This is a genomic window from Sodalis sp. C49, assembly GCF_046352915.1.
Lineage (GTDB): Bacteria > Pseudomonadota > Gammaproteobacteria > Enterobacterales > Enterobacteriaceae > Acerihabitans.
This window is the reverse complement of record NZ_CP163303.1, coordinates 4,897,119-4,954,789: the sequence shown is the minus strand read 5'-3', so window position 1 is coordinate 4,954,789 and position 57,671 is coordinate 4,897,119. Positions and strand designations below refer to the sequence as shown.

The window sequence follows — 57,671 nt, the reverse complement described above, 5'->3', positions numbered from 1 at the left end:
CCATTTTCAACCAGACGCCCGACGCGCTGCCGCTGGGATTTAAGCAACGCCTCGCCCTGGCATGCTCGCTGATGCACGAGCCGGATATCCTGTTCCTTGATGAGCCCACCTCCGGCGTCGACCCCCTCACCCGGCGTGAGTTCTGGCTGCATATCAACGGCATGGTGGAAAAAGGCGTCACCGTGATGGTGACCACCCATTTTATGGACGAGGCGGAATATTGCGACAGGATCGGCCTGGTGTATCACGGCAAGCTGATTGCCAGCGGCACCCCGGACGAGCTGAAACTGCAAACGGCAGACCAGGAGACGCCGAATCCCACCATGGAACAGGCGTTTATCACGCTGGTGCAGAACTTTGACAAGGACGGCGGCAATGACGCGGCATAACGCAACGCGGTTCTCCTGGCGGCGGCTGCTCGCCCTGTGCGACAAGGAAACGCGCCAGATCCTGCGCGATCCCAGCAGCGGCCTGATCGCCTTTGTCATTCCCCTGATGCTGCTGTTTATCTTCGGCTACGGCATTAACCTGGATTCCAGCCGCCTGCACGTGGGCATCCTGATGGAACAGCAGAGCGCGGATGCCCGCGACCTGGCCATGGCCTTTGCCGGCTCCCCCTATATCGCCCCGACCATCAGCGATAACCGCCGCGCGCTGGTGGCGCTGATGCAGGCGGGAAAAATCCGCGGGCTGATCGTGATCCCGGTTGATTTCGACATCAATATGGACCGACCCGGCAACAGCGCGCCCATCCAGGTGATTACCGACGGCAGCGAACCCAATACCGCCAATTTCGTGCAGGGGTATGCCCAGGGCATCTGGCAAATATGGCAGCAGCAGCGCGCCGAGGATCGGGGCCGCGCCTTTCATCAGCTGATCGACGTCAAGGTGCGCTATTGGTTTAATCCGGCGGCGGTCAGCAGGCATTTTATCATTCCCGGCGCCATCACCATTATCATGACGGTGATCGGGGCCATCCTGACCTCCCTGGTGATAGCGCGCGAGTGGGAGCGCGGCACCATGGAGGCGCTGCTCTCCACCCAGGTGACGCGAAGCGAACTGCTGCTGTCCAAGCTGCTGCCCTATTACGTACTGGGAATGGTGGCGATGGCGCTGTGCATGGCGGTGGCGGTGTTTGTCATGGACGTGCCGTTCCGCGGTTCGCTGGCGGTGCTGTTCGGCATCAGCAGCCTGTTTCTCGCCAGCACCCTGGGGATGGGGTTGCTGATTTCCACCCTGACGCGCAACCAGTTCAACGCCGCGATGGTGGCGCTAAACGCGGCGTTCCTGCCCGCCGTGATGTTGTCGGGTTTTATTTTCCAGATAGACAGCATGCCCGCCGTGGTGCGCGCGGTGACCTATATCATCCCGGCGCGCTATTTTGTCAGCACGCTGCAAAGCCTGTTCCTGGCGGGTAATGTCGCCGGGATTTTAGTCGTGAATACCTTGTTCCTGGTGGCGTCCGCCGTGGGATTTATCGGCCTGACGGCCTGGAAAACCAAACGCAGGCTGGATTGAGGAAGGGTTATGTTCTATCGCTTATGGACGCTTATCGTCAAAGAACTGCAATCGCTGCTGCGCGAGCCGCAAACGCGGGCGATCCTGATCATGCCGGTTATTCTGCAGGTGCTGCTGTTCCCGTTTGCCGCCACGCTTGAGGTGACCCATGCCACCATCGCCGTTTACAGCGAGGACAGCGGCCAGGCCTCGGTGGAGCTGACCCAGCGCTTCGCCAAGGCCAAAGCCTTTACCGCGGTGGTATGGCTGCGCAGCCCGCAGCAGATCCAAAGCACCCTGGATAACCAGCGCGCCCTGCTGGTGGTGCGTTTCCCGGCGCAATTCTCACGCGACCTGGCCGCCGGCATTCCAGCGCCGCTGCAGTTGCTGCTGGACGGGCGCAACTCCAACAGCGCGCAGATAGCGGCCAACTATATCCAGCAGATTATCCGCGATTACCAACTGGAGCTGACGGCGCGGCAGGTTAAACCCAATAACAGCGAACTGGTGATACGCAACTGGTATAACCCCAACCTGGATTATAAATGGTTTGTGGTGCCGTCATTGATTGCCCTGATCACCACCATCGGCGTACTGATCGTCACCTCGCTGTCGGTGGCGCGCGAGCGGGAGCAAGGGACCCTGGATCAACTGCTGGTTTCGCCGCTGACCACCTGGCAGATTTTTGTCGGCAAAGCGGTGCCGGCGCTGGTGGTGGCCAGTATCCAGGCGTCCATCGTGCTGATTATCGGCATTTTGGGGTACCGCATTCCCTTTGCCGGCTCGCTGCTGCTGTTTTACGGCACCATGCTGATCTACGGCCTGTCGCTGGTGGGGTTCGGCCTGCTGATCTCCTCGCTTTGCTCGACGCAGCAGCAGGCGTTTATCGGCGTGTTTGTGTTTATCATGCCGGCCATCCTGCTGTCGGGTTATGTCGCGCCGGTGGAGAATATGCCGTCGTGGCTGCAAACGCTGACCTGGGTAAACCCGGTGCGGCATTTTACCGATATCATTAAAGAGATTTACCTCAAGGATGCGGATTTCGCCATTATCTGGCACAGCCTGTGGCCGTTGCTGGCGATCACCGCCACTACCGGCAGCGCGGCCTACTGGATGTTCCGCCGCAAGATTGCCTGAGCGGAGCGGTAACCGGCGGCCGACGTCACCTGCGTCAGTCCTCTTCCCCAAGCAGCACAATCTTGCCGGCAAAATGGCGGTCTTCCAGACGCCGGTGCGCCCCGGCCCCGGCGCTTAAAGGGAAGGTCTCCACGGCCGGCGGCGCGATCCATCCCCGCCGCCAGGCGGAAAACAGGGCGCGGGCGCGGCTTGCGCGCTGCGCGCCGTCGCCAAGATAGGTCCAGAGATCGCCGCCGATCACTCCTTTCGACGCCATCATCAGGCTGGAAGGCGCTAAGGCGGGCGCCGCGCCGCCCGACATGCCGAATAACACCACCCTGCCGCCGGGATGCAACGCCGCAAGACTGTTCGGGAGCGTACTGCCCACGGAATCAAACACATACTCCACGCCGCCCCCCGTCGCCTCACGAACACGCTCCGCCCAGTTATCGTCATAACCGTAAGCGGCGAGGGCGCCGTTAGCCAGGCAGATACGCTGTTTATCCCGCGTCGAGGCCACGGCGTAGACCCTGGCGCCGCGCGCCTTCATCAATCGCGTCAAATGTTGCCCCACCCCGCCGGCGGCCGCCAGCACCAGCACCCGATCGTTTTCCGCCACCCTGACGCTGTCATTGATAAGGTATTGCGCCGTAAGGCCCTGCAACAATATGGCCGCCGCCGCCACATCGCCGATGTCGTCGGGCAGTTTCAAGGCGCGGTCGACCGGCACGTTTACCCGGGTGGCATGGGCAAACGGCACGTCGGCAAAACCCACCCGCTGCCCGAGATGCCAGCCGGTCACCTCCGCGCCGACCGCCGTCACATAACCAACGCCCTCATACCCGCCGATATGAGGCGCGCGATCCGCCAGGGGGTAGTCCCCGCGCCGGCGATAAATATCGGCAAAATTAAGCCCGGCCGCCGCCATCTTGACCTGCACGGCGCCCGCGGGCACCGCGGGGGTGGGGTGATCGCCGTAAAACAACACTTCCGGCCCGCCAAACCGATTAAACATTAATGCCCGCATTCGCTTTCCTCCATGCAACACCCAGGGTAATGACCAGGAGTATTCCATGGCGGCTATATGCTATAAATAGCGATAAAATAGTTTAATAAAACACCGTGGGTTTTTAATGGACCGTTTAACCAGCATGGCGGTATTTATCCAGGTCGTGGAAAAAGGCAGCTTTGTCTTGGCTGCCGCCGAGATGAACATCTCCCCCACCATGGTCGGCAAACATATACGTTTCCTGGAAAGCCGATTGCAGGCCAGGCTGCTGGCCAGGACTACCCGTCAGCAGGGCGTAACGGAAATCGGCAGGCTGTTTTATGAACGCTGCCGCCGCCTGCTGGCGGACGCGGAGCAGGCCGAGGCGCTGACGCATCATTTATTAACTGAACCCGCCGGGAAACTGCGCATCAGCGCGCCGGTCGTCTTTGGCAATCATGTCTTGACCCCGCTGCTGACCGGGTTCATGCAGTCACACCAGGAAATAACGATTGAAGTGGTGTTATCGGACCGTAAAGTGGATTTGATAGACGAGCATTTCGACGCCGTTTTCCGTATCGGCGATATCGGCAGTGATGGCGTGATTGCCCGTCGGCTGCCGGATTATACCCTGGTGCTGGCGGCCTCCCCGGATTATCTGGCCCGTTATGGCGCCCCAGCGCGTCCCGCCGACCTGAGCGGACATAACTGTTTTGGCTTCAGCCAATGGCAGGGCAATAGCCGCTGGCGGCTGACCGGCCCTGGCGGGGAGGACAGCGTGGAGGTTCACCCAAGGTTGCGCATCGACTCAGGCGAAAGCGTGCGGCAGGCGGCCCTGGCAGGCTTTGGCATCGCGATGCACGCCGAGATATTGTTGGGCAACGATATCGCCGCCGGCCGGCTGGTCCAGGTGCTGCCGAACTGGCGGGCCATCCCACGGCCCATGCATGTGATTTCCTTGCCGGACCGCCAGCAACCACTGAAACTCGAACTGTTTATTGCCTCCCTGGTGGCCGCGCTCTGGGGGCGCACGCCGGCGAATCCGGCGGCTGCCGGCATGGAGAGCCGGCCTGGCTATCCCTAGAGCCGCCATCGGCGGCCCCTGGCCCTTATTTGCTCGTGCCAGCGGCGGATTCCACCTTCGGGCGGCCGCCGCCGCCGTTATCATAGCCGGAAATGGTTTTGCCCTGCGTTTCGCGCCCGAAGCTGACCAGAATACTGATCAGAATAGCCACGGTGCCCGCCACCATGGCCATGGCCAGGCCGTAGTTATTGCCGTGCGCTTCGGCGATACGGGACTGCAGCGTGGCGTTCACCGAGGCAATCAGGTTGCCCAGCTGGTACACAAAGCCCGGCAGCACCGCCCGCGAATTGGCGGGCACCAGCTCCGTCAGGTAGGTAGGCACCACGCCCCAGGCGCCCTGCACCATAAACTGCATCAGAAACGCGCCCAGGCCTATCAGCACCGACCCGCTGGCGAACGCCCACAGCGGCAGCACCGGCAGGGCCAGCAGGGAGGCGATGATCATCGCTTTTTTACGCCCTATTTTTTCCGACAGGGAGCCGAAACAGATGCCGCCCAGCATGGCGGCGATATTGTAGCCGATGGCGATGATGCTGACGGTATGGGGAGCAAAGCCGTGCTGCACTTTCAGAAAGGTGGGATAAAGATCCTGGGTGCCGTGGCTGAAAAAGTTAAAGCAGGCCATCAGCACCACCATATAGAGGCAGAGCTTCCAATGGGCGCGGATAATGGGCAGCAGCGCCACGCTCTCCTTGCGTTCCCTGGCCGCCAGCCATACCGGCGATTCCGGCACCTTGAAGTAAATATAGGGCAGCAACAGCACCGGCAGCGCCCCGATCAGGAACATGCCGCGCCAGCCGACGCTCTCGAAAAACAGGCCGAAAATAATCGCCGCCAGCAGGTAACCGGCGGGATATCCCGCCTGGAAGATGCCCGACATCAGGCCGCGGGACCTGTCGGGGATGGTTTCCATCGCCAGTGACGAGGCCACGCCCCAGATGCCCCCCATCGCCACGCCGTATACCACCCGGAAGGCAATAAAAAGCGCCAGCGTCGGCGACCAGGCCGACAGCAATTCAAACAGCGAGAACATCAGCACGTTGATCATGAGAATCGGCCGGCGGCCATACTTCTCGGCCAGGCGGCCAAACAGCAACGCCCCCAACGGACGCACCGCCAGGGTCAGCATAATCGAGATGGAAACGCTGGCGATATCGGTTTTAAACCACGCGGCCAGATCGCTTAGCACAAATACCAGGATAAAAAAGTCGAAGGCGTCCAGCATCCAGCAGGCAAAACAGGCGAATGCCACGTTGCGCTGTGTAGGGGTCCAGTTAAACATAAGTCATTGTCCTATCTTTGAATCGGTCACCTTTACGGTGGCACCGGAAAAAATAAGCCAGGCCTGGGTATGCCGCCGGGGGGTTCCCCGCTACCCGGATGAGAACAGAGCGGAATAATATGTTTTTAAATTGTTAACTATTTGTTTATAGCACGTAATACTCTTACTTTTATTGTGGATTTGTATCATTTATCAAGATTATGTAAACAGTCATTGCCTCGGGTGCCCCGCGCCATTCTCCATAGGCGCCTGCCCGCCGGCGGCCGCATTTTGTCCACCGTCCCGCCCCTTATTCAGCGTTATACTGCCGGTATGGCTTATTTCCGGCGCACGCTTGGCATGGCGCGGCCGGCCCGGTGATGGTAAAGAAACATGGTAAGGATTGACGATTTGGCGTTGTTTGTCCGCTCGGCGGCGCTCGGCAGCTTTTCGAACGCGGCGCGGGAGGCGGATCTGTTGCCGGCCCAGGTCAGCGCGGCGATCAAGCGCCTGGAGCGGGAGCTGAACATCCGTTTGTTTGCCCGTTCCACCCGCAGCCTGCGCCTGACGGCCGAAGGGGAGCAGTATCTGCCTTATGCCCGCGCAGCGCTGCGCAGCCTGCGCGAGGGGCAGGACCTGCTGCATCAGGAGCCGGCCGGCCTGCACGGTATGCTGCAAATCGCCGCCCCGTCCGATTTGGGACGTAACGTGCTGCTGCCCTGGATCACCCAATTTCGTCATGATCATCCCAACCTGCAGGTGCGGCTTTATTTATCCGATCAGGTGACCGATATCTTCAAGGATCCGGTGGATGTGGCCTTCCGCTACGGCATTATGGACGACGCCAGCTACGTCGCCCTGCCGCTCGCGGCGGAAAACCGGCGGGTGGTGGTGGCGTCGCCGGCGTATCTGGCGCGCCGCGGCCGGCCTTCGACCCCGGCCGATCTGGCCGGACATGATTGCCTGACGTTTGTGCTGCACGGCCGTGTGTATGATAAGTGGCGTTTTTATCCGCACGGCCAGCCGCAGGCGGTGGGCGTAAGCGGCACCCTGACCAGCGACGACGCGGAAGTGGTGCGCCGCCTGGCCATTGCCGGCGAGGGGATCGCCTATAAGTCCTGGCTGGAGGTATGCCATGACGTGCGCGCGGGCAGGCTTGAGGTGGTGCTGAAAGGCTATGGCGGCGATCGCGTGCCGTTGCATCTTATCTGCCCGCACCGTCGGCAATTTTCGCCGGCGGTACGCCAGCTGTACGAGCGGCTGAAGCTCGGCTGCGGGGAACTGCAGCGGGAGTACGCCGCCCTGCTTGACGGCGCGGCGCCGGAAAATACGGCCGCGGCCGATCCCAAAGGCCGGGAAGACGCAGCGGACGTAGCCCCGTGCCGGGACAGCTCAGCCTAGCAGGCGCGCGGCGGCGATCAGCGCCTGTCCCAGCGCCAGTCCGCCGTCGCCGGCCGGCAGCCGGGAGGGAACCAGTACGCGCAGGCCCTGCAGTTCCCGCACCAGCAGTTCGCGAAACAGCCGATTATGCAGCACGCCGCCGGACAAGACCACCGTGTCGATGCCATGGCGCGCCGCCGCCTGCCGGGCCAGCGCGGCGAATCCCCGCGCCAGCGCCAGGTGGAAGCCATAGGCCCGTTCGGCCGGGCCGGCGCGCCAGGCCAGCCATTGACGCCAGAAGGTCGCCATATCCAGCCGGTTATCCAGCAAGGGTAGCGATACGGGCAAAGTCACCGCCGGCTCCCCTCCCTGCCCGGCGCCGCGCCACGCCAGCGCCTCCAGCCGGCAGGCCGCCTCCCCTTCCCAGCTGGTTTCGCCGGCACACACCCCGAGCGCCGCGGCCACCGCGTCAAATAACCGGCCGGTGGAAGACGCCGGCGGCGCGTTGATCCCGCGCGCCACCGCCCTGGCCAGCAGCTCGCCCGCGCCCGCGGGAATATGCCCGGCTTCCGGCAGGCCGCGCCAGTCGGGCACAAAGCGCAGCCACTGCGCCAGCAGGTTGCGCCAGGGCTGGCGCGCCGCCAGATCGCCGCCGGGCAGGGCGACGGCGGGCAGGCCGCCCAGCCACCGGGATTCGCGGTAGTCCACGAGAAGGCATTCTCCCCCCCACAGGGCGCCGCCCTCATGCCCGCTGTCCGCCAGGCCGTCCCCGCACCTGTCGTCATCCGGCGGTATGTCCCGCGTCGGAATGTCGTGCCGCCGCGCGCCGCCGTAGCCCAGCCCGTCCATGGCCAGGCCGATTACCGGCCCGCCGTCGAGCGGCCAGCCGTGTTCACCCAGGCAGGCCGCCAGATGGGCGTGATGATGCAGGATGGTTAGGCAGGGTAAGCCGCGTTCGGTCGCCAGCGCCGCGCCCCAGCGCCGGCTGAGGTAGCCGGGATGGGCGTCCACCGCCACCGCCCGCGGCGTAAAATCCCAGATGGCGTGAAACAGCGCCAGCGCCTGCTGCCGCTGGCGCTGGATGCCTTCATCCGCCAGATCGCCCAGATGCTGGCTGAGCACCGCCTGTCCGTCGCGCAGCAGGCAGAAGGTGTTTTTTAAATCCGCCCCCATGGCCAGTATGGCCGGCGCCAGGGCAAATCCGGGAGGCAGCGCGATGGCGTCGGGCACATAGCCGCGGGAACGGCGCAGCATCTCCACCCCCCCGGCGCTGAGGCGCACCAGGGAATCATCGGCGCGCTGGACGATATCGCGATCGTGTAATAGCCAGGCGTCGGCGATGGCGGCCAGCTCATCCAGCGCCTGGCGGTTATCCAGCGCCGGCGGCCGGCCGTTAAGATTGCCGGAGGTCATGACCAGCGGCCGTCCGGCGCGACGCAGCAACAGATGTTGCAGCGGACTGGCCGGCAGCATCACGCCGATTTCATGCAAGCCGGGCGCAATACCGGCGCACAGCGCCAGCGGCGCCTGCGCGCCTATCGCACCGGGCGCCGGGGCGCCGCCGTCACCGGACGCCCGATCGGCCGGCGCGCCGGCAGCGGAGGCGGCAAGCCCGGGGGCAACGTCCGCGCCGTAGGCGACCGCCGTCGCACAGGGCGGCAACGGCACCAGCACAATGGGCGCGGCGGCGGATTGCAGCAACGCCACCAGCGCCGGGTCGGCATGCCCGAGGCAGCGGCGCAGCCAGTCGCTGTCCGGCATCATTACCGCCAGGGGTTTGGACGGCCGCCGTTTACGCGCGCGCAGCCGCGCCACCGCCGCCGGGTTGGTGGCGTCGCAGGCCAGGTGAAAACCGCCCAAGCCTTTCACCGCCACGATTTCCCCGGCCAGCAGCCTGCGCGCCGCCTCGGTAATGGCGTCATCGGCAGCCGCCAGCCGCCCGCCGTGGCGGTCCGCCAGCCAGGCCTGCGGCCCGCAGGCGGGACAGGCGTTCGGCTGGGCATGAAAACGCCGGTCGGCGGGGTTGTGGTATTCAGCCAGGCAATCAGGGCATTGGGGAAACGCAGCCATGGCGGTATTGGGCCGATCGTAGGGCATGCGGCGGATCAGGGTAAAACGCGGCCCGCAGTGGGTGCAGTTGATAAAAGGATAGCCGAAACGGCGATTGGCGGGATCAAACAGCTCGGCCAGGCAGTCGCCGCAGGTGGCCGCGTCCGGCACCACCTGGGTTTTCATCGCGCCGCCGCGGCTTTCGATAATGGTAAACGACGACGGCGGGCGCGCCCACTGCCAGGGCAGGATATCGATACCGTCGATGGTCGCAAGCGTAGGGCAATCCCGGCGCAGCTGGGCGATAAACCGCCCGGCATCGTGGCCCCACAGGCGCACCTCGACGCCGTCGGCGTTATTGCCGACGTCGCCGGTCAATCCCAGGCGATGGGCCACCTGCCAGACCGTGGGCCGAAACCCTACCCCCTGGACCTTGCCGGTGATGCGTAACAGTACGCCGTTGTGCGCCATCGTCTTCTCCGCTAGCAAATCCTCGGCAGGGGTTCGTCATGCGGCAGATCGAGCAAACGGCTAACGCCGTATAGCCCGCGCAGCCGGACCTGTTTATCCCCGGTCACCTCGCCGATGACCGCGGCGTCGCGTCCCAGCGGGTGCGCGCGCAGCGCCCGCAGCACCTGCTGCTCCGCCGCCGCGTCCACTATCAGCACCAGCTTGCCTTCATTGGCGAAATTCAGCGGCTCCAGCCCCAGCAGTTCGCACAGCCCGCGCACCGTGGTTTTTACCGGCAGCGCCGCCTCGTTAATGCTCATGCCGCACAGGCTGCCGCGGGCGAACTCATGCAGGATGGCGGTCACGCCGCCACGCGTGGCGTCGCGCAGGGTACGCACGCCGCCGATATCGCGCAGGGCGGCGATAAGCGGCGCCAGCACCGCGCAGTCGCTGACCAGATCCGCCTCCATGCCGAGGTGCTCGCGCAGATTAAGGATCGTGGCGCCGTGATCCCCCAGCGTGCCGCTGACCAGGATGCGATCGCCGGCGCGGATACGGGACGCGCCCCAGTCGATGCCGGTCGGGATCACGCCCAGCCCGGCGGTATTGATAAACAATTTATCCACCGCGCCGCGCGGCACCACTTTGGTGTCGCCGGTCACAATCTGGATGCCGGCGTCGCGGGCGGTGGCGGCCATCGACCGCACCACCCGTTCCAGGATCTCCAGCGGCAGTCCTTCCTCAAGGATAAAACCGCAGGAAAGCCAGCGCGGGGTGGCGCCGCTGACCGCCAGATCGTTGGCGGTGCCGCACACCGCCAGCTTGCCGATATCGCCGCCGGGGAAAAACAGCGGGTCGACCACATAGCTGTCGGTGGTAAAGGCCAGCCGGTCGCCCAGGGCGGTCATTTCGCTCAGTTGCAAGCGGGCCTGGTCTTCCCCGGTGCACAGCAGCGGGTTGTCGAAGGCGCTGAGGAATACTCCGCTTATCAGCGCCTGCATGGCGCCGCCGCCGTTGCCGTGCGCCAGCGTAATCTGTTTGTTCATGCCTCACTCCGACGATATTGATACCAGGCGGCGCAAGCCCCCTCCGATGAAACCATCAGCGCGCCGAAGGCGTTTTCCGGCGTGCAGACGCCGCCGAACAGCGGGCAGTCCGCCGGCTTGCAGCGCCCGGTCAGCACCGCGCCGCAGCGGGCGCGCGGGTCATCCGCCACGGGTTGCTGGGCGGGATGGAACCGCAGCTCCGCGTCAAACGCCATCCAGTCCGGACGCAGGCTGACGCGGGAATCGTCGATAACCCCCAGGCCGCGCCATTCGCTGGCGCCCGCGGTAATGAACACCTCGTCCATGGCGCGCTGCGCCAGGCCGTTACCCTGCCCCGGCACCACGCGCCGGTATTGGTTTTCCACCGTGCAGCGCCCCGCGGCGTACTGTTCGATCAGCATCAGCAGGCCCTGCAGGATGTCCCCCGGTTCGAAGCCGGTGACCACCACCGGCTTATGGCAAACATCGCTGATATAAGCAAAAGGCTGTTCGCCTATCACCATGCTGACATGGCCGGGGGCGATAAAACCGTCGATGCGCACATCCGGCTGCGCCAGCAGGCTTTTCAGCGTCGGCATCAGGGTGATGTGCTGGCAGAACAGGAAAAAGTTCTCCACGCCGTCGGCGCGCGCCTGCTGCAGGGTGACGGCGCTGGCGGGCATGGTGGTTTCAAACCCGATGCCGAAAAACACCACCTGCCGGTCGGGGTTCGCCCGGGCAATGGCCAGCGCGTCAAGAGGCGACCAGACCATACGCACGTCGGCGCCCCGCTGGCGGGCGGTCAGCAGCGACCCGTTGCGGCCGGGCACGCGCATGGCGTCGCCGAAGGTGCAAAAAATCACCCCGGGCCGCTGGGCGATTTCCAGGCAGGCGTCGATGCGCCCCGCCGGCAGCACGCAAACCGGACAGCCCGGACCGTGAATAAATTCCAGCGACGGCGGCAGTAATTTATCGAGACCAAATTTAAAAATGGCATGGGTATGGCCGCCGCACACTTCCATGATCTGCAGGGGGCGCGCCGGCGTATAGCCGGTAAAAGGCATGCGCTCGGCGATGCGGGTGACCAGGCCGCGCACCAGCTCGGGCTGGCGGTATTCGTCAACGAACCGCATCGGGCTCACCTCCGCGCAGGAAATAACCGACGTCGGGCTCCACCTCGCCCATGGCCTGAAGCGCATCCAGGGTTTCCCGCGCCTCATGCTCGTCGAGCAGGCTCATGGCAAATCCGACATGCACCAGGATCCATTGACCCGGCAACGTGGCCATGGCGGCCTCGTCGGCGCAAACCAGCCGCACGTTAACCCGGCGTCTAACACCGCACACATCGACCCAGGCGTTGCCCGGGCTGTCGTTATCCAGCGCCATCACCTGGCCGGGAATGCCTATGCACATGACTGTGCCTCCGCGTCCGCCGCTGTCCGGCCGCCGGCCAGCTGATCCGTCAGCCAGCCCAGCCAGGCGTCCATGCCCGCGCCGGTGGTGGCCGACACCATCAGCACCGCAATCGCCGGATTCACCCGGCGGGCATTGGCGATACAGATATCGACGTCAAACGTCACCCAGGGCAGCAAATCGGTTTTATTGAGGATCATTAGCCCGGCGGCGGCGAACATATGGGGATATTTCAGCGGCTTGTCCTCTCCTTCGGTGACCGACAGCACCACCACTTTCAACCGCTCGCCCAGATCAAAACCGGCCGGGCACACCAGGTTGCCGACGTTTTCGATAAACAGCAGGCTGCTCTCCGGCGGCGCCAGCCGTTGGGCGGCGTCATGGATCATTTGCGCGTCGAGATGACAGCCTTTGCCGGTATTGACCTGAATGGCCGGGACGCCGGTGGCGCGGATGCGGTCGGCGTCATTGGTGGTTTGCTGATCGCCTTCGATCACCGCGCAGCTGACCCGGTCCCGCAGCCGCAGCAGCGTTTCGGTCAGCAGGGTGGTCTTACCCGATCCGGGGCTGGAAACCAGGTTCAGCGCCAGGATATTCATCGCCTGGAAATACGCCCGGTTGCGTGCCGCCAGCCGGTTGTTTTTATCCAGCACGTCAATCTCGATTTCCACCATGCGGCGCTGGCTAAGGCCTGTCGCATGGGTACCCGCCGGGCCCTGGCCGTAATCAAGATCCCCCTGGGGGCCTGACTGCGGAATAAACGCCGAACCGCCGGTATCCCCGGCGGGATAAGCGGCACGTCCGGCGCCGCTGCCGGCATTTCCGTCGCGATCCATAACGCGCCCGGCGGCCGGCGGCGGCATGTGCCCCGGCGCCACGCTGTAGTAATGATTATGCACGTCGCCGTGATAGTGATGATGGATTATCGTCGCAGGCGCGGCGGCGGTCAGGCTGATGCGGCGCGGCGAAGCGGCGTGGGCGGCGTCATGATGGCTGTGGCCATGGTCATGATGAGGGTGATCGTGATCGGCATGGCTATGGTCATGATGAGCGTGGTCGTGATCGGCATGGCTGTGGTGATGATGAGAGTGGCGATCATCATCACCCTCGATATGACGTTCGCCTTCGGCACAACCGCAGGTACTGCACATGGCAAGTCTCCTAACATCGTGAATAGGCCCAGTATAACGTTACGCCACTTCCAGTCGTTTGATCTGGATGTGGTCATGGGCGTCTGTTTGCAGCTGATGCCCGCCGCACAGCGGACAGACCAGCAGCGGCGCGTCGGGCAGCATGACGTGGCGCAGGCAGCGCCCGCACCAGGCCTCGGCCGGCTGCTGCTCGAGATGCAGCACGCATCCCTCGGCCGCGGTGCCCCGGCACACCATATCGAAACAAAAATGCAGGGATTCCGCCTCCACGCAGGAGAAGGCGCCGATGGACAGCCAAACGCCGGTTACGCGCCGCGCGCCGTTTAACCGCGCCTGCTGCTCCAGGATTTCCAGCGTGTTCTGCGCCAGTGTTAATTCATGCATTAATGGCTCCGCTTAAGGTCGGGTGAGCGCCCGGTCAAGACTTCGCGCGCGACGCTGGCCGCGGCCAGGCCGGAGCGGCGGTCCCGCGGGCGTTTCCGGACGCGGGGACCGTGGCAGTGCTTATCATGCGCATGCAAGGGGGATGCCAGGTCTGGCGCGCCGGCACGAATAATTTAAACTTAAAAATCAAAGGACTGACGCCAGCCCCGGCGGCGCTGTTCCCTTCACGGCCCCCGGCGCCGGCACGTCGTCACTTATGACGACACTCCCGCGGCCGCCGGGGTCGACACTTATGACGATATTACCCTCGCCCGCGCCTTTTTTCCTTGATCACCCTCCCACCGATGCCCGCGCCACGGGCCTTGCCGGCTATAACCCTACTGCTGGCATGGAATATGCTTTAGTCGCGGGCATCGATTAAGCATGCAGCCTGACTGTCATCCGTTTCTCCTGGAGGAGAGGGTTATGAACCGCTTTGTTATCGCGGAACCACAGCTTTGCATTGGCTGTAACACCTGTATGGCCGCTTGTACCCAGGTGCATAAGGCCGTGGGGTTGCAGTCGCACCCCCGGCTTTACGTAACCCGTACCGGCGAGCATACCGCGCCGTTGCTGTGCCGCCATTGTGAAGACGCGCCCTGCGCCCGCGTCTGCCCCGTCAACGCCATAACCCATGGTCCTGACGCCATCGAGCTCAATGAAAGCCTGTGCATCGGCTGCAAACTGTGCGGACTGGCCTGTCCCTTCGGCGCCATCACGCCCTCCGGCAGTACGCCGGTGAATATCCCCACGTTGTTCGAGAATTTTATTCCCTCGCGGCAACTGGCCGATGTGCCGGAAAGCCCGCAGAACATGAATCCGTTCCTGGCCTGGAACGCCGGGGTCCGGAGCGTGGCGGTGAAATGCGACCTGTGCGATTTCCATCCCGACGGCCCGCAGTGCGTCAAGGTCTGCCCGACCGACGCGCTGGTGCTGGTGGATGACGGCGCGGTGGAACAGGCCAGCCGGCGCAGGCGCAACTATGCGGCGCGCTGGCTGTCGTCGGATCTGGATTTTCTTTCCCCCCCTACACCGGAGCAGGAATAAACATGGGCCCCTTTCAATTACTCAGCGGTTCGCTCGGGCTGTACGTTATCGGCGGCATCCTGTCGCTGTTGCTGGCGCGCCGGGAAGCGCTGGCGATATGGGTCGCCGGTCTGACGGCGATGGCCGGCGGGGTGCTGGGCGGACTTGCCGCCGTCCCGGTATTGCTGAGCGGCGAGACGCTGACCTGGGCCGCCGCCGGCCCCTTTCCCTTTGCCGCCTTCAGCGTGCGCCTGGACGGGCTGGCGGCCTTTATGCTGCTGGTGATTTCGCTGCTGGTGACGGTGTGCGCCCTCTACTCCATCGCTTATGTGCGCGAATATATCGGCCGCGGCGCGGCGGCGATGGGCTTCTTTATGAACCTGTTTATCGCCTCGATGGCCACGCTTGTGGTGATGGACAACGCCTTCTGGTTCATCATCTTCTTCGAAATGATGTCGCTGGCGTCCTGGTTCCTGGTGATTGCCGATCAGGACGAAGAATCCGTTAACGCCGGGCTGCTGTACTTCTTTATCGCCCACGCCGGGTCGGTACTGATCATGGTGTCGTTCTTCCTGATGTGGCGCCAGAGCGGCAGCCTGGAGTTTGCGTCGTTCCGCGGGCTGTCGCTGTCGCCCGCCGGCGCCTCGGCGGTGTTCCTGCTGGCGTTTTTCGGTTTCGGCGCCAAGGCCGGCATGCTGCCGCTGCACAGCTGGCTGCCGCGCGCGCATCCCGCCGCGCCGTCGCACGCCTCGGCGCTGATGTCCGGCGTCATGGTGAAAATCGGCATTTTCGGCATTATCAAGGTCGGCATCGACCTGCTGGGCGCCAGCCAGCTGTGGTGGGGCATCCTGGTATTGGCCTTCGGCGCGGTGTCCTCGGTGCTCGGGGTGCTGTACGCGCTGGCGGAGCATGATATCAAGCGCCTGCTGGCGTGGCATACGGTGGAAAACATCGGCATCATCCTGATGGGGGTGGGCGTCGGCATGGTGGGCATTGCCGCCCATCATCCGGTGCTGGCCGCGCTCGGGCTGCTCGGCGCGCTGTATCATTTACTTAACCACGCGGTCTTCAAAGGATTGCTGTTCCTCGGCGCCGGCGCCATTATCTGGCGCGTGCACAGCCGCGATATGGAAAAAATGGGGGGCCTTGGCCGCCTGATGCCCCTTACCGCGATGGCGTTTCTTATCGGCTGTATGGCCATCTCCGCGCTGCCGCCGCTCAACGGTTTTGTCAGCGAGTGGTACACCTATCAATCCCTGTTCACCATGAGCCATGACGGCGGTTTTATCATGCGCCTGAGCGGTCCCGTGGCGATGGTGATGCTGGCCATTACCGGCGCGCTGGCGGCGATGTGCTTTGTCAAGGTCTACGGCATCAGCTTTTGCGGCGCGGCCAGGAGCGATAAAGCCGCCCAGGCCCGCGAGGTGCCCTGGCAGATGACCACGGCCATGCTGCTGCTGGCGCTGTCGTGCGTACTGCTTGGCGCCGGCGCGTCCCTGGTGGCCCCGGTGCTGGCGAACGTCGCCGCCGGGCTGAGCCATACCCATGATTTTACCGTGGTCCAGGGGACGCTGCTGGTGCCGCAGCAGGCCGGCCAGGCCATGATGTCGCCGCTGATGATGTTTATCCTGCTGCTGGCCCTGCCGCTGATCCCGCTGGCGATTTACCTGCTGCGCAAAGGCGCCCAGCCGGGCTATCGCCGCGGCGGCGATCCCTGGGCCTGCGGTTATGCCTGGGAACCGCTGATGGCCATGTCGGCCGGCAGCTTTACCCAGCCGCTGCGCGTGATGTTCGCCACCCTTTACGGGCTCAGGCGCCGGCTCGACCCGTCGCCCCGGCTTAAACAGGCGCTGGAGTACGCCACGCTCGGCGCGGGCCGCGTCGAACCCTTCTGGGATGAGGATATCATCAACCCCTTGGTACGTATCACCCAGCGCCTGGGCGCGCGGGTCCAGGTCTTGCAGGGCGGGGATTTCCGCATTTACTGCCTGTACGTGGTCGCCGCGCTGGTCATCCTGCTGCTTGTCACCGCCCTCTGAGGAGAGAGACCATGTTGATACAACCGTTGCCGTCGCTGACCATGGGGCTGTTCGCCCTGGTCCAGGCGCTGCTGCTGCTGGCGTTGACGCCGCTGCTGACCGGCCTGTCACGGCAAATCCGCGCCCGTATGCATTCCCGGCGCGGACCCGGGCTGTGGCAGGATTACCGCGATATCGCCAAGCTGCTCAAACGCCAGGACGTGGCGCCGGAGCAGGCGGGGCCGGTATTTCGCGTCATGCCCTATGTGCTGCTGGGCAGTATGCTGCTGGTGTCCATGACCCTGCCGGTGCTGACCCGCTTTTCACCGTTCGGCGCGGCGGGGGATCTGATCGCCCTGCTGTATCTGTTCGCGCTGTTCCGGTTCTTCTTTTCGCTGTCGGGGCTGGATACCGGCAGCACCTTCGCCGGCATCGGCGCCAGCCGCGAGCTGACGCTGGGCGTGCTGGTGGAGCCTACCCTGATCCTGGCGCTGCTGGTGGTGGCGCTGATTACCGGCTCCACCAATATCGGCGCCATCAGCGCCACGCTTTCCGCCGGCTGGATTTCCCCCACCGCCACTTTCCTGGCCCTGCTGGCCTGCGGCTTCGCCACCTTTATCGAGATGGGCAAGATTCCGTTCGACGTGGCGGAGGCGGAACAGGAACTGCAGGAAGGGCCGCTGACCGAGTATAGCGGTTCCGGCCTGGCGCTGGTGAAGTGGGGCATCGGCCTGAAACAGGTGGTGATGGCCGAACTGTTCCTGGCGGTATTTATTCCCTTCGGCAAGGTCACGGAACTGACCGCGCCGTCGCTGCTCTGGGCGCTGGTCGCCACGGTTATCAAGCTTGTCGTGGTGTTTACCCTCGCTTCCCTATTGGAAAACAGCCTGGCGCGCGGGCGCTTTTTATTGATTCCGCGCGTGACCTGGCTGGGGTTCGGCGTCGCCGCGCTGTCCTTTGTTTTTTACCTCACCGGACTTTAAGGAGCCAGGAAATTTATTATGGAGATTATAGCCCTTGCGACTGTTCTGGTCCCATTTGCCGGCGCGCTGCTGACCGCCTGCCTGCCCCAACGCCTGGCGAAATGGCTCTGCACCCTGTTTGCGCTGCTGGCGACGCTCGGCACGCTTTGGCTGGCGCAGGCGTTTTTCAGCGGCGGCAAGCTCGACGCCACCTATACCCTGCTGTCGTATGGCGACACGGCGCTGATAGGCGTCACTGTTGATCGCATCAGCACCCTGATCCTGTTCGCGGTGGTGTTTCTCGGCCTGCTGGTGAGTCTGTATTCCACCGGTTACCTTACCAACGGCAACCGTGAGCATCCCCATGAGGGCACCAATCGTTATTATGCCTTTCTGCTGGTGTTTATCGGCGCCATGGCGGGGCTGGTGCTGTCGTCCACCCTGCTCGGCCAGCTGCTGTTTTTTGAAATCACCGGCGGCTGCTCCTGGGGATTGATCGGCTACTACCAGACGCCGAAAGCCCAGCGTTCCGCCATGAAAGCCCTGCTGATAACCCACTTCGCCTCCATCGGCCTGTACCTGGCGGCGGCGACGCTGTTTATCACCACCGGCACCTTCGCCCTCAGCGCCCTGGGCCAGCTGCACGGCACCCCCGCGCTGGTGGTGTTCGGCGGCATCCTGTTCGCCGCCTGGGGCAAGTCCGCCCAGTTGCCGCTGCAAGCCTGGCTGCCGGACGCCATGGAGGCGCCGACCCCGGTCAGCGCCTATCTGCACGCCGCGTCCATGGTCAAGGTCGGGGTGTATATCTTCGCCCGCGCCATCCTGTCCGCCGGCGACGTACCGCATATCATCGGCTGGGTCGGCATGGTAATGGCGGTGGCGACCATGATCTACGGCTTTATGATGTACCTGCCGCAAAAGGATATGAAACGGCTGCTGGCCTGGTCCACCATCACCCAGCTGGCGTATATCTTTTTCGCCCTGTCGCTGGCGATCTTCGGGTCGAAGGAGGCCTTCAACGGCGGCATCGCCTACATCTTTAACCACGCCTTCGCCAAGAGCCTGTTCTTCCTGGTGGCCGGCGCCTTCAGCTACAGCTGCGGCACCCGCATGCTGCCCAGGCTTAAGGGCGTCATCGGCAAGATGCCGCTGCTGGGCATCGGTTTTTGCGTGGCGGCGCTGGCCATTACCGGCGTGCCGCCGTTCAACGGCTTTTTCAGCAAGTTCCCGATTTTCGCCGCCGGCTTCGCCCTGTCAAGCCAGTACTGGGTGCTGACACCGCTGATGATCCTGGTGTTGATTGAGTCTGTCGCCAGCTTCGCCTGGCTGCTTTTTTGGTTCGGACGGGTGGTTCCCGGCAAGCCCAGCGAGGCGGTGGCGCAGGCCGCGCCGCTGCCGCTGGCCATGCGCGCGGTGCTGGTGGTTCTGATCGTGATGTCGCTGTGCTCCAGCTTTATTGCCGTCGCCTGGCTTGGATAAGGAACAAATTTATGACCGGATCTCTGATAGTCAATAACCTCGCGGGCCTGATGATGCTCACCTCGCTGTTGGTCATCGGCGCCAAACGCCCCATGGTCTCCTGCTGTTTGTATGCACTGCAATCGCTGGTGCTGGTGCTGATTTTCTTCACCCTGGCGCAAACGCTCCAGGCCCACCAGCTGATGCTCTGGTCCCTGAGCGCGCTGATCACCAAGGTGGTGCTGGTGCCGCTGATCATGGCCAGGGCATTTAGCAAACTGTCCGATCCCGGCGCGGATGGCGGCATTATCAGCCCGACCCTGCTGATGCTGGCGGCGGCGATTATCGTGCTGCTGTGCTGGTTTGTCGTCGCGCCGGTAAGCCTGCCGATGGTGGCCGCGCTGAAACCGGCGCTGGCGGTATCGCTGGGCCATTTCCTGCTCGGGCTGCTGTGTATCGTCACCCAGCGCAATATCCTCAAGCAGGTATTCGGATACTGCCTGATGGAAAACGGCTCGCACCTGACGCTGGCGCTGCTGGCCAACCGGGCGCCGGAGCTGGTGGAAATCGGTATTGCCACCGACGCTATCTTCGCCGTGCTTATCATGGCGTTCATGGCACGCAAAATCTACCGTACGCTCAACACGCTGAATGTTAATCAACTGACGGCGCTGAAGGGGTAATGAGATGAGCAATACCGCTATGTTATTGATATTACTGGTTACACCACTGGCGATATCGCTGTTGGCCTTTGCCTGCCGGTTCGCCGGCGGCGCGGCGCGCGGCCTGGTCACCGCCCTGCACACCCTGGGCATCATCGCCTTGCTGGCGGAAGCGCTGTGGGTGGTAGGCCAGGTCATGGCGCAAGGAGCGCTGCTGGCCGCGCACCGCTGGCTGTATATCGACAGCCTGGGCGCGCTGTTCCTGGCCATCCTCGGCATTATCGGTTTCATCACCGGCCTGTACTCCATGGGTTACATGCGCCATGAAGTCGACACCGGTGAAATTTCCGTCACCACCTTGTGTCACTACTACGGCTTTTTTCATCTGTTTTTATTCACCATGCTGCTGGTGGTGAGCAGCAACAACCTGATCCTGATGTGGGCGGCGGTGGAAGCCACCACCCTCAGCTCGGCGTTCCTGGTGGGCCTTTACGGCCAGCGCTCCTCGCTGGAGGCGGCCTGGAAATACATCATTATCTGTACCGTCGGCGTCGCATTCGGCCTGTACGGCACCATTCTGGTCTACGCCAACGCCGCCAGCGTCCTGCCCGATCCGGGCCAGGCGATTTTCTGGACCGAAGTGCTCAAGCACACCAGCCTGCTGGATCCGACGCTGATGCATCTGGCGTTTGTGTTCGTGCTGATTGGTTTCGGCACCAAGACCGGCCTGTTTCCGATGCACGCCTGGCTGCCCGACGCCCACAGCGAAGCGCCCAGCCCCACCAGCGCCCTGCTGTCGGCGGTACTGCTCAACTGCGCCCTGCTGGTTATCCTGCGCTATTACATCATTATCAGCGCCGCCATCGGCCCGGTGTTCCCCAGCCGCCTGTTGATCGTATTCGGCATGCTGTCTGTGGCGGTAGCCGCGTTTTTCATTCTGGTGCAGCGCGATATCAAACGGCTGCTGGCCTATTCCAGCGTGGAGAACATGGGACTTATCGTGGTGGCGATTGGCATCGGCGGCCCCCTGGGCGTGCTGGCGGCGCTGCTGCATACCCTCAACCACAGCCTGACGAAGACCTTATTATTCTGCGGGTCCGGCAATGTGCTGCTGAAATACGGCACCCGCGATATGGGCGCGGTAAAAGGCATGATGCGCGTCGCGCCCTTTACCGCCGTTATGATGGCGGCGGGCGCGCTGGCGCTGGGCGGCATGCCGCCGTTTAATATCTTCCTCAGCGAATTTATGACGGTGGCGGCGGGACTTGCCGGCGGCCATCTTATTCTTACCTTGGTGCTGTTGCTGCTGCTGACCGTGGTGCTCGGCGGGCTGGTGCGCATGATTGCCATGACCGTGTTCGGCGACCGGCCGGAGGCGACGAGCAAAGGCGAACTGGGCTGGCTGACCACGCTGCCGATGGCCGTGCTGCTGGTGCTGATGCTGGTGATGGGCACCTGCATTCCCCGGCCGGTGATCGGGCTGTTGGAAAACGCCGCCACCATCGTGCTTAACCACGATGTGGCATCGTTCAGCTGGCCCTGGGCCGCGCTGGATACCGGGACGGCAACGCCCATTCATTCCCCGTCAGGAGAAGTAAAGTGACAGACATCATTTCCGATAAACTCGGCCTGGGTTACCTGGCGCAGGTAAACGAAAAATTCCCCGCGGCGGTCCTGGCCCACGAATGGCAAACGGCCAATCAGTTAACCATCACGGTGAAGGTTAACGCCCTGCCGGAGGTGGTGGAGTTTCTCTACTACAACCAGGGCGGCTGGCTGTCGGTGCTGTTCGGCAACGATGAGCGTACCCTGTGCGGCGATTTTGCCGTCTATTATGTGCTGTCGATGGAACAGGGCGAGAAGTGCTGGATCATCGTCAAGGCGCTGGTGAGCGCCACGACCCTTGAATTCCCGTCGGTGACGCCGCGCGTCCCGGCGGCGGTGTGGGGCGAACGCGAAATCCGCGATATGTACGGCCTGATCCCGGTGGGCCTGCCGGACGAACGGCGCCTGGTGCTGCCCGACGATTGGCCGGAGGATCTCTATCCGCTGCGCAAGGACAGCATGGACTATCGCCAGCGCCCGACGCCGACCACTGAGACCGAAACCTATCCCTTCGAGAACGACGCCGCCGGCGAGACCCGGGTGGTGCCCATCGGCCCGCTGCATATCACCTCCGACGAACCGGGCCACTTCCGGCTGTTTGTCGACGGCGAGCAGATTGTCGACGCCGACTACCGGCTATTCTACGTCCATCGCGGCATGGAAAAGCTGGCGGAAACCCGCATGGGGTATAACGAGGTCACCTTCCTGTCGGACCGGGTGTGCGGCATCTGCGGTTTTACCCACAGCGTGGCCTATACCAACTCGGTGGAAAACGCGCTGGGCATCGTGGTGCCGCCGCGCGCCCACGCCATCCGCAGCATCCTGCTGGAAGTGGAACGCCTGCACAGCCATCTGCTGAATATCGGCCTGTCCAGCCACTTTGTCGGTTTTGACACCGGCTTTATGCAGTTCTTCCGCGTGCGCGAAAAAGCCATGACCATGGCGGAACTGCTGACCGGCGCCCGCAAGACCTACGGCATGAACCTGATCGGCGGCATCCGGCGCGATATCCTCAAGGAGCAGCGGCTGAAAACGCTGCTGCTGGTGGCCGAAATGCGCGCCGACTTCGTCCAGTTGGTGGATATGCTGCTCAGCACGCCGAACATGGCGCAGCGCACCCAGGGCATCGGCCGGCTGGACCCGAAAATCGCCCGCGATTTCAGCCCGGTGGGGCCGATGATCCGCGCCAGCGGCTTTAAGCGCGACCTGCGCTTCGATCACCCCTACGCCAACTACGCCAACCTGCCGAAAACGCTGTTTACCCTTGACGGCTGCGACGTCTATTCCCGCGTCATGGTACGGGTAAAAGAGGTGCTGGACTCGCTGGCGATGATTGAATACGGACTGGACAACCTGCCCGGCGGCCCGCTGCTCACCGAGGGCTTTACGTATCAGCCGCATAAATTCGCGCTCGGCTTTTCCGAGGCGCCGCGCGGCGAGGATGTGCACTGGAGCATGCTCGGCGATAACCAGAAGCTGTTCCGCTGGCGCTGCCGCGCCGCCACCTACGCCAACTGGCCGGTGCTGCGGTATATGCTGCGCGGCAATAATATCTCCGATGCGCCGCTGATCATCGGCAGCCTCGATCCCTGCTATTCCTGCACCGATCGCGTGACGCTGGTGGATATCAACAAGCGCAGGGCGAAAACCGTGCCTTATCAGGAGCTGGAACGCTATGGCATTGAACGCACCCATTCGCCGCTTAAGTAGAGGGTTGAACGATGTTCAAACTGTTTAAAACCATCCTGAAAGCCGGCGAGCCGACGGTAAAATATCCGTTCAAGCCCCTTGAGGTGATGCCGGGATTTCGCGGCAAGCCGCAGTATGACCCCACGCAGTGTATTGCCTGCGCCGCCTGCACCAGCGCCTGCCCGGCCAACGCCCTGACCATGGAAACGGACCTGGCGTCGGGCGAGCGGCGCTGGCAGCTGTTTCTCGGCCGCTGCATTTTCTGCGGCCGCTGCGAGGAAGTCTGCCCGACCCGCGCCATCGTGCTGTCGGAGGAGTTTGAAATGGCGGTGACGCAAAAAGCGGATTTGTATGTGAACGCCACCTTTACCCTGCAGAAATGCCGGGTATGCCATCAACCCTTTACCGCCAAAAAATCCATCGATTATACCCTGGCGCTGCTGGCGCATTCCGGCCTGGACGCAGCCGCGCTGGACGCGCTGCGCCCGCAGTTCGAAACCTGCCCTGACTGTAAGCGTCACCAGAACCTGCAAAGCAACCGCGATCTGCGCCTGCCGCACGACGCGGGGAGAGAAAGCCAATGAGCCAGCAAGACATCCCGCTGCAACACCATGTCAGCATCCCCGTGGCGCCCGACCCGCATACCCTGGCGCTCAAAAAAACGCTGCTGCAGAATATCAAGCGCTCGGCCTATGTCTACCGGGTGGACTGCGGCGGCTGCAACGGGTGTGAAATCGAGATCTTCGCCGCCATTACCCCGTTGTTCGACGCCGAACGCTTCGGCATCAAGGTGGTGGCCTCGCCACGCCACGCGGATATCCTGCTGTTTACCGGCGCGGTAACCCGGGCGATGCGGGTGCCGGCGCTGCGCGCCTATGCCGCGGCGCCGGATCCGAAAATCTGTATTTCCTACGGCGCCTGCGGCTGCGGCGGCGGCATTTTCCACGATCTTTACTGCGTCTGGAGCGGCAGCGAAAGCATCGTGCCCATCGATGTCTGGATCCCCGGCTGCCCGCCCACGCCCGCCGCCACCATCTACGGTTTTGCCGTGGCGCTCGGCCTGCTGGAACAAAAGCTGAAAGGCGAATCGCACCAGGAGCAGCCGGACGAGAAAGCGGCGCTGCTGCTGCCGGACGTGCCGCTGCATACCCGGGTGCTGGTCGAGCGCGATGCGCGGCGCATGGCGGGCTATCGCGCGGGACGCGAAATCAGCGACACCCTGCTGTCGCTGCTGCCCGGCGCCACGCCCGCGGTCTTGGCGCAGCGGGTGGACGACTGGCTGCGCCAAGCCGACGATCCGCGTTTGCAGGATATCGTCGCGCAGCTGATGCTGACCCTGAACAGCGAGGCCCATCATGGCTGAGGTCTATTTCTGGTCGCTGCGCCAAAAGTTTCTGGACAGCGACGACGACATGCCCGCCCAGGCCAAACAGGTGATGTATTACTCTCTGGCCATCGGCCACCATGTGGGGGTCATTGACTGCCTGAACAAGGAATTCATCTGCCCGCTGGAACAATACGAGCAGTGGATCGCCCTGCTGCCGGAAGGCGAGGCGCGGCGCAAAATGCACGGCCTGCTGACCTTTGGCGAAATCGTCATCGACAGCACCCATACCGACCTGCTGGCCAACGCCTTTGCGCCGCTGCGCGCAAACCAGCCCGCGCCCTTCGGGACATGGAGCGCCCGGTTGGTCGGACTGCTGGCTGAAATCGCCGCCGAGCCGGCCATTTACCTGATTGTGCGGAGAGTATTATGACCGTTGACGACCACGCTGGCGACGGCAAGACGGTGCCGGCCGGCCGCGGCCACGCCGTTGACGTGTCCGACAGCGTCGTGCTGACCGTCGGCAACAGCATGATGGGCGACGACGGCGCCGGGCCGTGGCTTGCGGAGCTGATGGCGCGCGCGCCGGTGGCCGGCTGGACCGTGGTCAACGGCGGATCCGCGCCGGAAAACGTGGTCCACCGGGTGCGCGCCCTGCGCCCCAAACGGGTGGTGGTGGTGGATGCCGCCGATATGTCGCTGAAGCCCGGGGAGCTGCGTCTGGTGGACCCCGCCATCATCGCCGACATGTTTATCATGAGTACCCATAATCTTCCGCTGAGCTTTGTGATCGATCAATTAAAGGAAGATGTGGAAGAGGTATGGTTTATCGGTATCCAGCCCGATGTGGTGGCATTTTATTTCCCCATGACCGCGCCGGTCAGGGAGGCGGTCGAAACCCTGTATGCGCAATTGGCGCACTGGCGGGGCGACGGCGGTTTCACCTGGCTGACGCCCGCCGGGCAGGATGACTGAGGACAGCGCATGCCGCCCCGTCACGTGTTATCGACACCTGGTCCGGTCGACACTTTTGTCGACCGGTTCGCCAGCGGATCTGACGAGATGGGCGCCTGCGGGCCCATCATCAGCCGGCGGTCAAAAAATGCCGGATTTTATTCTTTGTTTTTCATAGCCTTAAAAAAACAGCACGGCGCGTGCAAACTGGCATAAACCATGCTTTATATAGGGATATAATCTCGCCCATCCCACCGGGCCGAGAACCACGACAGATGGAACCGCGAGGAGAAATGAATGAACCGGTTCGTTATTGCCGATCCACAAAAATGCATTGGCTGCTTCACTTGTGAAGTCGCCTGCGTCATGGCGCACAACGGCGACCACCCCGGCGCGCTCAATCACGACAATTTTTTGCCGCGCCTGAAAGTGATGAAAGAGTGGAATATCAGCACTCCGGTGCTGTGCCGGCAGTGCGAGGACGCCCCGTGCGCCAATGCCTGCCCGAACGGCGCCATTATCCACGCCGAGGATTCCATCCAGGTATTGCAGGAAAAATGCATCGGCTGCAAAACCTGCGCCGTCGCCTGTCCCTATGGCGCCATGGATATCGTCACGCGCCATGTGTATGACGATCGTAATCCATTAGCCGGCCATAGCATCAAGGCGGAAGCGCAGAAATGCGATCTGTGCGTAGGCCATGCCGGGGGCCAGGCCTGCGTGAATGTGTGTCCCACCGACGCGCTGGTGTTGATGACCCACGAGACCGTCGAAATGATGAAACTGAAAAAACGGCAGCGGGCCGCGTTGGAAGGCTTCAGCGCCGTCCTGTCATGACCGCTTCTTTTATTAACCGCTGGAAGATAGGTAAAAAATCCTCCACAAGGGGTATGGCATAATGCATAAAGCACTCACCGTATGTCCGTACTGCGGCTCCGGCTGCAAGATCAACCTGTTGGTTGAAAACGGGAATGTTGTCGGCGCGGAAGCGGCGGACGGCGTCACCAACCAGGGCCAGCTATGCCTTAAGGGGTATTATGGCTGGGATTTCCTCAATGACACCCGCTTGCTGACCCCCCGCTTGCGCAGTCCGATGATCCGCCGCGAAAAAGGCGGCAACCTGGAGGAAGTGTCCTGGGACGAGGCGATCGAATATACCAGTTCCCGCCTGCGCGACATCAAGCAGAAATATGGCGCCAAGGCCATTATGCAGACCGGCTCCTCGCGCGGCACCGGCAATGAAACCAATTACGTGATGCAAAAATTCGCCCGCGCGGTCATCGGCAATAACAACGTCGACTGCTGCGCCCGTGTCTGCCACGGCCCCTCGGTTTCCGGCCTGCAGGTGACGCTGGGCAACGGCGCCATGAGCAACTCCATTTGCGAAATCGAAGACACCAAGTGCCTGCTGGTATTCGGCTATAACGCGGCTGACTCGCACCCTATCGTGGCGCGGCGCATCCTGAAGGCCAAGCAGAAAGGCGCCAAGGTGATCGTCTGCGATCCCCGGCGTATCGAAACCGCGCGTCTGGCCGACCTGTGGCTGCCGCTGAAAAACGGCTCCAATATGGCACTGGTGAACGCATTCGCCCACGTATTGATCAACGAAGGGCTGTATGACGCCGATTACGTCGCGCGCCATACCGAAGGGTTCGACGAATACCGCGCTATCGTGGCCAAATATACGCCGGAATATGCCGAGGAAATTACCGGCCTGCCGGCGCAGCAAATCAGGGAAGCCATGCGCATGTACGCCGCCGCGCCCACCGCCACCATTTTATGGGGCATGGGCGTGACCCAATGGGGCCAGGCGGTGGATGTGGTGAAAGGGCTTTCCGGCCTGGCGCTGCTGACCGGCAATCTGGGCAAGCCGAACGTCGGCGTCGGCCCGGTGCGCGGGCAGAATAATGTGCAGGGCGCCTGCGATATGGGCGCGCTGCCGAATATGTTCCCCGGCTACCAGCCGGTGACCGATCCGGCGGCGCGGGAAAAATTCGCCCGCGCCTGGGGCGTGGAAACGCTTGATCCGGAGCCGGGTTTTACCTTGACCGACGTGCCGCATAAGATCCTAAGCGGCGAAATCAGGGCCAACTATGTGATGGGTGAGGATCCGTTGCAGACCGAGCCGGATCTGTCGGTGATGCGTCAGGCGTTCAAACAGCTGGACCTGCTGATCGTGCAGGATATCTTTATGACCAAGACGGCGTCGGAAGCCGACGTGATTCTGCCCGCCACGTCCTGGGGCGAGCATGAGGGGGTCTATACCGCGGCGGATCGGGGTTTCCAGCATTTTGAAAAAGCCATTGAGCCGAAGTTTAACGTTAAGCCGGACTGGGAAATCATCAGCCTGCTGGCCACCGCGTTGGGCTATCCGATGCATTACAACAACACCAAGGAAATCTGGGACGAGCTGCGCGGCCTGTGTCCGCTGTATGTGGGCGCCACCTATGAGAAGCTGGCCGGGTACGGGTATATTCCCTGGCCGTGCACCGAGGAAAGCAGTCCGGGCACGCCGTGGCTGTATGCGGGCAATAAGTTTGACCGTCCGGGCGGCAAGGGACTGTTGTTCGCCGCCGAGTGGCGCGCGCCGATGGATCTGGTGGACGGCGATTTCCCGCTGGTGCTCTGTACCGTGCGCGAAGTGGGGCATTATTCCTGCCGTTCGATGACCGGCAACTGCACCGCGCTGGCCACCCTGGCCGACGAACCGGGTTATGTGCAGATTAACCCGCAGGACGCCGAACGGCTGGGTATCCGCGATCAGCAGCTGGTGTGGGTGACCTCGCGCCGCGGCAAGGTGATTACCCGGGCCTCGGTAAGCGAGCGCATCAACCTCGGGGCGGTGTACATGACCTATCAGTGGTGGATTGGCGCCTGTAACGAGCTGACGATCGATCATCTCGATCCTATCTCAAAAACGCCGGAATATAAGTACTGCGCGGTGAAACTGGAGGCCATCGCCGATCAGCGCTGGGCGGAAAGTTACGTACAGACGGAATATAGCCAGCTGAAGGCGCGGCTGCGCAATGCGGTGGATGACGCGATTATTCCCGCCTGATAGCAGTGTTAAACCGGTGCCGGCTTAGCCTGTATGCTAGGCTGGCACCGGTTTTTTTTATGTTGGGTCGGTGACGGTTTCGCGTTTATGTTGGGTCGGTGACGGGTTCGCGTTTATGTTGGGTCGGTGGCGGGTTCGCGTTTGTGTTGGATCGGTGGCGGGTTCGCGTTTGTGTTGGATCGGTGACGGGTTCGCGTTTATGTTGGGTCGGTGGCGGGTTCGCGTTTGTGTTGGATCGGTGGCGGGTTCGCGTTTGTGTTGGATCGATGACGGGTTCGCGTTTATGTGGGATCGGAGACGGGTTCGCGTTTATGTGGGATCGGAGACGGTTTCGCTTGCCTTGCGTTCGGTGGTTATATGGAATGCCGGGCGCCGGCAAGCGACAAAGAGGCCGTACCGCGGCGGCCTCCTTGACCTCCGCGCGCCCGGCAGGTCGCGCGTCGCTGCGCGATGCCTTCCGCCGCCCATGCCCCCGTTATGCACCGGCCCGGTTAGCGCTCCCGGCGCCACCGGGCCTTTCGCCGCTCCCGGCGGCTCATGCCGGGGTCACAGGCAACGTCAGCGCGCTCTATGCCGGGACCTATGTCGCGGTCAGTGAGGTTTTATTGGGAACAATATAGTCGCTGTTGTTTATTGGGAGCCGGCATGCAATTGAGATGCGGCTAATCACAATGGCAGGCAATGGCACAGCGAAGTATCAGGTCATACCGGAAAGTATCAATCTTCAATCTTCAATCTTCAATCCTCAATCCTCAATCCTCAATCCTCAATCCTCAATCCTCAATCCTCAATCCTCAATCCTCAATCTTCAGCATCCAACATCCAACATCCAACACCATCAGCATCAGCATCAGCATCAGCATCAGCATCAGCATCAGCATTCGACATTAGCATTTAGCATTTAGCATTTAGCATTTAGCATTTAGCATTTAGCATTTAGCATTTAGCATTTAGCCAGTAGAATTCGGCCATAGACCGTAAGTCCCCGATCATTTGCCCGGAAAGTGCATGCGCCTGAAATCTGGCAAAAACGCATCATCCAACAGACGTTGGTGTTGACCTTGTTGCCGGCATAGAGTGCGCCGGCGGCGCGTAGCACGGCTGGATGAGCCGCCGGGAGCGGCGAAAGCTAAGGGCCGCGCCGGGAGCGCGTCCCGTGCGGTCCAAAAGCCGGGATGCGTGATGCCGGGCACCGCGCAGCGGCGCACGATCTGCCGGACGCCCGGAGGTCAAGGAGGTTCGGGCGCAGCGAACCTCCTTGTCGCTTGCCGGCACCCGGCATTCCATATAACCACCGAACGCAAGGCAAGCGAAACCGTCTCCGATCCCACATAAACGCGAAACCGTCACCGACTTAACATAAACGCAAAACCGTCTCCAACCTAACCCTCACCGGCTTCCCCTAAAACCAACCTGTGCCGGCAGATATTCACCCGATAGCCAATAATCGCATTATCAACAACAGCCAGGCGCAAACCAGCTTTTTACCCTCCCGGCATGGCGAATCCGGCAACGAGGCGGGCTACCATTCCTGAGGTGAAATCCCGAGGCGCTGCATGCGCGACAGCAGCGTGGTGCGCTTGACGCCCAGCTTGAAGGCCGCGCCGCGCGGCCCGGCCACGATGCCGTTGGCCTCGCGCAGCGCCTGGATAATCCGCACCCGCTCCGCCTCGTCGTTTTCCGGCGGGGCGGTATCGGACCTTGGCCTGGGCGCCGCATGGGTCGCGGGCGCGTCGGCCACCGGCGCGGCGCGCTGCAGTTCATCGAGGCGCAGGTTCAACGTATTGCCGCGCGTGAGGATCACCGCCCGCTCAATCACATTCTCCAGCTCGCGCACGTTGCCCGGCCACGGATACTGACTGAGCTGGCGCAGGGTCTCGCCGGGAATGCTGTCGATAGCGCGATTCATGCGCCGGGAGATTTTCTGTGTGAAAAACTTGGCCAGCAGCGGAATATCCTCCGGCCTGTCGCGCAGCGGCGGGATGGTGATGGGAAAAACGTTCAGCCGGTAGTACAGGTCGCTGCGGTATTCCCGATCCGCCACCATTTGCTTCAGATCGCGGTTAGTGGCGGCAATCAGCCGCGCGTTCACCGGAATCACTTTACTGCCGCCGAGCCGTTCGATTTCACGCTCCTGCAATACCCGCAGCAGCTTGGGCTGCAGTTCCAGCGGCATGTCCCCCACTTCGTCGAGAAACAGCGTACCGCCTTCCGCCAGCTCAAAACGCCCCTGGCGGGTCGTAATGGCGCCGGTAAAGGCGCCCTTTTCGTGACCGAACAAATCGCTTTCCATCAGGCCGGACGGCACGGCGGCGCAGTTCATTTTCACCATGCGTTTGCCGCTGCGCGCGCTGTGGTTGTGAATGGCGCGGGCAATCAGCTCCTTGCCGGTGCCGGTTTCGCCTAAAATCAGCACCGTGCTGTCGCTGTCCGCCACCATTTCCACCTGCTCCAGCAGCGCGCTCATCGCCGCGCTTTGCCAGATAATTTCACCGAAGCTGCCGCTGTCGTGCATCTGCTCGTTGAGCCAGATGTTTTCATGTTCCAGGTTATCCTTTAACCGGGAAATCTCATCATAGGAACGGGCATTGTCCACCGCGATGGCGATACGGGCGCTGACCTGGCTGAGCAGGCGCAGGTTGTCCTCGCTAAACGTGTCGCTGCTGCACAGCGCCAGTTTCAGGATGCCCAGCGGCTTGTGCCCGAACACCAGCGGCAGCAGGCATAAGGTCTGCAGCCCGTCATCCAGCATGGCCGCCAAATGGGGATCTTCGTCGCCAAGCTGCGGCGCGTCGCGCAAATCCACCAGCAGCGGCCGGCACTCCGTCAACACCCGCGCCGCCAGGCGGCTGCCCGCCATGGGCACGCGCTTTTGCTCGCGGCGCATCGGCGTGCCCGCCGTATAGCGGGTCAGGTAAACATTAAGCGAGGCGTTGTCGCCGCCGCCCTCGCACAGCGCCAGGCTGATATAGTCGATGCCGAAAAACCGGTGTATCTCCTTTGATACTTCCGCGGCCAGCGCATCCATATCCAGGCAGGAAAGGACCGAATTGGTGACATCCACCAGGATGCGGTGATGGTCGCGCTCATGGCGCAACTGGTCGTTTTCCTGGCGCAGGGTCTCATGGACGCCAAGATTTTCCAGCGCCAGCGCCAGCAGCTGCGCCAGGCGGCGCAAAAAAGCCCGTTCGTCCCGGCTGTAATGGTAGCCGTCGGCGCGGGTAAATATCACCTCGCCAAACTGCCTGCGGGGAGAGGCGACCGGCAACGCGCACCGGCTAAGGGGTTCCGCCAGTTCGTCGTCGGGAAGCGGCGCCGGCGCGGCGCGCGCGCCGTTCTTATCGCAAATCAGATGGCGTTTGGGCAGCGAAAGCATCAGGTCAATACACTGACAGGGGATCGGCAGCGGCAACAGCGCGGCCAGCAGGGATTCGGCGTCGCGCTGGAAAAAAAGCCGTTGCGAGAGCTCGATGATCGCATCCTGCCATAACCCGCTATGTTCAGTATCATTCGACGTCTTGAGCATCAGGATAGTTTCGCAATATTCACATTTATTCCTTCGCTGTATTTTAAAGGAGAGTGGAGGGAAAAAATATTCACGCGGGTCATTAATTTGATCTGATGCGTCATTTCATTTTGCGGCCGCGCCGTAACGGGCGACAGCGGCGCAATCGATATATATTTAGTTATATTACGGTTTATATTTCTCTCGGCGGATGATTATTTTGCACCGTGATGAAAATAATTCTCTTTTACATTTTTCCTTGCCGCTCAATGCTCTAGATTTACCCTACCCCGCCCCCGGCATCTTATCATTAATCAACACTGGTATGGGAAATGCATTAATCCTCGCGTCACACTCTTTTTATCTCTGTAAGCACATGTTCTGAAGGTAAATAACAAGCAGTTATTGCAAAAATAACCGGGAGTCATTATGAATAGTGAAAATTATTTTGATCTGCGCCTGCCAGCGGAAATGGCCAAAATGGCCGAGCAGGCGGGGGTATACAAGACCATGAAAAAACCGGAGATGACCTTTTTCCTGGCCATGACCGCCGGCATGTTCATCTCCATTGCCTTTGCTTTTTATATTACCGTGACCGCCGGTCCCGGCCCCGCCGGCGGCCTGACCAAACTGGTGGGCGGGCTGTGTTTTTCGCTGGGCCTGATCCTGGTGGTGGTGTGCGGCGCCGATCTGTTTACCTCAACGGTACTGACGGTGGTGGCCAAGGCCAGCGGCAAAATCACCTGGCGGCAATTGACCCTGAACTGGATAAACGTTTATATCGGCAACCTGGCAGGGGCGCTGTTTTTCGTGGCGCTGATCTGGTTTGCCGGCCAGTATATGGCGGGCAACGGCGGCTGGGGCCTGAACGTGCTGCAAACCGCCGATCACAAGATGCACCATACCTTTATCGAGGCGGTCTGCCTGGGGATCCTGGCCAACCTGATGGTCTGCCTGGCGGTGTGGCTGAGCTATTCGGGCCATTCGCTCAGCGATAAAATCTTCGCCATGCTGCTGCCCATCGGTATGTTTGTCGCCAGCGGTTTTGAGCACAGCATCGCCAATATGTTCCTGATTCCCCTGGCTATTCTTATCCGTGATTTTGCCCCGCCCGACTTCTGGCAGGCCATCCACGCCTCGCCGGATCAGTACGCCTCGCTGACGGTGGGCCAGTTTATCGTCGATAATCTGATACCAGTGACCCTCGGCAATATTATCGGCGGCGGCCTGCTGGTGGGATTAACCTACTGGGTGATTTACCTGCGTCCGGGCAATGCCCACAGCTAAGCTGCCGGCGCAACCTAACCGGCGGCGGGAAGACGCACAACCCGCGTCGGTTTCTCACCGTCACGGGTGACGAATCGCCGCCGCCGACGGCACTTTTGACGAACAAAAAATCGACAGCCGCCGCCCGTGCCGGCCACCATCAAGCAGCCCCCGCGATCAGGCCAGGTCTTTGGAGATGGCGTACATGCCTTTGATGCCGTTGCCGAAGCGCGCCAGCGCTGCGCGATGATTCGCCAATTCGCTGTAGGGCAGGTAACGCACTTTCATATCGGCCACGCGGCTGAAGGCCGGACGGCGCAGCTGGGCCTGCACCTCCGTCTCACGGTTGTCCGGCGCCACCAGGAACAGCCCTTCGCTGGCCTGGGTATCGCCGCTCAGGGCCAGATCCAGCATGCGCACGATGCCGGAGTAGATCGAGGTGGTATGCTCCACCTCAAACGCCGCCATCACCCGATCGCGCTGCGCGTTCAGCCATAGCACGTCAATCAGCCGGATGGCGTCGGCGGCGGGCGAGGCGACAATATCCGCCGGCAACTGCTCCAGGCAGCCGGACCCGAGCACGCCGTTGCCATAAGGACGCCGGCGATCGTTGGACGCAATCCACACGCTGTAGCCCAGGGCCAGGCCCAGATCGCGCAGCCAGCCCTGGATCTCGGTATGGGTGCGCTCGTTTTCGCCCGCCAGCTGCTGCGCCTTGGCCGCGCCGGCGCCGTCGGCACGCACCTGCGCCAGATCCGCTTCCCAGATCCGGCGCCCCTCGCGGTCATCGGCGCGGGGCGGAACCGGGTAACGCCCGCTGCCCAGATCGAACAATAATCCCGCTATCGCGCCAAAATCGTTCGACAGCAACGGGCGCCAGGTCTCGTTCAGCGCGATAATGCCGCGCCGCATGGCCAGGTACTCCTGCCATTTGCCCAGTTTAACGTTGGCGCCGGTGAGGGCATTGTAGCCTTTGACGATAGCGGTATTGCACGGCGGCATCAGCGTTGGATGGAGAAAATAAAGCAAATTGGCCACCGCCGGCCCCAATCCCTTAATCGCCAGGCGATCGATGTGGTGGATGGCGCTGATAATCGGGTCGGCGCCGGTGCAGCCGGCACAGGTAAACAGCAAATGGCCGAAGGCGCGCTGATGGTCCGCGTTTTCATAAATATCGGGAATACGCAGCTTGGGTTTCCATAAAAAGGCGTGATCGGCGCCCTTGAATATCTGCCGCTGTTCCGCAATCGAATGGACGATGGTTTCCAATGACGAGCCGCGATACTGATTGCCGAAGACCCCGCGCTCGATTTCATCCACCACCTGCGTGATGCCCCGGCGGATCGACCGGAAATTCTTGATGCGCTGATCCCATAAAAACCAGCTTTGATAGGTGCCGGCCGGATCGTTGCGCCACCGCTCGATTAACAGACCCACCGCGTCTTCATTCATCGCTTTCCCACCCTGACATACCCGCCGGCATCATTACCGGAAAACGAAAGCGCAACCGGCCTCTTTTTCAGCGCCGCGCCGCTTTCTGGTTATCGTCATGGTAAAGCGGGGCGCGCGCTTTATTTTAGCCGCCGGGCGCCGGGGGTTATTGTCGTGGATCATCAAATGCCGGACGAGAACGGAATCGGCTACCCGCACTGGCCCGTCCGGGCGCCGGCGGGCGTAAACGGAGATAGCAGGCGGTCCACGCCATGGCGCCCTATCTTTCCATCGCCGGCGCCTTGCCGCCTTGGTGTCTATCATCCTTTTAGGGACGCCGGATTTCGATGGTCACTAACCGGCTAAAGCCATCTGCGTTGTAAAAACTGCGATTAAACACGGCAAGCGCGCTGTTCTCGCCCTGCGCGACGCTGCGATCAAAAACATAACCGACGCCCCCCATATCGCCTTGAATATGTAACCGCCGCACGTTGTTAAACCAATTAGAACTGTACATAATGGCATTATCGCCATTTACCTGCAGATCAAGCGTTTGATCGTAGTGGCATCCGATTCCGGTGAAAATTGATGCTGGGTATATCGCGGTATTGCCATGCGGCACGGCAATATCCCGCGTTTGGTTCTGCGTTATAATGACCTCCGGTTGCGTTGGCGTATCCACCCTAACGGGACAGTCGGTCAAATTTGTCACCCGCACGGTATAAGGCACCTGGGCTAACGCACCGCTGCTGACGGCCAGCAATGCAAGGAGAACGTATAATTTATTCATATAAAACCTCAACTGGTTTAGAATCTGATGGCGGCCATACTAATAAAATAATAATTGCGCGCTATTAATTATCGGCAAAAACCACTATATTAATGTTCCTATTTTGATGATAAAGATAAGCTGTCCATTTAATTTTTATTGCATCCCATTCACCAGACGCAGGTTAAAAACCACATCACCCCGTGACCTGATTTAAACTAAAAAAATATATTTCTGATAGAAAAAATATTTCTATAACTATTGTATATCCGCGAAAATAATATTCCCGCCCCCTACCCCCTTTCGTGGATTACTTGAAGATGGGCTGTCATGAGCGCCCGGGTAATGCGGCCAGTTAACGCGGCTGAACCGTCATTGTCACCAGCCGGCTGTAACCAGGGGCATTGATAAAGGTGCGATTAATAACGCCAAGGGCGGTATCTTGCCCGCGTGTTACCGATCGTTCAAAGGAATAACCGACACCGCCCATAAAACCCAGTACATTCAAACCTCTAACATTGTTATTCCAATTATAACTTATTAGTTGGGCGGTATCGCCATCGACGCGCAGATCAAGCGTCTGGTCGAAGGTACATACATTATCCGCAACGCGTCGGGACGCCGGATATATCGCCGTGGGTCCCCCCGGCACAGTAATTGTACGCGTATTGCCCTGCGTTATTATCACTTCCGTCTGGTTAAAAGCATCTACTTTAATATCACAATCGTTTAAATTCTCGACACGGACATTATAGGGGCCCTGTGCCAGTGCGCCGCAACTCGCTGTCAGTAAAATGGTTGCAATAAATATTTTTTCCATAGTTAACTCCTCGCATTTAACGAAATGAATGAAAAAGAGGCGAGTGAATTATTCACTGCCATGGTCTGATAACCGCACACATTAAATAAGGTCACTTCGTGACAATTAAAAATTAATCACTCGCAACAAAAAATATAAATGAAAAATTTTCCCGCGCCAGGCTTTATAGTCAATAAACCGCGCAGAGAATAAATAAAATATAGAGGTTTGCAGGAACGGAAAAGCGACCTGGATCACTTTCCATCGTATGGCCTATGATCATTTTTAACGCGCGCCCATGCCCGCCTGGCGGGCATGGGCGCTGTGAGAGACTGGCGGGTTTTCAGGCGGCCTGCAGGCGAAGGCTATCCACCTTGCGCTGGCGCACAAACAGCAGCATCACCACGATACCGGCCACCGCCAGGATGCTGGCGAGGATAAACGCCGAATGGTAGCCGCCGCCGTACTGGATCAAAAAGCCGGTGATGCCGGGGGACAGGATACCGGCCAAATTGGCCAGCAGGTGGACAAACCCTCCGGCGGAACCGATGCGCTGCGCCGGCACGATATCCTGCAACAGCGACCAGCACGCCTGCGGCGTCATATAGGCGAAAACGCTGGCGACGGTTATCAGGGTGACCGCCGCCCCTAAGCTGGACGCATAGGCGGTCATCAGCACGCACAGCGCGGCGATGGCCAGGCCGCATACGATAACCAGCTTGCGCGACAGCAGGAAGTTGCCGGTTTTGCGGAACAGGGCGTCGCAGACGAGCCCGCCGCCGATAAAGCCGACCGTCGCGCCGAGCCAGGGCAGGATGCCGACAATACTCATGCTCTTGATATCCAGATGCTGGAAATCCGTCAGGTAGCTGGGCAGCCATGACAGGAAAAAGAACTGGATATAGTTAAAACAAAAGAACGCCGCCGCCACGCCCAAAACCGGCATCGACAGCACAAAAAAGAACACGCCGTGTTTCTGCGCGCCGGCGGCCGCAGCCGCGGGTTTGGCCGGGCGATCGGCGGTGATCAGCGCCACCTCCTGCGGGGAGACGCGGCGGTGCTGCTCCGGACGGTCGCGAAAAAACACCAGCCACAGCGCCAGCCAGACAAAGCCCAGGCAGGCAATCACCACAAAAGAGACGCGCCAGCCGAAGTTAAGCCCCACCAGGCCGACAATCGGCGCGGCGACGGCCGCGCCCAGCGGCTGGCCGGCGTTGGTAAAGCCCACCGCCCTGCCCACTTCCCGGCGCGGAAACCAATTGGAAATGGATTTATTGGTGGTGGTGCCCATCGGTCCTTCGCCGATGCCGAACAGGATGCGCACGATAAGCAGATGGCCAAAACCGGTGGCCAGGGCGGTGGCGCCGCAAAAGAACGACCAGAAGCCGGCGGCCCAGGCATACACTCTGCGCGGGCCGAACCTGTCCGCCCCCCAGCCGCCGATAAAGCAGAACAGGCAATAGCCGACAAAAAAGAAGCTGAATAAAATGCCCATCTGCGCATCGCCGATATGCAAATCCTGTTTAATCAGCGGCGCCATCACCGAGAGCGCCGCGCGATCGAGATAGTTGAGCATGCCGGCGGCGAATAGCAGCAACGCCACGATAAAACGATAGTTATGCTTAAACATCAGGCTTTCTCCCGGGTCAGGCTGCTATGGGCAACGCGGTAGCGTGCGAGAAGGTCTTCATCCGGGGCGAATCCCAGCCCCGGGGTGGTGGGCAGCCGCAGGCGCGGCTGGAAATTCAGTTCGGCATATAAGGGTTCGGGCCACTGCAAATAGGGCACCTCGAGCGCGATATCCTCCGGCAACGTGGCCACCAGATGCGCCGTGGCCAATAGCGCCGCGCCATAATAAAAGCAATGCGGCACCACTTTTACCCCGTAATGGCGCGCCAGCCGGTAAACGTCAAGGGCGGCGCTGATGCCGCCGATTTTGGCCACGCTCGGCTGGGCGACGCTGACGGCCCCCGCCGCGAAATGCTGTAGAAATCCCTGCACGCCCTGGGCATTTTCGCCGGCGGCGATGGGCGTGCCGCAGGCCCGCACCCGGGCCAGTCCGGCCAGATCGTCCGGCGGCCAGACCGGTTCCTCCAGCCAGGCCAGGCCCAGTTCATTGAGGGCCTGCGCCCGCCGGCAGGCTTCGTCCACCGGCCACGGGCAGTTTACGTCCACCATCAGCTGCGCGTCGTCCGGCAAGGCGTCGCGCGCCGCCGCGATGGCGGCATACTCGGTTTCATGCAGCTTGATGGCGCGAAAGCCGGCGCGGTAGGCGCGCAGGGCATGGGCGGCCACCTGCGACGGGTCGTTGTCATAGCTTACCAGGCTGGCGTACACGCCAATTTCCCCGCGTGCGGCGCCCAATAGCTGCCACAACGGTTTACCGGCCTGTTTGGCGCACAGATCCCATAAGGCGATATCCATCGCCGACAGCGCGAACTGGACCGGCCCGCTGCGGCCAAAGGCATGAAAAGCCCGCTGCGCGTGATCCATCAGTTGTCCTAAGCCCGCGGTCGTGCCGTCGAAGGACCGGCCGAGGAAAAATCGTCCCACCGGGCCGTCCAGCGCGGCGTAGGTCACGGGATTGGACAAATGACCAAACCCCTCGCCCCATCCCTGCAGACCGTCGTCCGTGGTCACACGCACCAATAATGTTTCCATGCGGGTCAGCTCGCGCGAGGCGGCATTATAGGCGTCATCCCCGCCGCCGCCCGTCTGGTCGCTGCTTCTGCCGGACGTGAACGGCATCGCCACGCGCATCACTTCAATCGCGGTAATCTTCATAACCTGTGCCTCTACGCGGTCGGTTTATTTGCCGGATATCGGCGTTAAGTTATTGGGATATAAGTCATTATAGTTAGCGGTTTTTGCGCCAACATTGGAAAACGGCACAGTGTTGCGCGTGGGGAAATGAAATTATTTGTGCAAATGAATAAGATGGTGAGAGGCCGGTCACGAAATTTCAGTGCGGGATGCGCGGCGTGCCGGCGCGGGCGCGCCGGCGGCAATAAGCCCCGGGGGGGCGATTATTTATCGTTGCCCGAGGCTATCTGGGCGTTCTTGTTATCGCGTTCGGCCCGGCTGTCTTTGGCCGCCGCCCGGGCCTTTTCGGCCATGGCGTCCGTCTGCTCATCGGTCAATTCTTCTTCCGCCTCGAAAAGCTTACCCAGCCCCTGGCTGATGGTCACATCCTCGGGTTTCTGTCCTTCGCCGGCATTGGATTCGCCGGTTTTTACCGCATCGGTTTTAGGGTCGGTCATGGCGTTGTGCTCCATTCAAGAGATAAAAAGGTCTATACCGCTAAGCATAGACCTTTAATGGCGTTACCGACCCATTCTATTACGCCGATAGACAGACACGGCGTGCTAATCGATGCGCGGCAGCCAGGCCGCGCCGCGAACCCCGCTGGAATCACCATGACGGGCTTTGCGCACCGGCGTATCGCACTCGCCGCCGAATACCCATTGCGGCAATAGCGCCGGCAGCGTGGTATACAGCCGATCCACGTTGCTCATGCCGCCCCCCAGCACAATCACCCGCGGGTCCAGGGTATTAATCACGCCGGCCAGCGCCTTGGCCAGGCGGCGCTCATACTGCTGCAGCGCCAGTTCGGCGTCGCCGTCGCCGTCCCCGGCGCGCCGGGCGATTTCCGCGCCGCTCAGGGTCGCCCCGGCGGCGCGCCGGTAGGCGGTGGCAAAACCGGTGCCGGAGATAAAGGTTTCATTGCAGCCGGTTTTGCCGCAGTAACAGGGCACTTCGCGCTGGTATACCAATTCGGTCGCGTCGGGCCAGGGCAGCGGATTATGGCCCCATTCGCCGGCGATGCCGTTATGGCCGGCATACACCCGGCCGTTGACCGCCAGGCCCCCGCCGCAGCCGGTGCCGATGATCACCGCGAACACCATTTCCTCGCCGGCGCCGGCGCCGTCGGTGGCCTCGGATATCGCCAGGCAGTTGGCGTCGTTGGCAACCGTAATGGGACGCCCCAGCAGCGCGCCCAAATCCTCCTTGAACGGCCGGCCGTTAAGCCATACCGAATTGGCGTTCTTGACCTTGCCGGTCAGCCGGGACAGGCTGCCGGGAATGCCGATGCCGATGGAGCCCTGTTCGCCCACCGCCCGCTCCGCCCCCAGGATCAGATCGCGGATGGTGGCAAGCGTCGCCGCATAATCGTCGCGCGGCGTCGGCACCCGGTAACGGTACAGTTCGCCGCCCGCCGGATCCAGCGCGATAACCTCGGTCTTGGTGCCGCCTAAATCAATGCCAATATACATACGGATACCTTTGTTATGCCGATGTCTGTCACGGGTTGCGCGGCTTTAGCCGCTTGCCGAGCCAGGCAAACAGGCCGCGGCACACCACGATGACGATGATAATGCCGCCCCAGGTGGCGGTGATCATAAACGGATCCAGGCGCAGCAGGTTCAGGCCGCTGGAGATAAGCTGCAGGATAATCACCGCCAGCACCACGCCGGATACGCGGCCGAAACCGCCGAACGGACTGACTTTGCCCAGGAACGCCGCCAGCACCGCCACCAGCAGGTACGAATCCGCATAGCTGGCCTTGACCGAGTTCAGCTGGCCTATCATCACCAGCGCGGTCAGGGCGGCGAAACACGACGACAGCACATACTGGATCACCGTCACCTTGACGGTATTGACGTTGGAAAAGCGCGCGGCCACCGGATTGGAACCCATCATGTACAGGTTAAAACCAAACCGGGTCTTATTGAGGATCACCGAGGCGACGATGGCGGCGGCGGCAAACAGATACAGCGAGTTGGGCACGCCGAAACTCTGGCCATTGCCGATATTCACCAGCGCCGGCGGAAATCCGGTAATGGTATACCCCTTGGTAAAGACCACATTCAGGCCGGAAATCAAGGTCATGGTGCCCAGGGTCACCAGGATGTCCGGAATTTTCAGCAGGGCTATCAGCAAACCATTGACTACGCCCACCAGAATGCAGGCCAGCAGCCCCAGGAAAATGGCCAGCGCCACCATCTCGCCCGAGGCCAGCTTCATGCCGTTAACCGACACGGATTGCAAAAACAGGGCGATGACGATGCCGTTCAGGTTGGTGGTGGCGATAATCGACAGGTTAATGCCGCCGGACAACATGGAAATCATCATGCCCAGCGACAGGAAACCGACGATGGGCAGCTGATACGCCATGGAGCTGAAGTTCTGCAGGCTGAGGAATTTGTCGCCGTTCAAGGCATACATCACCATAAAGACCGCCGCCAGCACCACATACAGCGAGGCGTTTTCTTTCAGCGCCGGCGGCAGGCCCGCCGCCGCGCCCGGTAGTGTATTACTGTTGCCGACCGCTTTCATGATGGCTCCTTAAGTTCAACCAAAACCCGCACCCGCGAACGCCGTTGCTTGATGACCTGCAGCGCGTTAGCCGCTACGCTTACCAGGATCACCAGGCCGGTGAATACGTTGTAATAATAGGGAGAGACTTTCAGCAGGGTCAGGCTATTGCTGAGAATGGCGAACAACAGTACCCCGAGCAGCGTGCCCGGCACGGTGCCGCGCCCGCCGGTGACCGATGCCCCGCCCAATACCACGGCGGCGATGACCTGCAGTTCCGACCCGACGATGGAATTGGGGATCACCGTTTGCACAATCGACACCTGGACGATACTGGCAAAACCGGAAATGGCCCCCACCAGGGTATAGATAAACAAGGTGGTTTTTTTCAGGTTGAATCCCACCCGTTCGGCGGAGAGCGCATTGCCGCCCACCGCGTACAGGCTGCGCCCAAGGATGGTATGGCGCAGGAAAAAATGCAGGACAATCGCCAGCAAGAACCACAGGCAGGTGACAAAGCTGATGCCGTAAAGCGAGCCGTTGGCGGCATGCAGCGGGAAAATCTTTAATTCCGCCAGCCCAAGGAACGACGGCGGAATATCGTAAATCAGGTCGCCCTGGGTCACGACATACAATAAGCCGTAGAACAGGCTGTTGGTGGCGATGGTGACGATAATGGCGGTAATCTTGAAATAATAAATTATGACGCCGTTTAATAAGCCCATGGCCGCGCCGATTATCATGCTGCACAAAATCGCCAGGTAAATATTGTCCAGATTGGCCTGCAAAAACCAATACACCACGGCGTACTGCGCCACCTGGGCGATGGCGGTAAACGACACGTCGAAACCGCCGGAGAGCAGCACCAGCAGCACCCCGAGGGCGAAGATCCCCAGCACCGTATAGGATTTAAGCAGGCTGGCGATATTGTCCAATGACAGGAAGGCCGGATTGATCAGGGCGATGGCGATGGAAAATACGATAATCAGTATTAACAGCACTGCTTCACGCGCTTTAAAAAGTTTAACAAAAGCCATAATAAGACCACCTCTTGATATCAGGCACTTTCCATCTCCTGCTGCAACGCCTCGTTGTCGACGGCATCGGTCGCGTATTCCTTACCGAAACGCCCCCGGGTCATCATGATGATGCGATCGCAATTCGCCAGCAGCTCCGGCAGTTCGTCGGAAATAAACACGATGCCCATACCCGCTGCCGCTTTTTCTTTCACCGTCTGGTAGATATAACTTTTAGCGCCGACGTCGATGCCCACCGTCGGGCTGTCGAGGATAAAGATGCGCGGATTGGTCGCCAGCCATTTGGCCAGCACCACTTTTTGCTGATTGCCGCCCGACAGCATGCGGATCTCTTTATCCATGCCACCGTATTTCACCTGCATGCCCTGGAGCAATCCCCTTACCGCGGCGCGCATTTTGCGGCTGTTAATCAGTTTCAGCGGATTAAGGTAATCCTTCAGCGAGCAGATGGCGGTATTGGCGGCAATGCTTTGCTCCATGATAAGCCCCTGCGCGAGCCGGTCCTCCGGCACATAGGCAATGCCGTTGGCCACGGCGGCGCTGATGCCGCCGATGCGCACCGGACGGTTATCAATCAGTATTTGCCCCTCCTGGGCCGGCTCCACGCCGAACAGCGCCAGCGCCAGCTCGGTGCGCCCCGCGCCCAGCAGGCCGGCGATACCCAGCACCTCGCCCTGGTGTAAATCGAAACTGATATCCTGGAAACTGTTTTTCTTGCTGAGCCCGCGCACGCTCAGCAGCACGTTCTGCGTGGCATGGGAGACGCGCGGCGGATAGGTCAGTTCATACCCCAGCATCAGCTCTTCAATCCGCGCGGTGGTCAGCGCGTGGGCGGCGACGGTGTCGATCAGCCGCCCGTCGCGCATGACGGTAATGCGATCGCAGATTTCCAGCAGTTCGTTCAGCTTATGGCTGATAAAAATAAACGAGATGCCCCGGGAGCGCAGGCGGTTGAGAAGGGTAAACAGATGTTTGATTTCGGTGCGCGTCAGGGCGGTGGTCGGCTCATCAAGGATAATCAGCCGCGAGTCGTTGATCAGCGCCCGGGCGATGGCCACCAATTGCTGTTTGGCAATGGGCAAATCCTCCACCAGGGCATCCAGGTCCAGGCTGACGCCCAACTGCCCGATAATGGCCTTCACCTGCTCCTGATAGGCGCTGGAAAACACCCAGGGTTTCTGGTCGTTGATCATCTGGCTGATGTAGATATTTTCCATTACCGTCAGGTTGGGAAATAACGACAGATCCTGGTAGATAATGCCGATACCCTGTTTTACCGCCTCGATGGCGGAATATTTTTCGATGCGCCGGCCGTTGATGCGCAGCAAACCGCGATCGTAGGCCAGGACCCCGGCGACAATCTTCATCAGGGTCGACTTACCGCAGCCGTTCTCCCCCACTAAACCGTGAATTTCCCCGACGTTAATGTCAAAACTGACATCATTGAGGGCGGTGACCCCGTCAAATGTCTTGGTAACATGTTCAACGGCAAGAAATTCCATGTCGTATTCCTCAGGCGTAACGGCGTGGTTCCCGGTCAAGGGCGCCACGCCTGGAGTGGCTATGATTAGAAATCGTACTGGCTGTAGTTTTCCTTGGTGACCGTCAGCGGCTTATCAAAAATGATATTTTTGCCGTCGACAACCGGCTTGCCGATGCCGGGGATTTCCAGGCCGTTCTTGATTTGATCGCGTTTGCCGTCAAGGATCATCTTGGCGATATAGGTCATGGAATAGGCGGCATCGCCCGGGCTCCAGAGCACGGAGGTGGTAATGGAACCGTCCTTGAGGAACGAGGCGCTTTCCTTGGGCGAAGTGGTGCCCATCACGGTCAGCTTGCCTACCAGCCCCTTTTCGCGCAGCGCCTGGGCGGCACCCGGCGCGCCCTGGCTGCCGAAGGAGATCACGCCTTTTAAATCCGGATAGGTCGACAGCAGTTCCAGCGTTTTCTGGCGCGAGGCGTTACGGTCCTCGCTGACCGGGAAACGGTCGGCAATAAGCTTCAGGTTCGGGTATTTTTCCTTGGCCTCCTTGATGGCGGCGTCCGCCCAGATATTATGGGCCGGCACGGTAAGCGAGCCGACAAAAATGGCATATTCCCCGCCGTCTTTAGCGTGCTGGGCAAATTGATCCATCATATATTTGCCGAATTTTTCATTTTCAATCATTTCCACATCGTAATCGGCATTGGGCTGATTCACCGATTCATGGGTAATCACCACGATGCCCTTTTCATGGGCGCGGGCAAATACCGGCTCGCAGGAGCTGGCGTTGTTCGGCACCACCAGCAGCGCATTAACGCCCTGGCTTATCGAATCCTCGATAATACGCACCTGCTGCGCCTCATCCGGCGACGCGGGCGCCTGCTGATAGACCTTGACATCAAAATCCTTACCGGCTTTTTTCAGCCCTTTTTCATAATCGTTAAACCAGGCGGAGCGTAATTTCGGGATGCCCACCATGGTTAATTCCTTGTCGGCGGCGCCGCTGATGCTGGGCAACAGGCTGACGGACGCGCCCAACAGCATGCAGAGCGCCATTGCATTGATCTTTTTCATGGTTTTTCCTTATCGCTGACTAAGCTTTATCAGGCGGGATAACGGCTTTCGGGTTGCGGGATAGCGCCGGCATTGCCTAATTCGATCACCGCGCCCTGAAACCGTTCTTCGGTATCAAGATAATAAAAAACATCGTCACCTATATTGCCGCTTTGCACCACCTGGTAGCCGCGCGCCGCATAACGCGCAATCGCCTGGTCGCAATCCTGGAAATACAGCTTCATGTGGTGCAGGCCGTAGCCGTGCTTTTCAATATATTCGTCATAGATGCTATAACCGCTGACCGGCTGCATTAATTCCATTTGAATTCCATTAACCCAGCACACGGCTATTTTATAAATATGCTCCGCCGGTTTGCCGCGATAGAGTGAATGGCGAATATTGTGCGGGCCATAGGTATACACATCCCAGGGGCCGATATCGCATACTTGATAATAATGCGCCATGGCGTCATCCAGGTTTTCCACCAGATGCGCTATTTGAATAATGTCACCGTCTTTCATCGTGGAACCTTTTTAAATAAGGGTACGGGTCTCAGGCAAATTTTTGCGGCAAGCCTTCCAGATTGGTATGGCGTGTTTTCATCTCGTCGAGGGAAATACCGGTTTTTTCAATCAACAGCATGGTAATGATATCGACAAACAGAAACAGCGATTGCTCCAGCAGCGAGGACATCGGCTGGATTGACGGCACTTCCTGGTCGCCGCCGAAAATCTGCCCCGGCACGCGCACGGTCAGATCGGCATAGCCGCCGTGTTCGTTTTCCGGATGGGCGGTAAGCAGCGCCACCCGGGCGCCGGCCTCCTTGGCCAGTTTTATCACGTTCAGCTCGACATTGGTGACCGCGCAATGGCCGATCAGCAAGTCGCCCGCGCCAAGACAGGGCGTGGTGGTGTCGTAAACCACATAGCTGTCGAACCCCATATGTTTCAGGCGCATGGCGAACGCGCGCACCGAGAGTTGCATTCGCCCCATGGCATAGAGTTGAATGGTCTTTGCTTTACAAATTTCATCCATCAATTGGCTTATTTCAGCTTCATCCACGGCCAGCAGGGTGGCTTTGTTTTCCGCTATCACCTGCTCTACCAGGCCTTTGTAGGTATACATCGGCAATTCCTCACTTTTATCATCGTCGGCGGGAGGCACAATATAATTTACATGTTAGCTGATATGTAAAATTAATTAGCCAACATATGCATACAACATACGATAAATTTTTGGCATATCTATCGATATTGATCACATTTTTTACGCCGAAATGTTAAATATTATGATGAAATGTGCAGTTAAGTGATAAGGATCACATTACTATTGCGCGATATTCCGTTACCTGCCTGTTGACATCCTGTCCCCCAGCAGGAGCGCTATGACGCCGGCAGCAAACCGCGACCTGGCGCGGCGCGCTTCGCATCCGCGCCGGCTACGGCATTGGCGGCGACATAAAGATTGAACAAAAATGCCGCCCGGCCGGGGCGGCGAAAAAAACCGGAAAAAAATCTCGATTTAGCGCGCTGCTCGTGGGTTTATTTATCGCTGAAACAGGATAATCGGCCGCTAAACATAGGCGCTATCGCCGTATTTATCAGCCGAATAACCCGCTTGATTTTACAACTTTTATCATTTATGGTGTTTTGCAACATTACGCGACGCATGTTGTACAGTAGCTGTAATAATCCAGCGGTCCTCACTCATTTCTTTTGGATAATTTATTTCAGCATGGGCAAAAGAATCATCATGGCGAAAAGAGGTAAACTGGATAGCGTTTTTTTGAATATCGAACAGCGCATTCGCGACAATATTTACCAGGAAGGCCAGCGTCTGCCGTCGGAATCGGTATTATGCGATGAATTCTCGGTATCGCGCCCCACCGTCTCCAAGGCGCTGTCCAAACTGCGGGAACTGGGGCTTATCAGCAGCACCCAGGGGTCCGGCCATTATGTCTGCGCGCGGCAGCAGCCGGCGGCGGCGGCGCAGGGAGAACTGACCCTCGGCATCCTCTCGCCGCGCATGGAAGCCAATGAAAGCGGCTTCCTGTTCGAGCAGATCTTTAAGTCCATTGCATCGCTCTCCCAGCAGTTCAATTTCTCCCTGGTCTGGAACGGCATCGTCACCATGGGCATCGACGCCAGCAAGCAGAAAATAATCCAGACCATTGAAAACATCATCGATCGCTACATTAAAAATAATGTTCACGGGATATTTTTTATACCGATAGAGTTCCATCCCTTCGCCGATGAAATTAACCAGATGATCCTGCAAAAACTTTCTTTGTTCAATATCAGAGTCATCCTGGTTGACAGCGATTTCAAAGCCTATCCCAATAAGTGCGCCTACGATCTGGTGGGCATTGATAATATTGCCGCCGGTTTTGAAGTCACCCGCCATTTATTAAAAAACGCGACCCGTCGCGTTGATTTTTTATGTGAAAACTATTCGGCGCATACCGTTTCAATGCGCATCATGGGCTATAAGCTGGCGCTGCTGGACGCCGGCATCCAGGCGCAGGAAGGCTGGGTGCACAAGGGTCTGGCGGGGGATAAGGACTTTATTAACGGCGTTCTCGACGGCGGCGCCACGAATATTGTCTGCGCCAATGATTTTACCGCCATGAAATTATTATCCACCTGCGGCCAGATAGGTCGCCAGGTTAATGTCGTCGGCTTTGACGATAATGAATACTCCGCCCTGCTCGGTATTCCGCTGACCACCTATAAACAGCCCTTTGGCGATATTGCCAGGAACGCCATATTCCTAATGCTTAACCGGCTGCAGTTTCCCCAGGACGCGCCGCGCCATCTGCAGCTGCGCGGCGAGATGATCATCCGCTCGTCCTGCGGCACGCGCCGCGACCCCGCTTGAGATACATTTCTTCATAGTTCCACGGGCCGTGCGCCGGGCATGGCCGCCATCCCACGCTAGACTTGAGATAGAGCCATTCCGTAGAACCTACTCCGAAGGAGCAATGACATGGAAAATACGACCTCGCAGGTTTCCGCCCCCGACGCCGCCGAACTGGCGCTGATCGACCGCTACTGGCGGGCGGCGAATTACCTGTCGGTGGGCCAGATCTACCTGATGGATAACCCCCTGCTGCGCCGGCCGCTGTTGCCGGACCATATCAAGCCGCGCCTGCTCGGCCACTGGGGCACCACTCCCGGCCTTAATTTCATCTATGCACACCTGAACCGGGTTATCCGCGCCCGCGACCTGGATATGATTTATATCTGCGGGCCGGGGCACGGCGGCCCCGGCATGGTGGCCAATACCTGGCTGGAAGGCACCTACAGCGAGATTTATCCGGATATTTCCGCCGATGCCGAAGGCATGCGCAAACTGTTTCGCCAGTTTTCCTTTCCCGGCGGCATTCCGAGCCATGCGGCGGCGGAAACGCCGGGTTCCATTAACGAAGGCGGCGAGCTGGGCTATGCCCTGGTCCATGCCTACGGCGCCGTGTTCGATAATCCCGATCTGATCGCCGCCTGCGTTATCGGCGACGGCGAGGCCGAAACCGGGCCGATGGCCGCCAGCTGGCATTCCAATAAATTTATCAACCCCGCCCGCGACGGCGCGGTGCTGCCTATCCTGCATCTTAATGGCTATAAAATCGCCAATCCTACCCTGCTCGGGCGCAGCAGCGATGACGATTTGCGTCAGCTGTTCCAGGGCTACGGCTACCGGCCGATTTTCGTCGCAGGCCATGAGCCGGCCAAAATGCATCCGCTGATGGCCGCCGCGTTCGACCAGGCGTTCGATGAGATCCGCGCCATCCAAAACGACGCGCTCACCGGCAACGCCGCGCCGCAATCGCTCCCCCGCTGGCCGATGATTATCCTGCGCAGCCCCAAGGGCTGGACCGGGCCGAGAGAGGTGGACGGCAAAAAGGTCGAGGGCTTCTGGCGCGCCCATCAGGTGCCGGTGGCGGGCTGTCGCGAGGACGAGGGCCACCGACAGATCCTGGAACACTGGCTGCGCAGCTATAACCCGGACGATTTGTTCGACGGCAACGGCCGTTTGCTGCCGGAACTGCGCAAACTGGCGCCGGAGGGCGGCAGGCGCATGGGCGCCAATCCCAATGCCAACGGCGGTCTGCTGCGTAAGGCGCTGAAGGCGCCGGCAATCCAGGATTATGCGGTGGCCAGCAAGAAACGGGGGGATATCCAGGCCGAAGCCACCAAAATATTCGGCGAGTACCTGCGCGATATCTTCCGGCTCAATGCGGATAATGCCAACTTTCGCCTGTTCGGCCCCGACGAAACCGCCTCCAATCGTTTAAGCAGCGTGTTCGAGGCCACTAACCGGGTCTGGATGGAGGAAACCAAAGCTTACGACGAGCAGCTGTCCCAGGACGGTCGGGTGATGGAGGTGCTGAGCGAGCATCTGTGCCAGGGCTGGCTGGAAGGCTACCTGCTCACCGGCCGCCACGGGCTGTTTTCCTGTTATGAAGCCTTTATCCATATTGTCGATTCCATGTTCAATCAGCATGCCAAATGGCTCAAGGTGTCGCGCGCCCTGCCCTGGCGCAAGCCCGTTTCCTCGCTCAATTACCTGCTGTCCTCGCACGTCTGGCGCCAGGATCATAACGGCTATAGCCATCAGGATCCGGGTTTTGTCGATCTGGTCGCCAATAAAAAGGCTGATATCGTGCGCATCTATTTCCCGCCGGACGCCAATACGCTGCTGTGGGTCGGCGATCATTGCCTGAAAACCTACGATCGTATTAATGTGATCGTGGCCGGCAAGCAGCCCGCGCCGCAGTGGCTGTCTATGGACGAGGCGGTGACACACTGCGAGGCCGGTCTGGGCATCTGGGACTGGGCCGGCAACGAGGACGGCACCACCGCCCCCGATGTGGTGATGGCCTGCGCCGGCGACGTGCCCACCATGGAAACGCTGGCCGCCGTCGAGCTGTTGCGCCGGCACGTGCCGGAGCTGCGCATCCGGGTCGTCAACGTGGTGGATCTGCTGGCGCTGGAGTCCGAGACACAGCATCCGCACGGCCACAGCGATGAATTTTTCGATAGGCTTTTTACCCCCGACCGGCCGGTGATTTTTGCCTATCACGGTTATCCGTTCCTGATCCACCGCCTCACCTATAAGCGGAAAAATCACGCCAATATCCATGTGCACGGCTTTATGGAGGAAGGCACCACCACCACGCCGTTCGATATGACCGTGCTGAATAAACTTGATCGTTTCCATCTGGCCATGGCGGCGATCAAACGCATTCCCGGACTGAAGGATTCCGCCAAGGCCGCCGCCGCCATCGATTTTTTCAAGGCCAGGCTGGATGAACATTATCATTATGTGCGCGAGCACGGCGACGATCTGCCCGACGTCAAGGAGTGGAAGTGGCAAAAAATCAGCTAAGGCGCACGTCCAGATGACGCTGGGTGCGCAGACCCGGCTAAAGGACGCTATCCCGCGCTATCTTTCAGCGAGCAATCACCCTGCATCAAGGTGATAGGGGTTTTCCCGCGGGATACCTATCCGGTGACATGGACGTTAACCACCCGTGGATGTAAAAAGCCTGAAGGGGCACAGAGAGGATGCGGAAGATAAGAGTATGGGCGATGGGAAAATGATACTGATGAACCCTGATCGCTGATTTGTTGGCTTGGCGTCTAAAAATACCCGCCCAGGCGCCTGAAGAAAGGGCGATTTGCTCTTTTAATCCTTTTCTTCGTGCGTCATTTATTGATTCCCATAATTTAATTGTTCTCCGGTATAATAGGCACAAAAAAAATTTAAATAAATCAACAGCCGCTCAGAACAGAAACTTTCCGGTGAAGATGCGGCTATCACCTTAATAGCACGACGATAATAGCCACGCTGCGCACCCGGCAAATTCAGCGCCCCCAAAACCCGTTTTGGAGGCGCAATGACTACCTTAACCCTGTCATCACTTAATCAATCCGCCCTATTACGACACGACGGTCATTAAGAGGGTATCAGCAGTTTTTACCAAAGTGCTTTTCATCTCATCGGTGCGGGTAACGCGTTGTTTTCCCCGATGCTAACTAAGAGCTGCGGCCGCCGCCATGGCTGTGTTGACCGCCTTTCTTGCCTGCTTCCGAGGCTTTTTCAGGATCGTTCTTAAAGTTGCCGCCACTCTGCTGACCGCCTTTTTTACCCGCGTCGGACGCTTTCTGTTTATCTTCGGCGAAGTTGCCGGAACCGCCACGATGTTCAGCCATGTTAACCTCCAATTTCAGATGATATCATCAAGCCGTTAGATATTACCCATCTTATTAATACCATTCATTTAACGGGCTTGAACTGTTTATTGATGACTATTTATTACACGTGACTCATCATCAATGGAATTAATGTTAGGCAAGGTTCTCTAAAAGAGCAAATACGGCATTTAGGTGAAAATGACCCTCATAATGAATTTCAACATACTGAAAAAGATGTATTTTTTGCATTTATGTTTTATGGGATTATTTATTAACATAATAGAAATGGTGATTTTTATTAATTAAATCAACAACAAATTACCACTCAAAAATTTATAAAAATATTTATACACACCTGATAAAAATAATAAACGAGGCGGTATAACATATTGATTTTTTGGTCGGTATATCCGTTCTACGCCGTAATAAGCGTTATTACCGGAAATATAACAAGGTACGCAAAGGAACATTCCCGCCGCTAAGGGACAATCCCATGCGCAATTAACCGCAGCCGCCGTCCCGCCCGCCATGGTATGCGCGGCCGACCCGCGCGGCTCAGGCCGACGGTCCCTGCCCCACCGAATGGCGGATGCGCAGCTCGGTGGAGAATTCACTTGGGCAGGGCGCGTCCGGGAGGGCACCGATGCGCTGCAACAGCAGGGTGGCGGCGGCGCGGCCCATGGCATTTCCCGGCTGGCGTACCGTGGTAAGTGCGGGACTGAGCAGCCGCGCCGCGGGGATATCATCAAAGCCGGTGACGCTGATGTGTTCCGGCACGGCGATACCACGCTCACGGCAACGGCGTATAAAGCCTATGGCTATCAGATCGTTGGCGCACAGCACCGCCGTAGGGCGCTCCGTCGCCGACAGATTGATAATCGTATCCGCCGCCCGGCTGCCGGACGCCTCGGTATAGTCGCCGCTTAATACCGGCACCGAGTCCGGCATAATATCGGCGGCGGCAAATGCCTCGCGAAATCCGGCCAGGCGCTGTTCGCTGGTCCACAATCCGCGCGGCCCGCCGAGGACGGCCAGCCGCCGATGCCCGCGCCCCAGGACATATTGCGCCATGGCGCGCGCGCCCAGCAGGTTTTGCGCACTGATAAAAGGCGCGTCGATCCCCGGCAGGCATTCATCGACAAATACCACCGCGCCTTGCTGCGCCAGCCTCATCAGCGAGGGGCTGGGCAGACCGGTGCCGGACAGGTAGATCACCCCGTTCAGGCGCTGGGTACGCAACACCTGTGCGTAATACTCCTCGCGCTGCGTATCAGCCCAGGTCATGCACAGCACCAGCAGGCAATCAAGGTGGTCAAGCACGCCCTGGATGCCTTCGGCCACGTCGGCGAAAAACGCATTGCCCAGATCCGGCACGATAAAACCAATGGAGGAAATACGCTGGTGTTTCAGGCTGCGCGCGGCGTTGTTGGGTTCAAAATTCAGCTCGGCAATGCAGCGCAGCACGTGCGCGCGCGTATCCGCGGCCACCGGCCGCGCGCTGTTGTTAAGCACCGCGCTGACGGTACCGATGGAAACATTGGCTAAACGCGCCACGTCGCGAATCGTAGGCCGTACCGGCCTGCCAGGCTTTACGCTATCATCGGTCATCAGGCGTCCTGTGCGGGATTAAACTAACGGCGCCAGTAGCGCCGCGACCAGCGCCTGGCGGTCGACGAGGAGCGCCACGGCGTAACCAGATATTCCAGCAGGATAACCAGCAGAAAGCTCAAGACCCCCAGCAAGGCCAGAAAACCGATGGCGGAAAACGTGCCGGCGGTATTAAGCCTTGAGTTAGCCTGCAGCAGATAAGCGCCCAGGCCGCCGCTGGTGGACGCGGTCCACTCGCCGATAACCGCCCCGGTGACGCTGAAGGTGGCGGACAGCTTCAGGGCGGAAAACAGCGGCGTATAGGTGGCCGGCAGCTTAACGTAGCGGAAGATGCTCAGGCGGGAACCGCCCATGGATCGTACCAGATTAAGCATATCCTTATCCACGGAGTTCAGCCCGTCGAGCACGTTGACCACCACCGGAAAAAATACCACCAGCGCCACAATCACCAGTTTCGGCGCCAGGCCGAAGCCCAGCCAGATCGTCAGCGCGGCGGAAATCGCGATAACCGGCACCGCCTGGCTGGCGATCAAAATTGGATACAGCACGCTTTTCACGCCGGGGATCGCATCCATCAGCACGGCAAAGACGAATCCGGCGCCGGCGCCCAGGACAAACCCCAGCAAAAAGGTGGTGAAGGTGGCCTGGAACCCGATCCAGAGCACCGACCAGTCCGATAAGGCGTGCTGCCAGGTGAGCTGCGGCGAGGGCAGGACATACGCGGGAATCTGATAATAACGCACCGCCGTGTCCCAGACCGCCAGCACCAGCAGCAGTGCCACGAGCGGGCCGCCCAGCGGCAATAACAGCTTACGGATGTTGATCATGGATAAGCGCTTCCTGTGCCGGTTGTTCAGTGTAAATCAGATCCAGGATGTGTCGTTTCAACTGGGTGAATGCGGGGCTGGTAAGGCAGGACAGCGGACGCGGACGCGGGATATCCACGCTGAAAATCTGCTGGACACGGCCGGGACGGGGCGTCATCACCACGACCCGGTCCGCCATAAAAATCGCCTCGTCGATATCATGGGTAACAAACACCACGGTGCGGTGCTGCTCCGCCCAGACCGTCAGCAGCCATTGCTGCATCGCCAGGCGGGTCTGGGAATCCAGCGCGCCGAACGGCTCGTCGAGCAGCATCACGTCATGCCGCATCGCCAGGGTGCGCATCAGCGCCACCCGCTGGCGCATGCCGCCGGACAACGCCGCCGGATAGTGATTGATGAATTCGCCCAGGCCATAGCGCTCCGCCAGGGCCACCCCCGCCGCGCGCTGCTCCCGCGTCGCGCCTCCTTTAAGGATGGCGCCCAAGACGATATTGTCGATAACCGTCATCCAGGGCAGCAGCAGGTCTTTTTGCAGCATATAGCCGACATGGCCGCTGCGGCCGGTAACATCGTCGCCGTCTATCAGGATCTTACCGCTGTCAGGTGTCAGTACGCCGGACACCAGATTGAACAACGTGCTTTTACCGCAGCCGGACGGGCCGACCACGCAGACAAACTCGCCCGCGCGTACGTCCAGATCGGTGGGCGCCAGGGCGGTCATCGCGCCGAAGCGCCGCGTAACCTGTTGAATCGATAACTTGGGGACTGTCATGACGTTGCCTCTGGGCTATCCCTTCGCGGATAGCGCACTATAGAATCTGTTCGGTTTCCGTTACAAAACCTCGCATCGCTCACGGCCGAACCAGACCACGTCCTCGACCTTGACCGCTACGTCGCCGCGCCGGGCAAAGGGTTCCACAGCCCAGGCTCCCCACATGGGCGTGTCGTTGCCGGCATCGATAAAACCCAGGGTATAGGCGGCGCCGGCCGTCAGGGAATGGCCAATATTACCCAGCAAATCCAGCAGGATAAAGCCTTCCCGCGTCAGGCGTTGGTGACTCAGGCCGAACAGCTCTGCGGCCGGCATGCCGGGCCGGCATAACGCCAGGGTATCGCGGTGGATATGTTCCAGCGCCCGCAGGGCGTCCACCGCCTCGGGATAATCGCCCACGACGCGACAGCGGGTGCAGTCGCCCCAGAAGCCCTCGGCGGTAATGGGATGCACATCCACCATCAGTACGTCGCGCGCTGCCGCGGCCTGCGCGCCCGGTCCCTGGGTCGGGAAACAGACCTTGGCGTTCTCGCCCAGGCCGACGTTGGTAATGGTCCAGATGCCCGCCGCGCCCTGATCGCGCAGATAGGCATGTATGGTTTCCTCCACGGCGGACTCCGATACGCCCGGCCGGACCGCGGCCAGGCCCGCCTGGGCGGCCGCTTTCGCCAAAAGTTGCGCCTGGCGCAGCCCGGCCGGGGCCTCAAGGGCGATATCCGGCCCGGGACGATAGGTCCAGAGGGGTTTCATCGGCGGTGGCGATAAAGGCATGATAGCGGCATCCTGTTAGCAAACATGACCGGCATGGAAATATGGCGGCGTCGGGGGAACATGGCAATATCCGGGCGTGGATCCCCGGTGCACTGATTATAGCCTCCCGTGTTCATCATCAATACACCGGCGGGAGAATGATCAATGTTTAGCGATTCAATCCATATTGAAACGGTTCAATCTTTATATGTCAATATCGTTTTATTAATAAATTTATGCTTGATATAACATGATAAAAATGACAATTTTATTAATTGAAACGGTTCAACTTCTCTTAAATGCTGCGCTAAAAAGGGGCGGGCCGCACAAAAATGATCCATGCCTGTGGAGGGTAATAACATGAGTCGGAAACAGATATTATTAGTGGGAGAGACATGGGTGTCGTCAGCGACCCATTTCAAGGGATTTGATCAGTTCGGCAGCGTCACCTTTCATTCGGGCGCCAAGGCGATCATCGCGGCGCTGGCCGGTACGGAATTTGCCCTGACCCATATGCCGGCGCACGTGGCGGTGGAGGAATTCCCTTTTACCGGGCAAGAGCTTAGCCGTTATGACGCCATCCTGCTGTCGGATATCGGCGCCAACTCGCTGCTGCTGCATCCGGATGTCTGGCTGCACGGTAAAACGGTGGCCAATCGTCTTGACGTACTGCGCGACTGGACTGCCGCCGGCGGTGCCCTGGCCATGTTCGGCGGCTACCTGAGCTTCCAGGGCATCGACGGCAAGGCGCGCTGGCACCGCACCGCCGTGGAGCAGGCGCTGCCGGTGGAATGCCTGCCTTATGACGACCGCATCGAGGTGCCGCAGGGGTTCCGTCCGGTTATCGACCCGCGAAAGCAGGGACATGCGCTATTTAACAATATTACCGGCGATTGGCCGCTGCTGCTGGGCGCCAACGAGGTGGTGCCCAAGGACGGCAGCGATGTGTTGGCGCGCCTGCCGGATGAGCTGGGCGGACACCCGCTGCTGGTGACCGGTGCCCACGGGCGCGGGCGCACGCTGGTCTGGACCTCGGATATCAGCCCCCATTGGCTGCCGCAGAATTTTATCGACTGGCCCGGTTATAAACAGCTGTTGCTCAACATGCTGGGCTGGCTGACCACCCGTTAATCCGCCGATTAGCAGGGATCCTCGTTACCGACATTATCCTCCGGAGGCCGCCATGGCGCCTAAACCGAATGAAGCCTTAGTCACCGTAGCCTGCTTGCAAATGGAGCCGGTTTTTGGCGAGACCGTGCGCAACGTCAACACCTCCATCGCCATGATCGAACAGGCGGCGGCGCGGGGGGCGAATCTGATGGTGTTGCCCGAGCTGTGCAATACCGGCTATGTGTTCGCCACCCGCGACGAAGCCTTCGCGCTGGGAGAAGCGCTGCCAGACGGCCCTTCCTGCCGCGCCTGGATCGACTGCGCCCGCAGGCTGGGGGTGTATATTGTCGCCGGCATCACCGAGCGCGAGGGCGAACTGCTGTATAACGCCGCCGCTATCATCGGGCCGGAAGGGTTTATCGGCCGCTACCGCAAAGTGCATCTGTGGGGGGATGAAGCTATTTATTTCGCGCCGGGCAACCTGGGTTTCCCGGTATTCAAAACCCGCATCGGCACCTTGGGGTGCCATATCTGTTATGACTGCTGGTTTCCGGAAAGCTTCCGCCTGGCGGCATTGCAGGGTGCCGAGATTGTCTGCGTCCCCACCAATTGGGTGCCGATCCCGGGCCAGGATCCCAACCGCGAGGCCATGGCCAATATCATCTGCATGGCGGCGGCGCATACCAATTCGGTATTTGTAGCGGCGGCGGATCGGGTAGGCGTGGAACGCCATCAGCCTTTTATCGGCCAGAGCCTGATTGTCGGCTATACCGGCTGGCCGGTGGCGGGACCGGCCAGCGCCACGGATACCGATATCATCATGGCGACCATTAACCTGGCCGATGCCAAACGTCATCGCAACTGGAACGCCTTTAACCAGGTGCTGCGCGACCGCCGCACCGATGTGTATGATCAGATGCTCGGAACGTCCCATCAACCGGGCAATTTTTAGCCGCGGCGGCGGGTCATATCAAAGTCCTATGGCCCGCCTCCTGCGCCGGCAGATAAATGTGATATAACTCTCTTTCGGGCTTCTCAAGCTATGCTAACGTCAATTAGTCATTATTTAGGATTAATTTAGCTATCAATGAGAAGATTCCAAATAAAAATTTAATCAATTAGTCCTAATTAAGGATTATATGTCGCGCTGGGCGG

51 protein-coding genes (1 of these 51 only partly in view) are annotated in these 57,671 nt (G+C 60.2%); 24 read left to right on the top strand and 27 right to left on the bottom strand.

The annotated features are described in order from the left end of the window. The 3 genes in view from ABUK12_RS22370 to ABUK12_RS22360 are tightly spaced (at most 9 nt apart) and all read left to right on the top strand, a layout consistent with a single transcriptional unit that may run on beyond the window. Positions 1 to 389: the 3' portion of an ATP-binding cassette domain-containing protein gene (locus ABUK12_RS22370; protein ID WP_410013885.1), read on the top strand. The gene continues 1,354 nt to the left of window position 1, outside the view; the window shows 389 of its 1,743 coding nt (coding positions 1,355-1,743); its start codon lies off the left edge, out of view; it ends in the stop codon at positions 387 to 389. Continuing rightward, positions 376 to 1,518: an ABC transporter permease gene (locus tag ABUK12_RS22365; protein WP_410013884.1), complete on the top strand. Its 1,143-nt coding sequence runs from the start codon at positions 376 to 378 to the stop codon at positions 1,516 to 1,518. Before ABUK12_RS22370 ends, ABUK12_RS22365 begins: the two co-directional genes overlap by 14 nt. 9 nt (positions 1,519 to 1,527) lie before the next feature. Then, positions 1,528 to 2,634, top strand: coding sequence for an ABC transporter permease (locus ABUK12_RS22360; protein WP_410013883.1), 1,107 nt, complete (start codon positions 1,528 to 1,530; stop codon positions 2,632 to 2,634). Between the two features lie 34 nt (positions 2,635 to 2,668). Here ABUK12_RS22360 and ABUK12_RS22355 read toward each other — a convergent pair whose 3' ends face one another. Continuing rightward, complete coding sequence (locus ABUK12_RS22355) at positions 2,669 to 3,628, bottom strand: quinone oxidoreductase family protein (protein ID WP_410013882.1); 960 nt, start codon at positions 3,626 to 3,628, stop codon at positions 2,669 to 2,671. Positions 3,629 to 3,746: 118 nt separating this feature from the next. On the opposite strand from ABUK12_RS22355, the gene ABUK12_RS22350 reads away from it, so the two are divergent. Further along, entirely contained in the window at positions 3,747 to 4,685 is a 939-nt protein-coding gene (locus tag ABUK12_RS22350) for a LysR family transcriptional regulator (RefSeq protein ID WP_410013881.1), read from the top strand. Between the two features lie 25 nt (positions 4,686 to 4,710). Here the strand turns inward: ABUK12_RS22350 and ABUK12_RS22345 are convergent, their stop codons facing one another. Next, the gene (locus ABUK12_RS22345; protein ID WP_410013880.1) at positions 4,711 to 5,967 is read right to left on the bottom strand and encodes an MFS transporter; all 1,257 of its coding nucleotides are present in this window, start codon (positions 5,965 to 5,967) and stop codon (positions 4,711 to 4,713) included. 372 nt (positions 5,968 to 6,339) lie between these two features. On the opposite strand from ABUK12_RS22345, the gene ABUK12_RS22340 reads away from it, so the two are divergent. Further along, positions 6,340 to 7,347, top strand: a complete 1,008-nt coding sequence (locus ABUK12_RS22340; RefSeq protein ID WP_410013879.1) for a LysR family transcriptional regulator — start codon at positions 6,340 to 6,342, stop codon at positions 7,345 to 7,347. Here ABUK12_RS22340 and ABUK12_RS22335 read toward each other — a convergent pair. The 6 genes from ABUK12_RS22335 to hypA are packed head-to-tail and all read right to left on the bottom strand — an operon-like array spanning position 7,339 to position 13,798. Then, positions 7,339 to 9,846: a carbamoyltransferase HypF gene (locus ABUK12_RS22335; RefSeq protein WP_410013878.1), complete on the bottom strand. Its 2,508-nt coding sequence runs from the start codon at positions 9,844 to 9,846 to the stop codon at positions 7,339 to 7,341. The two genes, ABUK12_RS22340 and ABUK12_RS22335, sit on opposite strands and share 9 nt — an antisense overlap. A gap of 11 nt (positions 9,847 to 9,857) precedes the next feature. Beyond that, complete coding sequence (gene hypE, locus ABUK12_RS22330) at positions 9,858 to 10,871, bottom strand: hydrogenase expression/formation protein HypE (protein WP_410013877.1); 1,014 nt, start codon at positions 10,869 to 10,871, stop codon at positions 9,858 to 9,860. Beyond that, positions 10,868 to 11,983, bottom strand: coding sequence for a hydrogenase formation protein HypD (gene hypD / locus ABUK12_RS22325; RefSeq protein ID WP_410013876.1), 1,116 nt, complete (start codon positions 11,981 to 11,983; stop codon positions 10,868 to 10,870). The genes hypE and hypD overlap by 4 nt, the downstream gene beginning before the upstream one ends. After that, positions 11,970 to 12,263, bottom strand: coding sequence for a HypC/HybG/HupF family hydrogenase formation chaperone (gene hypC, locus ABUK12_RS22320; protein ID WP_410013875.1), 294 nt, complete (start codon positions 12,261 to 12,263; stop codon positions 11,970 to 11,972). Before hypC ends, hypD begins: the two co-directional genes overlap by 14 nt. Beyond that, positions 12,254 to 13,414, bottom strand: coding sequence for a hydrogenase nickel incorporation protein HypB (gene hypB / locus ABUK12_RS22315; RefSeq protein ID WP_410013874.1), 1,161 nt, complete (start codon positions 13,412 to 13,414; stop codon positions 12,254 to 12,256). Before hypB ends, hypC begins: the two co-directional genes overlap by 10 nt. A gap of 39 nt (positions 13,415 to 13,453) precedes the next feature. Next, positions 13,454 to 13,798 carry a hydrogenase maturation nickel metallochaperone HypA gene (gene hypA, locus ABUK12_RS22310; RefSeq protein WP_410013873.1) on the bottom strand — a complete coding sequence of 115 codons (345 nt, stop codon included), beginning with the start codon at positions 13,796 to 13,798 and terminating at the stop codon, positions 13,454 to 13,456. A gap of 292 nt (positions 13,799 to 14,090) precedes the next feature. Between hypA and ABUK12_RS22305 the strand changes: the two genes are divergently transcribed. The 14 genes from ABUK12_RS22305 to fdhF all read left to right on the top strand — a co-directional run bounded on the left by ABUK12_RS22305 (position 14,091) and on the right by fdhF (position 28,593). Further along, the gene (locus ABUK12_RS22305; RefSeq protein WP_410013872.1) at positions 14,091 to 14,219 is read left to right on the top strand and encodes a hypothetical protein; all 129 of its coding nucleotides are present in this window, start codon (positions 14,091 to 14,093) and stop codon (positions 14,217 to 14,219) included. Between the two features lie 44 nt (positions 14,220 to 14,263). Beyond that, entirely contained in the window at positions 14,264 to 14,884 is a 621-nt protein-coding gene (locus ABUK12_RS22300; RefSeq protein ID WP_410013871.1) for a 4Fe-4S dicluster domain-containing protein, read from the top strand. Positions 14,885 to 14,886: 2 nt separating this feature from the next. Then, on the top strand, positions 14,887 to 16,902 hold the full coding sequence (gene hyfB, locus ABUK12_RS22295) for a hydrogenase 4 subunit B (RefSeq protein WP_410013870.1): 2,016 nt from the start codon (positions 14,887 to 14,889) through the stop codon (positions 16,900 to 16,902). Positions 16,903 to 16,913: 11 nt separating this feature from the next. Next, positions 16,914 to 17,864: a respiratory chain complex I subunit 1 family protein gene (locus tag ABUK12_RS22290; protein ID WP_410013869.1), complete on the top strand. Its 951-nt coding sequence runs from the start codon at positions 16,914 to 16,916 to the stop codon at positions 17,862 to 17,864. A gap of 18 nt (positions 17,865 to 17,882) precedes the next feature. Continuing rightward, positions 17,883 to 19,322, top strand: a complete 1,440-nt coding sequence (locus ABUK12_RS22285) for a hydrogenase 4 subunit D (RefSeq protein WP_410013868.1) — start codon at positions 17,883 to 17,885, stop codon at positions 19,320 to 19,322. Positions 19,323 to 19,333: 11 nt separating this feature from the next. Continuing rightward, positions 19,334 to 19,984, top strand: coding sequence for a hydrogenase 4 membrane subunit (hyfE, locus tag ABUK12_RS22280; RefSeq protein ID WP_410013867.1), 651 nt, complete (start codon positions 19,334 to 19,336; stop codon positions 19,982 to 19,984). A 4-nt stretch (positions 19,985 to 19,988) separates the two neighbouring features. Further along, positions 19,989 to 21,566 (top strand): hydrogenase 4 subunit F, encoded by a 1,578-nt coding sequence (locus ABUK12_RS22275; protein WP_410013866.1) that lies wholly within the window; start codon positions 19,989 to 19,991, stop codon positions 21,564 to 21,566. Continuing rightward, positions 21,563 to 23,278, top strand: a complete 1,716-nt coding sequence (locus tag ABUK12_RS22270; RefSeq protein ID WP_410013865.1) for an NADH-quinone oxidoreductase subunit C — start codon at positions 21,563 to 21,565, stop codon at positions 23,276 to 23,278. The genes ABUK12_RS22275 and ABUK12_RS22270 overlap by 4 nt, the downstream gene beginning before the upstream one ends. Before the next feature lie 11 nt (positions 23,279 to 23,289). Next, positions 23,290 to 23,841, top strand: a complete 552-nt coding sequence (gene hyfH / locus ABUK12_RS22265; protein WP_410013864.1) for a hydrogenase 4 subunit H — start codon at positions 23,290 to 23,292, stop codon at positions 23,839 to 23,841. After that, positions 23,838 to 24,620 carry an NADH-quinone oxidoreductase subunit B family protein gene (locus ABUK12_RS22260; RefSeq protein ID WP_410013863.1) on the top strand — a complete coding sequence of 261 codons (783 nt, stop codon included), beginning with the start codon at positions 23,838 to 23,840 and terminating at the stop codon, positions 24,618 to 24,620. The genes hyfH and ABUK12_RS22260 overlap by 4 nt, the downstream gene beginning before the upstream one ends. Beyond that, on the top strand, positions 24,613 to 25,014 hold the full coding sequence (locus ABUK12_RS22255) for a formate hydrogenlyase maturation HycH family protein (protein WP_410013862.1): 402 nt from the start codon (positions 24,613 to 24,615) through the stop codon (positions 25,012 to 25,014). The genes ABUK12_RS22260 and ABUK12_RS22255 overlap by 8 nt, the downstream gene beginning before the upstream one ends. 98 nt (positions 25,015 to 25,112) lie before the next feature. After that, positions 25,113 to 25,556: a hydrogenase maturation peptidase HycI gene (gene hycI / locus ABUK12_RS22250; protein ID WP_410016742.1), complete on the top strand. Its 444-nt coding sequence runs from the start codon at positions 25,113 to 25,115 to the stop codon at positions 25,554 to 25,556. Between the two features lie 276 nt (positions 25,557 to 25,832). Further along, the gene (locus tag ABUK12_RS22245; protein ID WP_410013861.1) at positions 25,833 to 26,372 is read left to right on the top strand and encodes a 4Fe-4S dicluster domain-containing protein; all 540 of its coding nucleotides are present in this window, start codon (positions 25,833 to 25,835) and stop codon (positions 26,370 to 26,372) included. Between the two features lie 61 nt (positions 26,373 to 26,433). Further along, the gene (gene fdhF, locus ABUK12_RS22240) at positions 26,434 to 28,593 is read left to right on the top strand and encodes a formate dehydrogenase subunit alpha (protein WP_410013860.1); all 2,160 of its coding nucleotides are present in this window, start codon (positions 26,434 to 26,436) and stop codon (positions 28,591 to 28,593) included. A 1,522-nt stretch (positions 28,594 to 30,115) separates the two neighbouring features. On the opposite strand, the gene ABUK12_RS22235 is transcribed toward fdhF, so the two are convergent. Further along, positions 30,116 to 32,119: a sigma 54-interacting transcriptional regulator gene (locus ABUK12_RS22235; protein ID WP_410013859.1), complete on the bottom strand. Its 2,004-nt coding sequence runs from the start codon at positions 32,117 to 32,119 to the stop codon at positions 30,116 to 30,118. A 408-nt stretch (positions 32,120 to 32,527) separates the two neighbouring features. Here ABUK12_RS22235 and focA point away from each other — a divergent pair, with 408 nt between their 5' ends. Then, positions 32,528 to 33,385: a formate transporter FocA gene (gene focA / locus ABUK12_RS22230; RefSeq protein ID WP_410013858.1), complete on the top strand. Its 858-nt coding sequence runs from the start codon at positions 32,528 to 32,530 to the stop codon at positions 33,383 to 33,385. A 156-nt stretch (positions 33,386 to 33,541) separates the two neighbouring features. On the opposite strand, the gene ABUK12_RS22225 is transcribed toward focA, so the two are convergent. The 13 genes from ABUK12_RS22225 to ABUK12_RS22165 form a co-directional block, all read right to left on the bottom strand. Further along, entirely contained in the window at positions 33,542 to 34,816 is a 1,275-nt protein-coding gene (locus ABUK12_RS22225; protein ID WP_410013857.1) for a type II restriction endonuclease, read from the bottom strand. A gap of 307 nt (positions 34,817 to 35,123) precedes the next feature. Then, positions 35,124 to 35,585 carry a hypothetical protein gene (locus ABUK12_RS22220; protein WP_410013856.1) on the bottom strand — a complete coding sequence of 154 codons (462 nt, stop codon included), beginning with the start codon at positions 35,583 to 35,585 and terminating at the stop codon, positions 35,124 to 35,126. Between the two features lie 334 nt (positions 35,586 to 35,919). Then, positions 35,920 to 36,384, bottom strand: coding sequence for a hypothetical protein (locus ABUK12_RS22215; protein ID WP_410013855.1), 465 nt, complete (start codon positions 36,382 to 36,384; stop codon positions 35,920 to 35,922). A gap of 322 nt (positions 36,385 to 36,706) precedes the next feature. After that, positions 36,707 to 37,993, bottom strand: coding sequence for an MFS transporter (locus tag ABUK12_RS22210; protein ID WP_410013854.1), 1,287 nt, complete (start codon positions 37,991 to 37,993; stop codon positions 36,707 to 36,709). After that, complete coding sequence (locus ABUK12_RS22205; protein WP_410013853.1) at positions 37,993 to 39,147, bottom strand: mandelate racemase/muconate lactonizing enzyme family protein; 1,155 nt, start codon at positions 39,145 to 39,147, stop codon at positions 37,993 to 37,995. The genes ABUK12_RS22210 and ABUK12_RS22205 overlap by 1 nt, the downstream gene beginning before the upstream one ends. Before the next feature lie 242 nt (positions 39,148 to 39,389). Further along, a complete protein-coding gene (locus ABUK12_RS22200) occupies positions 39,390 to 39,623 on the bottom strand; it encodes a hypothetical protein (RefSeq protein WP_410013852.1) in 234 nt (77 codons plus the stop codon). A gap of 105 nt (positions 39,624 to 39,728) precedes the next feature. Continuing rightward, positions 39,729 to 40,637 carry a fructokinase gene (gene mak / locus ABUK12_RS22195; protein WP_410013851.1) on the bottom strand — a complete coding sequence of 303 codons (909 nt, stop codon included), beginning with the start codon at positions 40,635 to 40,637 and terminating at the stop codon, positions 39,729 to 39,731. A gap of 28 nt (positions 40,638 to 40,665) precedes the next feature. Beyond that, a complete protein-coding gene (locus ABUK12_RS22190) occupies positions 40,666 to 41,700 on the bottom strand; it encodes an ABC transporter permease (RefSeq protein WP_410013850.1) in 1,035 nt (344 codons plus the stop codon). Continuing rightward, complete coding sequence (locus ABUK12_RS22185; RefSeq protein ID WP_410013849.1) at positions 41,697 to 42,716, bottom strand: ABC transporter permease; 1,020 nt, start codon at positions 42,714 to 42,716, stop codon at positions 41,697 to 41,699. The genes ABUK12_RS22190 and ABUK12_RS22185 overlap by 4 nt, the downstream gene beginning before the upstream one ends. 20 nt (positions 42,717 to 42,736) lie before the next feature. After that, complete coding sequence (locus ABUK12_RS22180; protein WP_410013848.1) at positions 42,737 to 44,218, bottom strand: sugar ABC transporter ATP-binding protein; 1,482 nt, start codon at positions 44,216 to 44,218, stop codon at positions 42,737 to 42,739. Positions 44,219 to 44,283: 65 nt separating this feature from the next. Then, positions 44,284 to 45,273 carry an autoinducer 2 ABC transporter substrate-binding protein gene (locus tag ABUK12_RS22175; RefSeq protein ID WP_410013847.1) on the bottom strand — a complete coding sequence of 330 codons (990 nt, stop codon included), beginning with the start codon at positions 45,271 to 45,273 and terminating at the stop codon, positions 44,284 to 44,286. A gap of 29 nt (positions 45,274 to 45,302) precedes the next feature. Further along, positions 45,303 to 45,776 (bottom strand): VOC family protein, encoded by a 474-nt coding sequence (locus tag ABUK12_RS22170; RefSeq protein ID WP_410013846.1) that lies wholly within the window; start codon positions 45,774 to 45,776, stop codon positions 45,303 to 45,305. A gap of 31 nt (positions 45,777 to 45,807) precedes the next feature. Further along, entirely contained in the window at positions 45,808 to 46,380 is a 573-nt protein-coding gene (locus ABUK12_RS22165) for a sugar isomerase (RefSeq protein WP_410013845.1), read from the bottom strand. A gap of 627 nt (positions 46,381 to 47,007) precedes the next feature. On the opposite strand from ABUK12_RS22165, the gene ABUK12_RS22160 reads away from it, so the two are divergent. Together ABUK12_RS22160 and ABUK12_RS22155 are read left to right on the top strand one after the other, a co-directional pair. Next, positions 47,008 to 48,132 carry a GntR family transcriptional regulator gene (locus ABUK12_RS22160; RefSeq protein WP_410013844.1) on the top strand — a complete coding sequence of 375 codons (1,125 nt, stop codon included), beginning with the start codon at positions 47,008 to 47,010 and terminating at the stop codon, positions 48,130 to 48,132. A 108-nt stretch (positions 48,133 to 48,240) separates the two neighbouring features. After that, positions 48,241 to 50,640 carry a phosphoketolase gene (locus ABUK12_RS22155; RefSeq protein WP_410013843.1) on the top strand — a complete coding sequence of 800 codons (2,400 nt, stop codon included), beginning with the start codon at positions 48,241 to 48,243 and terminating at the stop codon, positions 50,638 to 50,640. Between the two features lie 650 nt (positions 50,641 to 51,290). Here ABUK12_RS22155 and ABUK12_RS22150 read toward each other — a convergent pair. The 5 genes from ABUK12_RS22150 to ABUK12_RS22130 all read right to left on the bottom strand — a co-directional run bounded on the left by ABUK12_RS22150 (position 51,291) and on the right by ABUK12_RS22130 (position 55,427). Further along, a complete protein-coding gene (locus ABUK12_RS22150) occupies positions 51,291 to 51,467 on the bottom strand; it encodes a general stress protein (protein ID WP_410013842.1) in 177 nt (58 codons plus the stop codon). 537 nt (positions 51,468 to 52,004) lie between these two features. Next, positions 52,005 to 53,057 (bottom strand): LacI family DNA-binding transcriptional regulator, encoded by a 1,053-nt coding sequence (locus tag ABUK12_RS22145; protein WP_410013841.1) that lies wholly within the window; start codon positions 53,055 to 53,057, stop codon positions 52,005 to 52,007. A 23-nt stretch (positions 53,058 to 53,080) separates the two neighbouring features. Next, the gene (locus ABUK12_RS22140) at positions 53,081 to 53,884 is read right to left on the bottom strand and encodes an ABC transporter permease (RefSeq protein WP_410013840.1); all 804 of its coding nucleotides are present in this window, start codon (positions 53,882 to 53,884) and stop codon (positions 53,081 to 53,083) included. Further along, positions 53,868 to 54,656: an ABC transporter ATP-binding protein gene (locus ABUK12_RS22135; RefSeq protein ID WP_410013839.1), complete on the bottom strand. Its 789-nt coding sequence runs from the start codon at positions 54,654 to 54,656 to the stop codon at positions 53,868 to 53,870. The genes ABUK12_RS22140 and ABUK12_RS22135 overlap by 17 nt, the downstream gene beginning before the upstream one ends. Before the next feature lie 60 nt (positions 54,657 to 54,716). Beyond that, positions 54,717 to 55,427, bottom strand: a complete 711-nt coding sequence (locus ABUK12_RS22130; protein WP_410013838.1) for a M24 family metallopeptidase — start codon at positions 55,425 to 55,427, stop codon at positions 54,717 to 54,719. A gap of 339 nt (positions 55,428 to 55,766) precedes the next feature. Here ABUK12_RS22130 and ABUK12_RS22125 point away from each other — a divergent pair, with 339 nt between their 5' ends. Beyond that, positions 55,767 to 56,537, top strand: a complete 771-nt coding sequence (locus ABUK12_RS22125; protein ID WP_410013837.1) for a glutamine amidotransferase — start codon at positions 55,767 to 55,769, stop codon at positions 56,535 to 56,537. Between the two features lie 52 nt (positions 56,538 to 56,589). After that, the gene (locus ABUK12_RS22120) at positions 56,590 to 57,468 is read left to right on the top strand and encodes a nitrilase family protein (RefSeq protein WP_410013836.1); all 879 of its coding nucleotides are present in this window, start codon (positions 56,590 to 56,592) and stop codon (positions 57,466 to 57,468) included. The last annotated feature ends 203 nt before the right edge of the window (positions 57,469 to 57,671 follow it).

Coding starts and splice junctions, on each gene's coding strand:
- ABUK12_RS22275 (WP_410013866.1), top strand. CDS start 19,989: ATGAGCAATACCGCTATGTTATTGATATTACTGGTTACACCACTGGCG.
- ABUK12_RS22185 (WP_410013849.1), bottom strand. CDS start 42,716: ATGGCTTTTGTTAAACTTTTTAAAGCGCGTGAAGCAGTGCTGTTAATA.
- ABUK12_RS22290 (WP_410013869.1), top strand. CDS start 16,914: ATGTTGATACAACCGTTGCCGTCGCTGACCATGGGGCTGTTCGCCCTG.
- ABUK12_RS22180 (WP_410013848.1), bottom strand. CDS start 44,218: ATGGAATTTCTTGCCGTTGAACATGTTACCAAGACATTTGACGGGGTC.
- ABUK12_RS22135 (WP_410013839.1), bottom strand. CDS start 54,656: ATGACAGTCCCCAAGTTATCGATTCAACAGGTTACGCGGCGCTTCGGC.
- ABUK12_RS22340 (WP_410013879.1), top strand. CDS start 6,340: ATGGTAAGGATTGACGATTTGGCGTTGTTTGTCCGCTCGGCGGCGCTC.
- ABUK12_RS22285 (WP_410013868.1), top strand. CDS start 17,883: ATGGAGATTATAGCCCTTGCGACTGTTCTGGTCCCATTTGCCGGCGCG.
- ABUK12_RS22335 (WP_410013878.1), bottom strand. CDS start 9,846: ATGGCGCACAACGGCGTACTGTTACGCATCACCGGCAAGGTCCAGGGG.
- hyfE (WP_410013867.1), top strand. CDS start 19,334: ATGACCGGATCTCTGATAGTCAATAACCTCGCGGGCCTGATGATGCTC.
- ABUK12_RS22355 (WP_410013882.1), bottom strand. CDS start 3,628: ATGTTTAATCGGTTTGGCGGGCCGGAAGTGTTGTTTTACGGCGATCAC.
- ABUK12_RS22145 (WP_410013841.1), bottom strand. CDS start 53,057: ATGACCGATGATAGCGTAAAGCCTGGCAGGCCGGTACGGCCTACGATT.
- hypD (WP_410013876.1), bottom strand. CDS start 11,983: ATGCGGTTCGTTGACGAATACCGCCAGCCCGAGCTGGTGCGCGGCCTG.
- ABUK12_RS22200 (WP_410013852.1), bottom strand. CDS start 39,623: ATGACCGACCCTAAAACCGATGCGGTAAAAACCGGCGAATCCAATGCC.
- ABUK12_RS22120 (WP_410013836.1), top strand. CDS start 56,590: ATGGCGCCTAAACCGAATGAAGCCTTAGTCACCGTAGCCTGCTTGCAA.
- hypE (WP_410013877.1), bottom strand. CDS start 10,871: ATGAACAAACAGATTACGCTGGCGCACGGCAACGGCGGCGGCGCCATG.
- ABUK12_RS22350 (WP_410013881.1), top strand. CDS start 3,747: ATGGACCGTTTAACCAGCATGGCGGTATTTATCCAGGTCGTGGAAAAA.
- mak (WP_410013851.1), bottom strand. CDS start 40,637: ATGTATATTGGCATTGATTTAGGCGGCACCAAGACCGAGGTTATCGCG.
- ABUK12_RS22210 (WP_410013854.1), bottom strand. CDS start 37,993: ATGTTTAAGCATAACTATCGTTTTATCGTGGCGTTGCTGCTATTCGCC.
- ABUK12_RS22260 (WP_410013863.1), top strand. CDS start 23,838: ATGAGCCAGCAAGACATCCCGCTGCAACACCATGTCAGCATCCCCGTG.
- ABUK12_RS22140 (WP_410013840.1), bottom strand. CDS start 53,884: ATGATCAACATCCGTAAGCTGTTATTGCCGCTGGGCGGCCCGCTCGTG.
- ABUK12_RS22360 (WP_410013883.1), top strand. CDS start 1,528: ATGTTCTATCGCTTATGGACGCTTATCGTCAAAGAACTGCAATCGCTG.
- ABUK12_RS22300 (WP_410013871.1), top strand. CDS start 14,264: ATGAACCGCTTTGTTATCGCGGAACCACAGCTTTGCATTGGCTGTAAC.
- ABUK12_RS22245 (WP_410013861.1), top strand. CDS start 25,833: ATGAACCGGTTCGTTATTGCCGATCCACAAAAATGCATTGGCTGCTTC.
- ABUK12_RS22155 (WP_410013843.1), top strand. CDS start 48,241: ATGGAAAATACGACCTCGCAGGTTTCCGCCCCCGACGCCGCCGAACTG.
- hypC (WP_410013875.1), bottom strand. CDS start 12,263: ATGTGCATAGGCATTCCCGGCCAGGTGATGGCGCTGGATAACGACAGC.
- ABUK12_RS22220 (WP_410013856.1), bottom strand. CDS start 35,585: ATGAATAAATTATACGTTCTCCTTGCATTGCTGGCCGTCAGCAGCGGT.
- ABUK12_RS22215 (WP_410013855.1), bottom strand. CDS start 36,384: ATGGAAAAAATATTTATTGCAACCATTTTACTGACAGCGAGTTGCGGC.
- fdhF (WP_410013860.1), top strand. CDS start 26,434: ATGCATAAAGCACTCACCGTATGTCCGTACTGCGGCTCCGGCTGCAAG.
- ABUK12_RS22225 (WP_410013857.1), bottom strand. CDS start 34,816: ATGAATGAAGACGCGGTGGGTCTGTTAATCGAGCGGTGGCGCAACGAT.
- hyfB (WP_410013870.1), top strand. CDS start 14,887: ATGGGCCCCTTTCAATTACTCAGCGGTTCGCTCGGGCTGTACGTTATC.
- ABUK12_RS22235 (WP_410013859.1), bottom strand. CDS start 32,119: ATGCTCAAGACGTCGAATGATACTGAACATAGCGGGTTATGGCAGGAT.
- ABUK12_RS22255 (WP_410013862.1), top strand. CDS start 24,613: ATGGCTGAGGTCTATTTCTGGTCGCTGCGCCAAAAGTTTCTGGACAGC.
- ABUK12_RS22130 (WP_410013838.1), bottom strand. CDS start 55,427: ATGCCTTTATCGCCACCGCCGATGAAACCCCTCTGGACCTATCGTCCC.
- ABUK12_RS22205 (WP_410013853.1), bottom strand. CDS start 39,147: ATGAAGATTACCGCGATTGAAGTGATGCGCGTGGCGATGCCGTTCACG.
- hyfH (WP_410013864.1), top strand. CDS start 23,290: ATGTTCAAACTGTTTAAAACCATCCTGAAAGCCGGCGAGCCGACGGTA.
- ABUK12_RS22175 (WP_410013847.1), bottom strand. CDS start 45,273: ATGAAAAAGATCAATGCAATGGCGCTCTGCATGCTGTTGGGCGCGTCC.
- ABUK12_RS22160 (WP_410013844.1), top strand. CDS start 47,008: ATGGCGAAAAGAGGTAAACTGGATAGCGTTTTTTTGAATATCGAACAG.
- ABUK12_RS22345 (WP_410013880.1), bottom strand. CDS start 5,967: ATGTTTAACTGGACCCCTACACAGCGCAACGTGGCATTCGCCTGTTTT.
- ABUK12_RS22125 (WP_410013837.1), top strand. CDS start 55,767: ATGAGTCGGAAACAGATATTATTAGTGGGAGAGACATGGGTGTCGTCA.
- hycI (WP_410016742.1), top strand. CDS start 25,113: ATGATGGGCGACGACGGCGCCGGGCCGTGGCTTGCGGAGCTGATGGCG.
- ABUK12_RS22170 (WP_410013846.1), bottom strand. CDS start 45,776: ATGAAAGACGGTGACATTATTCAAATAGCGCATCTGGTGGAAAACCTG.
- ABUK12_RS22305 (WP_410013872.1), top strand. CDS start 14,091: ATGACGATATTACCCTCGCCCGCGCCTTTTTTCCTTGATCACCCTCCC.
- ABUK12_RS22165 (WP_410013845.1), bottom strand. CDS start 46,380: ATGTATACCTACAAAGGCCTGGTAGAGCAGGTGATAGCGGAAAACAAA.
- ABUK12_RS22190 (WP_410013850.1), bottom strand. CDS start 41,700: ATGAAAGCGGTCGGCAACAGTAATACACTACCGGGCGCGGCGGCGGGC.
- focA (WP_410013858.1), top strand. CDS start 32,528: ATGAATAGTGAAAATTATTTTGATCTGCGCCTGCCAGCGGAAATGGCC.
- hypA (WP_410013873.1), bottom strand. CDS start 13,798: ATGCATGAATTAACACTGGCGCAGAACACGCTGGAAATCCTGGAGCAG.
- ABUK12_RS22150 (WP_410013842.1), bottom strand. CDS start 51,467: ATGGCTGAACATCGTGGCGGTTCCGGCAACTTCGCCGAAGATAAACAG.
- hypB (WP_410013874.1), bottom strand. CDS start 13,414: ATGTGCAGTACCTGCGGTTGTGCCGAAGGCGAACGTCATATCGAGGGT.
- ABUK12_RS22365 (WP_410013884.1), top strand. CDS start 376: ATGACGCGGCATAACGCAACGCGGTTCTCCTGGCGGCGGCTGCTCGCC.